The 57,671-nt window shown below is 71.3% G+C and carries 46 protein-coding genes, 1 tRNA gene and 1 pseudogene (1 of these 48 running past the window's edge); 21 read left to right on the top strand and 27 right to left on the bottom strand.

All coding sequences use genetic code 11. The features are described from left to right. Positions 1-431, bottom strand: partial view of a type I DNA topoisomerase gene (gene topA / locus ACIBK8_RS32195; protein WP_399045822.1) — the beginning only. The gene continues 2,407 nt to the left of window position 1, outside the view; the window shows 431 of its 2,838 coding nt (coding positions 1-431); it begins with the start codon at positions 429-431; its stop codon lies beyond the left edge, outside the window. Between the two features lie 399 nt (positions 432-830). Here topA and ACIBK8_RS32190 point away from each other — a divergent pair, with 399 nt between their 5' ends. Then, the gene (locus ACIBK8_RS32190; protein WP_399045821.1) at positions 831-1,541 is read left to right on the top strand and encodes a hypothetical protein; all 711 of its coding nucleotides are present in this window, start codon (positions 831-833) and stop codon (positions 1,539-1,541) included. 14 nt (positions 1,542-1,555) lie between these two features. Beyond that, positions 1,556-2,002, top strand: coding sequence for a DUF2752 domain-containing protein (locus ACIBK8_RS32185; RefSeq protein WP_399045831.1), 447 nt, complete (start codon positions 1,556-1,558; stop codon positions 2,000-2,002). Between the two features lie 30 nt (positions 2,003-2,032). Here the strand turns inward: ACIBK8_RS32185 and ACIBK8_RS32180 are convergent, their stop codons facing one another. The 6 genes from ACIBK8_RS32180 to bldG all read right to left on the bottom strand — a co-directional run bounded on the left by ACIBK8_RS32180 (position 2,033) and on the right by bldG (position 9,137). Beyond that, complete coding sequence (locus ACIBK8_RS32180) at positions 2,033-2,437, bottom strand: hypothetical protein (protein WP_399045820.1); 405 nt, start codon at positions 2,435-2,437, stop codon at positions 2,033-2,035. Positions 2,438-2,608: 171 nt separating this feature from the next. Further along, positions 2,609-4,147 carry a methyltransferase gene (locus tag ACIBK8_RS32175; RefSeq protein ID WP_399045818.1) on the bottom strand — a complete coding sequence of 513 codons (1,539 nt, stop codon included), beginning with the start codon at positions 4,145-4,147 and terminating at the stop codon, positions 2,609-2,611. 216 nt (positions 4,148-4,363) lie between these two features. Then, positions 4,364-4,948, bottom strand: coding sequence for a small secreted protein (locus tag ACIBK8_RS32170; protein ID WP_399045816.1), 585 nt, complete (start codon positions 4,946-4,948; stop codon positions 4,364-4,366). Between the two features lie 204 nt (positions 4,949-5,152). Further along, complete coding sequence (locus ACIBK8_RS32165; protein ID WP_399045814.1) at positions 5,153-7,549, bottom strand: sodium-translocating pyrophosphatase; 2,397 nt, start codon at positions 7,547-7,549, stop codon at positions 5,153-5,155. Between the two features lie 704 nt (positions 7,550-8,253). Beyond that, positions 8,254-8,688 carry an ATP-binding protein gene (locus ACIBK8_RS32160; RefSeq protein WP_399045812.1) on the bottom strand — a complete coding sequence of 145 codons (435 nt, stop codon included), beginning with the start codon at positions 8,686-8,688 and terminating at the stop codon, positions 8,254-8,256. Positions 8,689-8,795: 107 nt separating this feature from the next. Then, entirely contained in the window at positions 8,796-9,137 is a 342-nt protein-coding gene (bldG, locus tag ACIBK8_RS32155) for an anti-sigma factor antagonist BldG (RefSeq protein WP_004571875.1), read from the bottom strand. An 81-nt stretch (positions 9,138-9,218) separates the two neighbouring features. Between bldG and ACIBK8_RS32150 the strand changes: the two genes are divergently transcribed. Next, positions 9,219-11,705, top strand: coding sequence for a DEAD/DEAH box helicase (locus tag ACIBK8_RS32150; RefSeq protein ID WP_399045811.1), 2,487 nt, complete (start codon positions 9,219-9,221; stop codon positions 11,703-11,705). 143 nt (positions 11,706-11,848) lie between these two features. Here the strand turns inward: ACIBK8_RS32150 and ACIBK8_RS32145 are convergent. The 7 genes and pseudogenes from ACIBK8_RS32145 to ssd form a co-directional block, all read right to left on the bottom strand. Continuing rightward, positions 11,849-12,118, bottom strand: a pseudogene (locus tag ACIBK8_RS32145) (Rv3654c family TadE-like protein); the annotation flags it as partial. 49 nt (positions 12,119-12,167) lie between these two features. Then, a complete protein-coding gene (locus ACIBK8_RS32140) occupies positions 12,168-12,488 on the bottom strand; it encodes a TadE family type IV pilus minor pilin (protein ID WP_399045809.1) in 321 nt (106 codons plus the stop codon). 499 nt (positions 12,489-12,987) lie between these two features. Continuing rightward, a complete protein-coding gene (locus ACIBK8_RS32135; protein ID WP_399045807.1) occupies positions 12,988-13,173 on the bottom strand; it encodes a DUF4244 domain-containing protein in 186 nt (61 codons plus the stop codon). A 153-nt stretch (positions 13,174-13,326) separates the two neighbouring features. After that, positions 13,327-14,160 carry a type II secretion system F family protein gene (locus tag ACIBK8_RS32130; RefSeq protein ID WP_399045806.1) on the bottom strand — a complete coding sequence of 278 codons (834 nt, stop codon included), beginning with the start codon at positions 14,158-14,160 and terminating at the stop codon, positions 13,327-13,329. Continuing rightward, positions 14,157-15,278, bottom strand: coding sequence for a type II secretion system F family protein (locus tag ACIBK8_RS32125; protein ID WP_399045829.1), 1,122 nt, complete (start codon positions 15,276-15,278; stop codon positions 14,157-14,159). The genes ACIBK8_RS32130 and ACIBK8_RS32125 overlap by 4 nt, the downstream gene beginning before the upstream one ends. 138 nt (positions 15,279-15,416) lie before the next feature. Further along, positions 15,417-16,601, bottom strand: coding sequence for a TadA family conjugal transfer-associated ATPase (locus tag ACIBK8_RS32120; RefSeq protein WP_399045804.1), 1,185 nt, complete (start codon positions 16,599-16,601; stop codon positions 15,417-15,419). Positions 16,602-16,724: 123 nt separating this feature from the next. Continuing rightward, positions 16,725-17,873 (bottom strand): septum site-determining protein Ssd, encoded by a 1,149-nt coding sequence (gene ssd, locus ACIBK8_RS32115; protein WP_399045802.1) that lies wholly within the window; start codon positions 17,871-17,873, stop codon positions 16,725-16,727. A 457-nt stretch (positions 17,874-18,330) separates the two neighbouring features. Between ssd and ACIBK8_RS32110 the strand changes: the two genes are divergently transcribed. After that, on the top strand, positions 18,331-19,194 hold the full coding sequence (locus tag ACIBK8_RS32110; protein WP_399045800.1) for an HAD-IB family hydrolase: 864 nt from the start codon (positions 18,331-18,333) through the stop codon (positions 19,192-19,194). 427 nt (positions 19,195-19,621) lie between these two features. Here the strand turns inward: ACIBK8_RS32110 and ACIBK8_RS32105 are convergent, their stop codons facing one another. Next, on the bottom strand, positions 19,622-20,476 hold the full coding sequence (locus tag ACIBK8_RS32105; protein ID WP_399045799.1) for an oxidoreductase: 855 nt from the start codon (positions 20,474-20,476) through the stop codon (positions 19,622-19,624). A gap of 101 nt (positions 20,477-20,577) precedes the next feature. On the opposite strand from ACIBK8_RS32105, the gene ACIBK8_RS32100 reads away from it, so the two are divergent. Next, positions 20,578-21,564, top strand: a complete 987-nt coding sequence (locus ACIBK8_RS32100) for an ATP-binding protein (protein WP_399045797.1) — start codon at positions 20,578-20,580, stop codon at positions 21,562-21,564. Here the strand turns inward: ACIBK8_RS32100 and ACIBK8_RS32095 are convergent. Continuing rightward, a complete protein-coding gene (locus ACIBK8_RS32095; protein ID WP_399045796.1) occupies positions 21,545-22,867 on the bottom strand; it encodes a hypothetical protein in 1,323 nt (440 codons plus the stop codon). The two genes, ACIBK8_RS32100 and ACIBK8_RS32095, sit on opposite strands and share 20 nt — an antisense overlap. 323 nt (positions 22,868-23,190) lie before the next feature. On the opposite strand from ACIBK8_RS32095, the gene ACIBK8_RS32090 reads away from it, so the two are divergent. From ACIBK8_RS32090 to ACIBK8_RS32070, 5 genes are all read left to right on the top strand, one after another. After that, positions 23,191-25,509: a SulP family inorganic anion transporter gene (locus ACIBK8_RS32090; protein WP_399045794.1), complete on the top strand. Its 2,319-nt coding sequence runs from the start codon at positions 23,191-23,193 to the stop codon at positions 25,507-25,509. A 417-nt stretch (positions 25,510-25,926) separates the two neighbouring features. Further along, positions 25,927-27,894 carry an acetate--CoA ligase gene (gene acs / locus ACIBK8_RS32085; RefSeq protein ID WP_399045793.1) on the top strand — a complete coding sequence of 656 codons (1,968 nt, stop codon included), beginning with the start codon at positions 25,927-25,929 and terminating at the stop codon, positions 27,892-27,894. Between the two features lie 282 nt (positions 27,895-28,176). Then, positions 28,177-29,571, top strand: coding sequence for a Na+/H+ antiporter NhaA (nhaA, locus tag ACIBK8_RS32080; protein WP_399045792.1), 1,395 nt, complete (start codon positions 28,177-28,179; stop codon positions 29,569-29,571). A 44-nt stretch (positions 29,572-29,615) separates the two neighbouring features. After that, the gene (locus ACIBK8_RS32075) at positions 29,616-30,074 is read left to right on the top strand and encodes a phage holin family protein (RefSeq protein WP_399045790.1); all 459 of its coding nucleotides are present in this window, start codon (positions 29,616-29,618) and stop codon (positions 30,072-30,074) included. Further along, on the top strand, positions 30,071-30,997 hold the full coding sequence (locus tag ACIBK8_RS32070) for an alpha/beta fold hydrolase (protein WP_393686670.1): 927 nt from the start codon (positions 30,071-30,073) through the stop codon (positions 30,995-30,997). The genes ACIBK8_RS32075 and ACIBK8_RS32070 overlap by 4 nt, the downstream gene beginning before the upstream one ends. A 406-nt stretch (positions 30,998-31,403) precedes the next feature. Here ACIBK8_RS32070 and ACIBK8_RS32065 read toward each other — a convergent pair whose 3' ends face one another. From ACIBK8_RS32065 to nth, 3 genes are all read right to left on the bottom strand, one after another. After that, positions 31,404-32,606, bottom strand: a complete 1,203-nt coding sequence (locus ACIBK8_RS32065; RefSeq protein ID WP_399045788.1) for a MarP family serine protease — start codon at positions 32,604-32,606, stop codon at positions 31,404-31,406. A 13-nt stretch (positions 32,607-32,619) separates the two neighbouring features. Beyond that, complete coding sequence (locus ACIBK8_RS32060) at positions 32,620-33,360, bottom strand: NUDIX hydrolase (protein WP_399045787.1); 741 nt, start codon at positions 33,358-33,360, stop codon at positions 32,620-32,622. A gap of 82 nt (positions 33,361-33,442) precedes the next feature. Further along, positions 33,443-34,372: an endonuclease III gene (nth, locus tag ACIBK8_RS32055; protein ID WP_399045827.1), complete on the bottom strand. Its 930-nt coding sequence runs from the start codon at positions 34,370-34,372 to the stop codon at positions 33,443-33,445. A 508-nt stretch (positions 34,373-34,880) separates the two neighbouring features. Between nth and ACIBK8_RS32050 the strand changes: the two genes are divergently transcribed. Together ACIBK8_RS32050 and ACIBK8_RS32045 are read left to right on the top strand one after the other, a co-directional pair. Beyond that, positions 34,881-35,555: a Crp/Fnr family transcriptional regulator gene (locus ACIBK8_RS32050; protein WP_006604164.1), complete on the top strand. Its 675-nt coding sequence runs from the start codon at positions 34,881-34,883 to the stop codon at positions 35,553-35,555. A gap of 201 nt (positions 35,556-35,756) precedes the next feature. Further along, positions 35,757-36,566 (top strand): nucleotidyltransferase, encoded by an 810-nt coding sequence (locus tag ACIBK8_RS32045; protein ID WP_399045785.1) that lies wholly within the window; start codon positions 35,757-35,759, stop codon positions 36,564-36,566. A 30-nt stretch (positions 36,567-36,596) separates the two neighbouring features. Here ACIBK8_RS32045 and ACIBK8_RS32040 read toward each other — a convergent pair whose 3' ends face one another. The 4 genes from ACIBK8_RS32040 to ACIBK8_RS32025 all read right to left on the bottom strand — a co-directional run bounded on the left by ACIBK8_RS32040 (position 36,597) and on the right by ACIBK8_RS32025 (position 39,119). After that, a complete protein-coding gene (locus ACIBK8_RS32040; protein ID WP_399045784.1) occupies positions 36,597-37,427 on the bottom strand; it encodes an MBL fold metallo-hydrolase in 831 nt (276 codons plus the stop codon). Then, on the bottom strand, positions 37,424-38,398 hold the full coding sequence (locus ACIBK8_RS32035) for an NUDIX hydrolase (protein WP_399045783.1): 975 nt from the start codon (positions 38,396-38,398) through the stop codon (positions 37,424-37,426). The genes ACIBK8_RS32040 and ACIBK8_RS32035 overlap by 4 nt, the downstream gene beginning before the upstream one ends. Positions 38,399-38,496: 98 nt before the next feature. Then, positions 38,497-38,964, bottom strand: a complete 468-nt coding sequence (locus ACIBK8_RS32030; RefSeq protein WP_399045781.1) for a RidA family protein — start codon at positions 38,962-38,964, stop codon at positions 38,497-38,499. Then, positions 38,961-39,119, bottom strand: coding sequence for a DUF4177 domain-containing protein (locus ACIBK8_RS32025; protein ID WP_107050307.1), 159 nt, complete (start codon positions 39,117-39,119; stop codon positions 38,961-38,963). Before ACIBK8_RS32025 ends, ACIBK8_RS32030 begins: the two co-directional genes overlap by 4 nt. 152 nt (positions 39,120-39,271) lie before the next feature. On the opposite strand from ACIBK8_RS32025, the gene ACIBK8_RS32020 reads away from it, so the two are divergent. Both ACIBK8_RS32020 and ACIBK8_RS32015 read left to right on the top strand, forming a co-directional pair. Next, positions 39,272-40,300 carry an ArsA-related P-loop ATPase gene (locus tag ACIBK8_RS32020; protein ID WP_399045779.1) on the top strand — a complete coding sequence of 343 codons (1,029 nt, stop codon included), beginning with the start codon at positions 39,272-39,274 and terminating at the stop codon, positions 40,298-40,300. Further along, on the top strand, positions 40,297-41,730 hold the full coding sequence (locus ACIBK8_RS32015) for an ArsA family ATPase (protein ID WP_399045777.1): 1,434 nt from the start codon (positions 40,297-40,299) through the stop codon (positions 41,728-41,730). The genes ACIBK8_RS32020 and ACIBK8_RS32015 overlap by 4 nt, the downstream gene beginning before the upstream one ends. 229 nt (positions 41,731-41,959) lie before the next feature. Here ACIBK8_RS32015 and ACIBK8_RS32010 read toward each other — a convergent pair whose 3' ends face one another. Further along, positions 41,960-42,301, bottom strand: a complete 342-nt coding sequence (locus tag ACIBK8_RS32010) for a WhiB family transcriptional regulator (protein ID WP_393686679.1) — start codon at positions 42,299-42,301, stop codon at positions 41,960-41,962. Between the two features lie 394 nt (positions 42,302-42,695). Here ACIBK8_RS32010 and ACIBK8_RS32005 point away from each other — a divergent pair, with 394 nt between their 5' ends. Further along, entirely contained in the window at positions 42,696-44,891 is a 2,196-nt protein-coding gene (locus tag ACIBK8_RS32005) for a transglycosylase domain-containing protein (RefSeq protein ID WP_399045776.1), read from the top strand. Positions 44,892-45,060: 169 nt separating this feature from the next. On the opposite strand, the gene ACIBK8_RS32000 is transcribed toward ACIBK8_RS32005, so the two are convergent. Beyond that, positions 45,061-45,525 (bottom strand): GatB/YqeY domain-containing protein, encoded by a 465-nt coding sequence (locus ACIBK8_RS32000; protein WP_399045774.1) that lies wholly within the window; start codon positions 45,523-45,525, stop codon positions 45,061-45,063. A 143-nt stretch (positions 45,526-45,668) separates the two neighbouring features. Here ACIBK8_RS32000 and ACIBK8_RS31995 point away from each other — a divergent pair, with 143 nt between their 5' ends. From ACIBK8_RS31995 to ACIBK8_RS31985, 3 genes are all read left to right on the top strand, one after another. Beyond that, positions 45,669-46,595 carry a metallophosphoesterase gene (locus ACIBK8_RS31995; RefSeq protein WP_399045772.1) on the top strand — a complete coding sequence of 309 codons (927 nt, stop codon included), beginning with the start codon at positions 45,669-45,671 and terminating at the stop codon, positions 46,593-46,595. A gap of 209 nt (positions 46,596-46,804) precedes the next feature. Then, positions 46,805-46,878, top strand: a tRNA-Pro gene (locus ACIBK8_RS31990). A gap of 669 nt (positions 46,879-47,547) precedes the next feature. Beyond that, the gene (locus tag ACIBK8_RS31985) at positions 47,548-51,546 is read left to right on the top strand and encodes an AAA family ATPase (protein WP_399045771.1); all 3,999 of its coding nucleotides are present in this window, start codon (positions 47,548-47,550) and stop codon (positions 51,544-51,546) included. A 538-nt stretch (positions 51,547-52,084) separates the two neighbouring features. Here ACIBK8_RS31985 and ACIBK8_RS31980 read toward each other — a convergent pair. Then, positions 52,085-52,504, bottom strand: a complete 420-nt coding sequence (locus tag ACIBK8_RS31980) for a molybdopterin-binding protein (protein ID WP_399045769.1) — start codon at positions 52,502-52,504, stop codon at positions 52,085-52,087. Between the two features lie 242 nt (positions 52,505-52,746). Here ACIBK8_RS31980 and ACIBK8_RS31975 point away from each other — a divergent pair, with 242 nt between their 5' ends. Then, complete coding sequence (locus tag ACIBK8_RS31975) at positions 52,747-53,412, top strand: O-methyltransferase (protein ID WP_399045767.1); 666 nt, start codon at positions 52,747-52,749, stop codon at positions 53,410-53,412. 194 nt (positions 53,413-53,606) lie between these two features. Next, positions 53,607-54,413: an alpha/beta fold hydrolase gene (locus tag ACIBK8_RS31970; RefSeq protein ID WP_399045765.1), complete on the top strand. Its 807-nt coding sequence runs from the start codon at positions 53,607-53,609 to the stop codon at positions 54,411-54,413. 135 nt (positions 54,414-54,548) lie between these two features. Here the strand turns inward: ACIBK8_RS31970 and ACIBK8_RS31965 are convergent, their stop codons facing one another. Further along, positions 54,549-55,382, bottom strand: coding sequence for a class I SAM-dependent methyltransferase (locus ACIBK8_RS31965; RefSeq protein WP_399045764.1), 834 nt, complete (start codon positions 55,380-55,382; stop codon positions 54,549-54,551). Between the two features lie 201 nt (positions 55,383-55,583). On the opposite strand from ACIBK8_RS31965, the gene ACIBK8_RS31960 reads away from it, so the two are divergent. Then, positions 55,584-57,440, top strand: coding sequence for a S9 family peptidase (locus ACIBK8_RS31960; protein ID WP_399045826.1), 1,857 nt, complete (start codon positions 55,584-55,586; stop codon positions 57,438-57,440). Positions 57,441-57,671 lie beyond the last annotated feature (231 nt).

Genomic DNA, 57,671 nt, shown 5'->3' with positions numbered 1-57,671 from the left:
GCGTCCCGGATGGCGTCCTTGGTGATCTCGTGGAAGACCATCCGGTGGACCGGGACCTTGGGCTTGAGGATCTCCTGGAGATGCCAGGCGATGGCCTCGCCCTCGCGGTCCTCATCGGTGGCGAGGAAGAGTTCGTCGGACTCGGCCAGCAGCTCCTTGAGCTTCTTGACCTGGTCCTTCTTGTCGCTGTTCACGACGTAGATGGGCTGGAAATCAGCGTCGACGTTCACACCGAGACGGGCCCACGGCTCGCCCTTGTACTTCGCCGGGACCTCTGCCGCGCCGTTGGGAAGGTCGCGGATGTGCCCGACACTGGCCTCGACCACATAGCCGGGGCCGAGATAGCCCTTGATCGTCTTCGCCTTGGCAGGCGACTCGACGATGACGAGTCGGCGGCAGCCGCCCTCTGCGGTCTCGTTGGTCGGGGACAACTTGCTCTTCTCTCCGGTCGACGCCTGGGGATACCCCCAGGCGAAAGCGCTGGAGGCGGACACTGCGGTGTCGCTTGACGCTGCGGAGTGTGACGGTACCTCCCGCCCCCGTGTCAAACGGAAAAACCCCGCAACGCCACTCGAACGGTAACCCGACTACATGCCTTCATGCCGCCCGGACCGCACTCGGCGCCCGCGCCGGGGCTGCGACGATCACCGGGCGCTCCCCTTCCCCGCCCGCATCCCGGCGCCGCGCTCCCCTCCCCCGTGTCACAAGCGGGCTGCGGAAGCCCGCTCACCGTGATACCCGGCGGCGGGCGCTGGCAGGATGGGCCGGGCACGGCTCACCGCTCGGGCCGGACACTGCCGTCTCACGCACACTCGGGGGTCAGATCACTCATGGCGAACCAGTATCCCGGCCCGCCGCAGGACGAACCCGGTCGGAATCCGTACGCCGCCCCGCAGCCCGGCGGCCCCGCCGACGCGTCCGGTGGCACCGGCGGATACGGCTCCCCGCAGGGCGGCAGGCCAGGAGAACCCGGCTACGGCTACCCGCAGGCCCCGCCGCAGCCCGGATACGGATATCCGCAGGCTCCGCCGCAGCCACCGCAGCCCGGATACGACTACCCGGGCGGCGCGCCCCAGCACGCACCCCAGCAGCAGACCCCGCCGCAGCCGCCCGTGCCCCCGGCCGCGCCGGCCTTCCCGCCGGGCACGCCGCCGCAGCCCGGCGGCGCCTTCCCGGTCCCGCAGCCTCAGATGGGCGGCGGCATGACGATGTCGATCGGCGACATCGCGGTGACCGGCGACACGATCATGACTCCGTCGGGCCCGATGCCCCTCAAGGGCGCCATATGGACGGCCACCGACATGTCCCGCACCGAGGAGAAGATCCCCGCGCACGCGGTGGTGCTGGCCATCGTCTTCTTCCTCTTCTGTCTGCTCGGCCTCCTCTTCCTCCTGATGAAGGAGCGCATCACCACCGGCTTCGTGCAGGTCACGGTGAACAGCGGCGGACGGCACCACTCCACGATGGTTCCGGTGCAGTCCCGCGAGCAGGTCATGTTCGTCCTCAACCAGGTCAATCACGCCCGTTCGCTGAGCCTGTGACCGCCACCGACCCGATGCCAGGACCCGCTGCCACCGGCCACGGCCCCGAGCCCGCGCCGCCCGACGACGCCCGCGCGATCCGGAAGCGCACCATCCGCCTGGCCTGCCTCACGCTCGGCGCCGGCGCGGCGGGCGCCGGGTACCTCTGGCACACCAATCCGCACGAGCCGGGACACCTGCTGCCCGGCTGCCCGTTCCGGTGGCTGACCGGCCTGCTCTGCCCGCTGTGCGGCGGCACCCGTCTCGCGTACGACCTGCTGCACGGCGATGTCGTGGCGGCGTTCCACGACAACGCCGTGCTGCTCACCCTCGGGGTGCCCACCGCCGCGTACGCCATCGGGCGCTCGCTGCTCGCCGGGCTGCGCGGACGGCGCTACCGGCTACGGCTCACACAGCGGAGCAGCGCCGTGGTGCTGGGCATCGCCCTGGTGTGGACGATCGGCCGCAATCTCGTCGGCTGAGCGCGGCACGGCGGCGGGCCGGAGTCCCGTTCAGCGCACGGTGACCGAGACCACCGGCGAGACGGTGCTGTTCACCGCGGTCCTGAGCTGGTTCACGCCCTTGATGCCGAGCTTGACCCGCACCGAGTAGCTGCCGGTGGCGTTGACCGGGGTCTGGGCGGGCAGCGAGACCCACTTGGTGCCCTGCTTCTGCTGGACGGTGACCTTGGTGCCTGCCTTGATGCCGTGCGCCGTACCGGATATGCGGAACTCCTCCCAGGCGTGCACCGAGGACGCGCCGGCCTTGGCGGTGAGCGAAGCCGTCGCCGGAGCGGTCGCCACCACGGGGGTGGGCGAGTGCAGCTGAGCGGGCGCGGCGAACGCGGCGGCCGACCCACCGGCGATGAGCGAAACGGCGATCACGCCGACGGCGGTCATTCGGAATGCTCGGTTCATGGCTTTCCTCACTGGCGGGCTGGACGGAACGGACAGGCGCGGGTGACCGGCCTTCACCGAGGAAAACGGTGCTTTTGCCGACCGGGTTCCCTTTCGTCGTCCCGAACCGCCCGCTCCCGGAGATCTGGCCGGATGTGAACACCCCGCCCGCCCTTGCCCGTTGGCCCGGCGTCAGGCCCCCGCGGCCACCGGCTCCAGGAAGCCCTGCTCGACCAGCGTCCGGATCGCGTCCGGCGTACGGTCACGCAGCAGAACCGGGTCCTCGCCGACGAGTTGGGCGATGGCGTCCAGAATCCGCCCGGCGGGCAGCGAGCCGTCGCACACCCCGGCGAACCCGGCGCCGACCGTGTCCACCTTCGTGGCCCGGCGCATCCCGCGGTTCTGCCGCAGCACCACGTGCTCCGGGTCCTCCGCGCCCGGCAGCCCGACCTGCTCCTGCACCACCTCGCCCGCGAGCCGGAAATGCCCGGCCAGCAGCGCCGCGTCGTCCGTCCTGCGCAGATAGTCCTGCCGCTCGAAGTACCGCGCGACGGTCTCGCCGAGCGGCTGCTCCACCGGGTGCGGCCACTCCTCGACCGTGACGGACGGGTCGTCGGCACCGGACTTGCGCAGCGTGATCCAGCCGAAGCCGACGGCCCGGGTCCTGCGCGCGGCGAACTCGTCCAGCCAGGCGTCGTAGCGCGCGGCGTACGCCTCCGGGCCCGCGCGGTGGTCGCCGCCGTCCCGCAGCCACAGCTCGGCGTACTGCGTGACGTCCTGCACCTCACGCTGCACGATCCAGGCGTCGCAGCCGGCCGGCACCCACGAGCGCAGCCGGTCCTGCCACTCCTCGCCCTCCACGTGCTGCCAATTGGCCAGCAGCTGGCAGTGGCCGCCGTCGTTCAGATGCGCCGCGGCCTGCTGGACCAGGGTGCGGCAGAGGTCGTCGCCGCCCATCCCGCCATCCCGGTAGGTGAGCCGGGCACCGGGGGAGATCACGAACGGCGGGTTGGACACGATCAGGTCGTACGTCGCCTCGCCGACCGGCTCGAACATCGACCCCTCGCGCAGCTCCGCGGGCTGCGCCCCGGAGAGCGCCAGTGTCAGCGCGGCGATCCGCAGCGCCCTGGGGTTGAGGTCGGTGGCCGTGACCTGGGTCGCGTGCTGGGCGGCGTGCAGCGCCTGGATGCCGGAGCCGGTGCCGAGGTCGAGCGCCTTGCCGACCGGGGTGCGGGTGGTGATCCCGGCGAGCGTCGTGGACGCGCCGCCGACGCCGAGCACCAGCTGCGAGCGGTCCACACCGCCGCCGCCCTGGATGCCGCCCGCGCCGCCGACCGCGCAGCCCAGGTCGGAGACGATCCACCAGTCCTGCCCCTCCGGGCCGCTGTACGGGCGGACGTCGACGCTCGCGCGCACCTCGTCGCCGTCCTGGACCAGCCAGCCGTCGGCGAGGCAGTCGCTCACCGGCAGCACGGCCCGTGCCCGCGCCTGCGGCACCGGACGCTGCAACAGGAACAGCCGCACCAGGGTCTCCAGCGGCCCGTCGCCCCGGGTGGCGCGCAGCGCGGGCACGGTCTCGCTGCGGGCCAGCGCGGCGTAGGCGGGCGCGCCGAGCAGCTCCAGCAGGCCGTCGGCGGTGAAGGCCGCGGCGAGCAGCGCTGCACGCAGCCGTTCGGTACGGGCGCTGCTCTCGGGATCCTGGGCATCTGCGGTGGGGAGGTGCGTACTCACCGCTCCATTGTCAGCCCAACCACTGACAATCGACGACGGCCCGGCGGCGCACCCCTCTCGGGCGCGTCGCCGGGCCGTACACCGGTCCCGGAAGGCGCGTTCCTGCCGCGCTCTTCCGTGCCGCCCGCCGCGCCGGGCCGATGCCGTGGCCCACGCGGCGGCTGAGTACCGGACGCTCTCCTGACGCGGCGGCGTCACGGAGCCTCCGGGCCCGCCCTACGCCTTCTTGGACGGCGCCCCGGACGGGGAGGCGGACGCGTTCTGGTTCTGGCAGCCCTTCTGGCCCGCCATGGCCTTGCCCACGTCGCCGGACTCCAGCTTCTTGAAGGCCGCCTCGCTCTGCTGGTTGAGCTTGTTGATGCCGTTGGAGAGATCCCGCAGGCCGTCGGCGAACTTCAGTTTGTCGCTGGTGTTGAGCGCGTCGACGTCCTTCTTCAGGCTCGCGTACCCCTTGGAGAGCTCGTTGAGTTCCTTGACGGCGTTCTTCTGGGCCGCTTCGCCTCCGTCGCTCGGCGGGGCGCCGGCGTTGTTGAGCGACTTGGCCAGCGCCGCGTAGGCGTCGGAGATCTTCTGGAAGGCCGCGGAGTCGGTCTGCTGGACCTTCTTGGAGTCCGTGCTGCCGTCGTCCGCCGTCTGCATCGCAGCGTTGGCGTCCTGGATCTTCTTGAACTGTGCCTGCGCGGGGTCGCAGAACTTCTTGGCCCAGTCGTCGTGTTTCTTGCTGCTGTCGTCGCTGCACCCGGTCAGCGCGAGCATCAGTGCCGCACCGCCGGACAGTGCGGCCACAAGCTTCTTGTTCACCGGATCGGCCCCTTCCATGGCTCTCGGCCCCGGAACATACACGGCCAAAGGGCCTGCTCCGCGAGTCGGCCGTCCCCCATGTCCCGCATTGCAGCCATTTGCACCAAGGGCTGGAGGGCCACCCGGCTCCGCACGACGACGGGTGGCCGGCGCATCCCCGATGCACCGGCCACCCGTCTGTTGAGCCGTCAGACGGCCCTTCCGCTAGGAAGCCACAACCGTCTCGGCGGGCTTGGCCGCTTTCTCGGAGTTGCTTTCGTCACCCACGGCGATTCCGCGCCTCTTGGAGACGTAAACCGCGCCCACGATGACCACGAGGGCGAGCACCGCGACGCCGATCCGCACCCCGGTGTTCTTGTCGGCGCCGTAGCTGAACTTCACCACGGCCGGGGCGATCAGCAGTGCCACCAGGTTCATGACCTTCAGCAGCGGGTTGATCGCGGGGCCAGCGGTGTCCTTGAACGGGTCGCCCACCGTGTCGCCGATGACCGTCGCGGCATGCGCCTCGCTGCCCTTGCCGCCGAAGTTCCCGTCCTCGACGAGCTTCTTGGCGTTGTCCCAGGCACCACCGGAGTTCGACAGGAACACCGCCATCAGCGTGCCCGCGCCGATCGCGCCCGCCAGGAACGAGCCGAGCGCGCCGACGCCGAGTGCGAAACCGACGGCGATCGGGGTGAGCACCGCAAGCAGCCCCGGGGTGGCCAGTTCGCGCAGCGCGTCCTTGGTGCAGATGTCGACGACCCGCCCGTACTCGGGCTGCTCGGTGTAGTCCATGATCCCGGGGTGCTCGCGGAACTGCCTGCGCACCTCGAAGACCACCGAACCCGCCGACCGGGACACCGCGTTGATGGCGAGACCCGAGAACAGGAAGACCACCGCTGCGCCCAGGATCAGCCCCACCAGGTTGTTGGGCTGCGAGATGTCCAGGCTCAGACCCATCCCCTTCGCGGCCTTGCCGACGCCCTGCACCGCGTTGGCGATCGCGTCCCGGTACGAGCCGAAGAGCGCCGCCGCCGCCAGCACCGCGGTGGCGATGGCGATCCCCTTGGTGATGGCCTTGGTGGTGTTGCCGACCGCGTCCAGGTCGGTGAGCACCTGCGCGCCGTCGCCGGTGACGTCGCCCGACATCTCCGCGATGCCCTGCGCGTTGTCGGAGACCGGGCCGAAGGTGTCCATCGCCACGATCACGCCGACCGTGGTGAGCAGCCCGGTACCGGCCAGCGCCACCGCGAACAGCGCCAGCATGATGGACGCGCCGCCCAGCAGGAACGCCCCGTAGACGGCCAGTCCGATCAGCACCGCCGAGTAGACCGCCGACTCCAGGCCGAGGGAGATCCCGGAGAGGACGACGGTGGCGGGGCCCGTCAGCGAGGTCTTGCCGATGTCCTGCACCGGCCGCCTGCTGGTCTCCGTGAAGTAGCCGGTGAGCTGCTGGATCAGCGCGGCGAGCACGATGCCGATGGCGACCGCCACCAGTGCGAGGATCCGCGGATCGCCGTCCCTGGCGAGGATCTCGGTGTCGGTGACACCCGCCAGCCCCTGGTAGGTGGACGGCAGGTAGGTGAACACCGCGACGGCCACCAGGACCAGCGAGATTCCGGCGGAGATGAAGAAGCCGCGGTTGATGGCCGTCATCCCGCTGCGGTCGGAGCGGCGGGGCGCCACGACGAAGATCCCGATCATCGCGGTGAGCACGCCGATGGCCGGGACCAGCAGCGGGAACGCGAGCCCGGCGTTGCCGAAGGCCGCCGTGCCGAGGATGAGCGCGGCGACCAGCGTCACGGCGTACGACTCGAACAGGTCGGCCGCCATGCCGGCGCAGTCGCCGACGTTGTCGCCCACGTTGTCCGCGATGGTCGCCGCGTTGCGCGGGTCGTCCTCGGGGATGCCCTGCTCGACCTTGCCGACGAGGTCGGCGCCCACGTCGGCGGCCTTGGTGAAGATGCCGCCGCCGACCCTCATGAACATCGCGATCAGCGCGGCACCCAGGCCGAAGCCCTCCAGCACCTTGGGCGCGTCGACCGCGTACACGAGCACCACGCAGGACGCGCCGAGCAGGCCGAGCCCCACGGTGAACATGCCGACGACACCGCCGGTACGGAAAGCGATCTTCATGGCCTTGTGCGAAACGGCCGTCAGATCCCTTTCCCTGGTATCGCCTTCGTCCGGAGTCGCTTCCCGGGCAGCCGCCGCCACCCGCACATTGCTGCGTACGGCGAGCCACATGCCGATATAGCCGGTGGCCGCGGAGAATCCGGCGCCGATCAAGAAAAATCCACTGCGGCCCGCGCGCTGCGTCCAATTGTCCGCGGGCAGCAGCATGAGCAGGAAGAACACCACGACGGCGAATACGCCCAGGGTGCGCAACTGCCGTGCAAGGTAGGCATTTGCGCCTTCCTGCACCGCACTTGCGATCTTCTTCATACTGTCGGTTCCCTCGCCGGCCGCGAGCACCTGACGCACCAGGACCGCCGCGACAGCCAGTGCCGCCAGCGCGACGACGGCGATCACCAGCACGATGCTGCGGTTACCTGTCGTCAGTGACGGTCCGGCGAGAAAAGAGGGGGTGTCCAGCAACTGAGGGGTGTAAGGCCCCGCCATTCGTCCTCCTTGACGTTTGGCACATGGGCGCGCGGAAGCACGCTCAGGCGACCTGAGCAAGATGTGGACGGATTGTAGGGAGCCGCACGGCATCAAAACAGTGCGCCTGAAACGGAATTCGCCCATGGCCAGGAAGATCAAAAGGACGACGGTTCGATGAATTAGCTCGGACGAAGGAATGCGGCTAATTCGCTGACCTCTGACCGATGATCTCAGTGTCCTACTGAACGCCGCTGCTCACACGCCCCGCACGACACACCGCGACGGCCGCCGACGACGCGACGACGAAGACATCGGGGCTCCCCGCGCGACCGCCGAACGGGTACCCAGGAGGCACCGCCCGGATGGTGACCACCCGTCAGATCGAGTCCTGATCGGAACCCAGGAGAACGCCCCGGCGGGTCGCGCGGACGCCGGAAGCGGCGACGCCCCACACGGGAAGAGCCGACGGGCCACGGGGCCGGCGCCCCGCCCCGGATCACCGCGCACTGACTTAACGGACTTACCCGAATGGCTTGATCACGGTTGGTGCGAACGTGGCTGTCGCAGCCGGGCCACCGGCCCGCATCGCCCGGACATCACAGGCTGGGGGCACTCGGCAATCACCGCACATCCGGGATCGCCTGCAGAACGGACCGCGGACGGCTGCATTCGGCACGCCGGGCCCGATGGGCGCACCGGGTGTGGCCCGGCCGCCAGGGTCGCTACGGCGCGACGGGAGCCGCCGCCGTGGGCCAGCTCATACGGATCAGGCCGCCGCTCTCGCCCGAACTGACCTCGACGTCGTCGACGAGTCCGCTGATCACCGCGAGGCCCATCTCGTCCTCGCCCTCGCCGTCACCGCTCTCGGGCACGCCGTCGGAGCCGACCACCGGGCTTCCGGGGCCGCCGGGCACCTCGTCGCCCACCTCGATCGCGAACTTCTTCTCGTCCTCGATCAGCGCGACATGGACCGGCGCCTCGATGCCATGGCTCACGTGCAGGCCGACGGCCCGGCTGCACGCCTCACCGACGGCGAGCCGCACCTCGTCGAGCACGGCCTCGTCCACCCCGGCACGCCTCGCCACGGCAGCCGCTACCAGGCGCGCGGTCCGAACGTGTTCGGGAAGGGCGCTGAAGCGAAGTTCGACGGTGGCCATGCCATCCCCCTCGGTATGCGGACGTGCAACGCAGGGGGCCGGACCGCTACGTCCGGATCCCCCCACAACTCCCTCCCCGCGCCGGAGCGCGGGGCACCGCGAAGCCGTCAGTCAGTTGCTGCGACGGCTTCGTCGACCGAGGTGTGAATCGGGAACACCTTGGTCAGTCCGGTGATACGGAAGATCTTGAGAATGCGCTCCTGGTTGCACACCAGACGCAGCGAGCCTTCGTGGGCGCGCACACGCTTGAGCCCACCCACCAGCACGCCGAGCCCGGTGGAGTCCAGGAAGTCGACACGCTCCATGTCCACCACGAGGTGGTAGCTGCCGTCGTTCACAAGCTCGACCAGCTGCTCCCGCAGCTTGGGCGCGGTGTATACATCAATCTCGCCACCGACCTCGACGACCGTACGGTCGCCAACGGTCCGGGTCGACAGGGACAGGTCCACGGATCCTCCAGCACCTTGCTATCGAGCGGTCGCCCCCCTGGGGCCTCCCCACCGAAGGTAGGGGACGGATCGGCAGCCGCGATGGCATTCAATCACTTACCAGCAGGCGTGCACGACGCCCTTTCAGCATTGTCCGTCACACCGGTGACAGACTCGGTGCCGATGGCCTCCAATCGACTCCCGACGGATGCGGGCGCGAACCCCTCCCCTGGCATCATTCTCGACCGTCTCGCCAGGGGCGCGACCCGCGCTGCACGCATCACTCATACGGAGCACCTGCCCCCGCGCATCGGCAGCCATGCCGACTGGCCGGAACAGATCAGGCCGGAAGTGATCGCCGCGATCCGTGCCGCCGGAATCGAGCGCCCGTGGTCCCACCAGGCCAGGACGTCCGAACACGCGCTGCGCGGCGAATCGGTCGTCGTCGCCACCGGGACCGCGTCCGGCAAGTCCCTGGCGTACCTGGCTCCGGTCCTGTCCACCCTCCTGGACGGCTCCGAGCCTGCGCCGACGGGGCAACTCCCCCGGAACCGCGGCACGCTGCGAACCGGCGGGCGGGGGGCCACGGCGCTGTATCTGGCGCCCACGAAGGCGCTGGCGGCCGACCAGCGCCGGGCCGTACGCGAGCTGGCGGCCCCCCTCGGAACGGCGATCAGGCCCGCGGTCTACGACGGCGACACCCCGGTCGAAGAGCGCGAGTGGGTGCGCCAGTACGCCAACTACGTCCTGACCAACCCGGACATGCTGCACCGCGGCATCCTCCCGTCCCACCCCCGCTGGGCCTCCTTCCTGCGCGCCCTGCGCTACGTCGTGATCGATGAATGCCACTCCTACCGCGGGGTCTTCGGCTCCCACGTGGCCCAGGTCATCCGCCGGCTGCGCCGCGTCTGCGCCCGCTACGGCTCGGAGCCGGTCTTCCTGCTCGCCTCCGCCACCGCCGCGGAACCGGCCGAGGCAGCGAGCCGGCTGACCGGCCTGCCCGTGGTGGAGATCACGGAGGATTCCTCGCCGCGCGGCGAGGTCGTCTTCGCCCTGTGGGAGCCGCCGCTGACGGACCTGCACGGCGAACAGGGCGCTCCGGTCCGCCGCACCGCCACCGCGGAGACCGCCGACCTCCTGACCGACCTCGCGGTCCAGGGCGTACGGACCGTCGCCTTCGTCCGTTCCCGGCGCGGCGCCGAACTGATCGCGCTGATCGCCCAGGAACGGCTCGCGGAGGTGGACCGTTCGCTGCCGTCCCGGGTCGCCGCCTACCGCGGCGGCTACCTGCCCGAGGAACGGCGCGCCCTGGAACGCGCGCTGCACAGCGGCGACCTGCTCGGGCTCGCCGCCACCACCGCGCTGGAGCTGGGCGTGGACGTCTCCGGCCTCGACGCCGTCGTCATCGCCGGCTATCCGGGCACCCGCGCCTCGCTCTGGCAGCAGGCCGGCCGGGCGGGCCGCTCGGGCCAGGGCGCGCTCGCGATCCTCGTGGCCCGCGACGACCCTCTGGACACGTATCTCGTCCACCACCCCGAAGCCCTCTTCGACCAGCCCGTCGAGTCGACCGTCCTGGATCCCGACAACCCGTACGTCCTCGCCCCGCACCTGTGCGCCGCCGCCTCCGAACTCCCGCTCACCGAAGCGGACTTCGCGCTCTTCGGGCCGACGGCCGCGGGGCTGCTGCCCCAGCTGGAGGCGGCGAACCTGCTGCGTCGGCGCGCCACCGCGTGGCACTGGACCCGCCGCGAGCGCGCCTGCGACCTCACCGACATCCGGGGCCAGGGCGGCTCGCCGGTACAGATCGTGGAGACCGGCACCGGGCGCCTGTTGGGCACGGTGGACGCCGCCGCCGCGCACACCACCGTCCATGAGGGCGCGGTCCACCTCCATCAGGGGCGTACGTATGTCGTCGAGCGCTTCGACCTGGCGGACGACGTCGCCCTCGTCTCCGAGGCCAACCCGCCCTATTCCACGACGGCCCGCGACACCACCGCCATCTCCATCCTCGAAACCGAGACCGAAGTGCCCTGGGGAGACGGGCGGTTGTGCTTCGGTTCGGTCGAAGTGACCAACCAGGTCGTGTCCTTCCTCCGCCGCAAACTGATCTCCGGCGAAGTCCTGGGCGAGACCAAACTGGACCTCCCGCCTCGCACCTTGCGCACCCGTGCGGTGTGGTGGACGGTCACCGAGGACCAGCTCGACGCCGCACGCGTCAACCCCGAACAGCTCGGCGGTGCCCTGCACGCCGCCGAACACGCCTCGATCGGCCTGCTGCCGCTCTTCGCCACCTGCGACCGCTGGGACATCGGCGGCGTATCCATTCCCCTACATCCGGACACGCTGCTCCCCACGGTCTTCGTGTACGACGGCCATCCCGGCGGCGCGGGCTTCGCCGAACGCGCCTTCCACACCGCCGCGGAATGGCTCGCCGCCACCCGCCACGCCATCGCGTCCTGTGAGTGCGAGGCCGGCTGTCCGTCCTGCATCCAGTCGCCGAAGTGCGGCAACGGCAACGATCCGCTCCACAAGCGCGGCGCCATCCGGCTGCTCACCGAACTCCTCCGCGGGGCACCCGAGAACGCCTGAGCAGCGCGGTCGGTCTCGCCTTTCCTCGGTCGGCCGGCCCGCCTCGTGGTCTGCGCCTCCCCGCCGGGCGGGGCGGCGACCGGCGGCCCGGCCCGGGACCGTACCCGGGCGGTGAACGGCCGCCCGCCCGCCTCGGCCGATACGTCGGCGACCGCGGCGTCCAGCGAACAGCGCACCAAGCGGGTGTGCTGGGCAGCCGCGACCCGTCGCGCGACCGCGCAGGCCGCTCGTGGGCCCCGGTCGGCTCGGTCGGCCGCGGCCAGCGCGGCCAGGTCCGCCGCCCCGCCCGCCCGGTGGCGTGCCACGACGACCTGTCCCACGGCGATCAAGGCGGCGAAGACCGCGCACAGGGCCGCAGCGGCGAAGACCGTCCAGACCGTCGCCGAGCCTGCGTCGGCACCGGGCTGCCGCACCCCAGCCGAGCCGTCGCCACCGCGTCTCCCTCTCCACCTCACGGCTTCCTCACCGCACCGTTTCTTCGGCAAGTGCCACCGCCTCTCCGCCGACGTGCAGCGCCAGTTGGCCGATTCCGGGAAGCTCCGACTCGACGCGTACGCGCACCAGGTCTCCTTCGCGCGCCAGCGACACCCGCGCCCCCGGTGGCGCCGCCCCGCGAGCCGCCCGCAGTGCTGCCGCCCGCGGCTCGGATCGCGCGGCGGCCCGTGCACCGGCCCGCGCCGCGTCCACGCACTCGATACGGGCACAGGCCGCCATCAGCCCCCAGATCAGCGCCATCGCGACCACCATCAGCACCGGCATCACCAAGGCGGCCTCGGCCGTCACGAACCCCGCGTCACGCCCGGAGCAGCGCCCTGACCGCCCGCGGCCGTGGCGGAAGGTGTCGCCGGGATCACCCCGCGCACCGGGCCGGAAAGGGCCGGGGTGCGCCCGGGGACGCGCAGCGGGATCGCGCCTCTCCTCTGCCTCACGCGCCGCACCACCGCCCGAGCCGGCCGCCACCCCAGTTCCACAACGGCCTCCGGGCCCCGTATCCGTACGCCTGCCTCGGCACGCGCCCACACGGCCACCAGCACGGCCACGCGCACCCGCACGGGCGCACCCGCCGTTCTCCGCCTTGGTATCGGCACCGGCACCAACTCCGGCACCACGAGGCCCACGAGCCCCCAAGGCGCCGAAGCCCCGGCACCGCTCGACGATCCGTAAGTTCCTGCATGACCCGCTCCCCGTCGCTCCCCTGGCCCTCTTCGTCCTCGCGTGCGTCCTCGCTCCGGCGCGGACCCGCGGCCCTTCCCCCGCGCGCCGTCCGGTGCCCGGACACCCGTCAGAACTGCACATCGACCGCCCTCTCGATCACCGACCGGAGCGCCGCCTGGACCGTCGCGCTGGTCACGACCTTGTAGAGCACCGCGGCGAACGCGCACGCGGCGAGCGTGCCCACCGCGTACTCCGCGGTGGTCATCCCCCGGTCCCGCGCACCACGCGCCGCCACACGCCATCGTCGAAACATCGCCATCCCCCTTGAATCCGCTTCTTGAATTCGCTTCTTGAACAGTCGAGTTGCCCGCATGAGTCGATCGCGGGCCGCGGCCGGTTGCGCCCGGTACGGGCCGCAGCGACGCGACCGGAAACCCGGCCCCGCCGCGGCCACGACAAGGGCACGTCAGTCGTGACCCAGCAGCCCGTCCGCCAGACCGGTCAGCACGGGTGCCACCCCGAGCAACAGGAATGCCGGCAGGAAGCACGCGGCCAGCGGCAGCGTCACCAGGACCCCCGCGCGCCGTGCCCGGCCTGCCGCGGCCCGGACCCACTCCGCGCGCAGTTCGGCGGCGACACGGGAGGCCGCGTCCACCGCCGACACCCCGGATATTCCGGCCCGCTCCATGCACCGCGCCAGCTCCGCGGCGCCCGGAAGCACCGCCAATCTCGGCCAGACATTGGCCGGTTCACCACCCAGCCGCAGTTCCGCCGCGACCTGGCGCAGCCGTTCGCCGACGGTCCCGCCCAGTGACCGCCCCACCGCCTCGGCCGACTCGCGCGGCCCGGCGCCCGCCGCGAGACAGGCGGCCAGGAGGTCGCCGGCCGGGGCCAGCTCCTCACGCACCGCGGCCTGCGCCCGCCGCCCCTCCTCCGTGGCACGTTGTCTCCCGCGCCAGAGATACGCGCCGTATCCCGCCACCGGCCCTGCCACGACGCCCGCCGTCCCACCGACGAGAATGAGCACGAACCCGGCCACCCCCAACGGCCCCAGCCACTCCTTCGCCCGGCCGCTCAGCCGATGCCCGCCGCGCCGCCCCGCACTCTCCGCACCGCCCCGCCGTCGCCCCGCCCCGAGCCCCCGGGCCGCGGGGCTTCCGCCCAGCACCGCCGACGCCCTCCTGCGCACCCGCCCCCTTCTGCGCTCCTCCATGAGCGCTGTGCGCACGCACCACACCGCGCTCACCAGCGCCACGGCCACACAGGCCATCCCCAGCCTGTGGACAACTTCCGGACTCATGCCCTCCCCGCCTTCCCGCCCTGCCGCGTCCACTCCCCGTCCGCGCGACGCCCCTTCCCGTCCGGCTCCGCCCGGCCCACGGAAGCCGGCGGCAGGGCATCGGCGACGATCCGAGACGTCCATGCCACCCCGGCCCACTCCAGAAGGCCGCCGCTCACCAGGCACACCCAGCCGACCGGCGTGTGCAGCAGCACCCGGAGCGGGTCAGCTCCGAGGGCGCTGCCCATCAGGAGCCCGCAGACGGGCAGCAGCGCGAGCATCAGCGCGGTGGCACGCGGGCCCGCCAACTGCGCGCGCACTTCCTCCCGTTGGTCACGCTGCGCGCGAAGGCCGGCCGCGACCCGTTCCAGGCCCGAGGCCAGTCCGGCCCCGCCCTCCACCGCCACCTGCCAGCACGCCGCCACACCGGCCAGCCCGCCGGCTCCCGGCAGCCGCGCCGCCGCCCGCAGCGCCCGGGGCACGTCCCCGCCGTAACGCGCCGCCGCCATCACGGCCGAGCCCGCTTCCCCCAACCCCGACGCCCCCGCCGCCAGCAGCGCCTGGGCCGGCTGGCGCCCGGCCCGCAGCTCGCCTGCGGCCGACGCGCACAACGCGATCACCTCCGCCGCCCGCCGGTCACGCGCCCGCTCCGCGCCGTGGGCGCGAAGCCATCTGCCGACCACGAACACCGCCGCCATGGCGGCGAACACCGGCAACACCGACCCTCCCAGCACGCCGATCACCAGCCCCACGGGCAGGCACCACATCTCACGCCCGACGGACAGCCGCGAGCCGATCCGCCACCGCCGCCCCGAGGCCCCATCGGCGCCCTCCACCACGGTCACGACACCGGCGAAGCGTCCCTGGAGCCCGGCTCCGGGCCTGCCCCGCCACCACTCCCCTGCGGCGGACCGCCCCTCACAAGAAGCGCCTCCGGTCCCGGCCACCCCCTCGGCACTCTGTGCGCCACCGGACCCGACGCCTGCTCCCGGCGGATACGCGCGTCCGCCCGTTCCATGCACAGCCGCCACCGGGCCCGCGCCGCCCGCGAACATCTCCCGGGCCCGTCGCCCCGAGTCGTCCCGTCCGCCACTCGCCAGCCAGCCCGCGGCCCCCGCGCAGCACACCGCCACCCCCATGGCCACGGATCCGCCCTCCGACCCCCACACCGACCACATCTGCATCACCTCGTCACCCCCACACCGCGTCACTCGTATCGCCACACGCCACTCGCTCACCTCGGGCACCTCTACGCACCCGCCGCCCCGCCCCTCCCATCAGCTCCCCCGCCCCGCACCCATCACCTCCGCCCCCGCCGCACCCCGCTCGCACAGCTCCATCAGCCGCCCCCACCCGGCCTCCTCCTCGAAGCCGCCCGCACCCCAGACCGCAGCCGGCACGGTCACCACGAAGCCGTCGCGGTCCCGTTCCAGGACATGGATCTGGGCGATCCGCCGCCGCCCCTCCCGGTCGCGCACGAGATGCAGCACCACGGAGAGCGCAGCCGCCAACTGGCTGTGCAGGGCGGCCCGGTCCAGCCCGGCCGTCGACCCGAGCGCCTCCAGCCGGGCAGGGACATCACAGGCAGCATTGGCGTGCACAGTGCAACAGCCGCCCTCGTGCCCGGTATTGAGGGCCGCCAGCAGGTCGGTGACCTCGGCGCCGCGCACCTCGCCGACGACCAGCCGGTCCGGCCGCATCCGCAGCGCCTGGCGGACGAGGTCCCGCAGCGTCACCCGCCCGACGCCTTCCTGATTGGCGGGCCGGGTCTCCAGCCGCACCACATGGGGGTGGTCCGGCCGCAGCTCCGCGGAGTCCTCCGCCAACACGATCCGCTCCCCTGGGCCGACCAGCCCCAGCAACGCACACAGGAGAGTCGTCTTGCCCGAGCCCGTACCCCCACTGATCAGGAACGAGATACGGGCCGCCAGCAGCGCCGCCAGCAGCCGGTCGCCGCCCAGCGGCACCGTCCCCGCCGCGACCAGTTCCGCAAGCCCGAAGGCCCGCGGTCGCAGCACCCGGAGCGACAGACAGGTGCCGCCCACCGCCACCGGCGGCAGCACGGCGTGCAGGCGCGTACCGTCCGGCAGCCGGGCGTCCACCCACGGCCTGGCGTCGTCGAGGCGCCGCCCTGCCACCGCCGCCAGCCGCTGCGCCAGCCTGCGCACCTCGGCCGCGTCCCGGAAGCGCACGGACGTCCGCTCCAGGCCGCCGCCCCGGTCCACCCACACCTCGTCCGGCGCGGTGACGAGGACGTCCGTCACCTCCGGCGCCGCCAGCAGCGGTTCCAACGGGCCGCTGCCCACCATCTCGGACCGCAAGGCGGCCACCACACCCAGCACCTCGGCGTCTCCGAGAAGCCGCCCTTCCTCGCGCAGCGCCACCGCCACCCGTGCCGCCGTCGGCTCCGCCCCGTCCTCCGCGAGCCGCCGCCGCACCGCGTCCACCAAATTCCCGCTCATCCCCGCACCCCCTGTCCACGGCCGGGACCACAACAGCCCCGTCCGTACGCCCCGACCTCACGCCTCCCGGAAACGGCTCTCCGCCCACGGCGCGCCACCGCCGCGCCCCGGGCCCGCCCCCGCTCACCCGCGCACCCCGTCCCCGGCCCGCGCCGCACCGGCCGCCGGCCCGCTCCCGTCCGGCAGCGCCCGCTCCCAGAAGGCGGCGCAGAAGCGGGCGAGCGGCCCGCGGACCCGGGCGCCGGGCGGCACACCGCGCGGCGGATCGTCCACCAGGCCGCAATCCCACGGCAGTTCACCGGCCAGCGGCAGCTCCAGGAGGGCGGCGATCTCGTCGTCGTCCAGTCCCGGCAGTCCGCTCGGCAGCCCCCGGACGACGGCCCGCAGGTCACGCAGCGCCGCCGCGGCACCGGCCGCCACCCGCCCCGCGGCGGCCACCGCCCGCAGCTCCGCGGGCACCACCAGCAGCCCCACGTCCACTTGGGCCAGGGCCTGCGCCACCGCGTCGTCGACCCGGCGCGGCAGATCGACCACCACCACGCCACCGCGTCTGCGCGCCGCCGCCAGCACCGCCCGCATGGCGGCCGGCGGGATGGCGACCTCGGCGCCGCGATCCCAGCTGAGCACCCGTAAGGAGTGCAGCCGGGGCAGCGAGTCCTCCAGCGCCCCGGAAGCGACCCGTCCGCGCGACTCCCGGAACGCCGGCCAGCGCAGCCCCTTCTCCTTCTCGCCGCCGAGCAGCACATCGAGCCCGCCACCGAGCGGATCGGCGTCCACGAGCACGGTGCGCCGGCCCGTGCGCGCCGCGGTGACGGCCAGGGCGCAGGCGAGGGTGCTCGCACCGGCGCCGCCACAGCCGCCGATCACCCCGACGGTGAGCGCCGCGGGCCCGCTCCCTTCGACCGCGTCGGCGATCCGGTCGACCAGCCAGAGCTCGCCTCCAGGGAGCGTCACCACCCGCTCGGCACCGAGGGCGACGGCCTGCCGCCACATGTCCGTGTCGTCGGTGTCCCGCGCGACGAGTACGAGGCCCGTCCGGCGTCCCGCGTCGCGCAGCCTGGCCGCGCAGTCATCGCCGACGATCACCAGTGGCGGCTGCGCCCAGCCGTCCCTGCCCGCAGGCAGGCCGTGCGCCACCTCGGGCTGCACGTCCGCCGCCGCGCACAGCCGCAGAAGATCGTCGAGCAGTTGCTCGTCCTCGGTGATGATCAGCGGGCGGCTGCGCTCTCCGCCCGAAACCGCCGGCTGATCGGATGTCCTGGATCCAGCCACGTTCCGTCCCCCAATCGCTACACAACTCGCTCCTCCGCGAACTCGCGGACTTTTAGCGTGCAGCGATCAGGAAATCCGTGTGGATCTTGGTCAAAAACTGTGGACAACTCGCCATTGTGAATAACTCTGTCACCTATACCGGTGACTGGACAGCAACTTCTGGGGGCCTTAAGGGGCATCCGGAAAGCGACGCGACAACTACGGTGCGTGATGCGTGCTGTGCGTCAACTAAGCCTGGGCGCTGGGGAGATGTGGGATCTGCACCCCCTGTCCGACGCCGGGAAATGCGTCCGGACATGCGACGACCCCCGCCGGGGGGGAGAGCGGGGGTCGTCCCCACGGCCGACTCGGGGGGGGAGGAGCCGGACCGGGTTAGCACGGTCGCGAACGATCCGTGACTTCCATGGTGTACCCGAGAGCCTTCTCAGGCAAACCCACGCGCCCGACCTTACGCCGAATGGTGGGAGCCTATGCTCGCCTCGTGGAAAACCACTCCGTACCCCACTCGACTCCCCGTACTGCGGCGTTCTTCGACCTCGACAAGACCGTGATTGCAAAGTCGAGCACGCTGACCTTCAGTAAGTCGTTCTACCGAGGTGGCCTGATCAATCGCCGGGCCGTACTGCGCACTGCATATGCACAGTTCGTGTTCCTTGTCGGCGGCGCGGACCACGACCAGATGGAGCGGATGCGCGCCTATCTCTCGTCGCTCTGCCGCGGCTGGGATGTCGCTCAGGTCCGCGAGATCGTCGCCGAGACCCTGCACGACAGGATCGACCCGATCATCTACGACGAGGCGGCCTCCCTCATCGAGGAACACCGGGCCGCCGGCCGCGATGTGGTGATTGTTTCCACGTCGGGTGCCGAGGTCGTCGAGCCGATCGGCGAACTTCTCGGCGCCGACCGCGTGGTGGCCACCAAAATGGTCGTCGGCGATGACGGGCGGTTCACCGGCGAGGTCGCGTACTACGCCTACGGGCCGACCAAGGCCGAAGCCGTCCGGGATCTCGCCGCGTCCGAGGGCTACGACCTGGAGCGGAGCTTCGCGTACAGCGATTCCGCGACGGACGTCCCGATGCTCGAAGCGGTCGGCAACCCCTGTGCGGTCAATCCCGACCGGGCACTGCGCCGCGAGGCCGCCGCTCGGGGCTGGCCGGTGCTGTCGTTCACCCGCCCGGTGCGGCTCAAGCAGCGGCTGCCCTCGCTGTCCATGCCCGCGCGCCCCCTGGTGGTCACCGCCGTCGCGGCCGTAGGCACGGCCGCCGTCACCGCCGGGCTGGTCTGGTACGCGAACCGACGGCGCGGCCCTATCGATGCATAGCGGGAAAAGGCACGGCTTATCCCGTGACCTCGCATGATCCTTATTGCACTCATTGCCCGTCATTGAAGGCAAAAGTAAAGATCTGAGGTGAAGGGTTCCGCTTACCCGGCACCTGGAGTACAAAGGAGTCAACGGCCCGCGAGACCAAGGACCTCCGAGAGGATCACCTTAAAACGCAACACGGCCCCACGGACCGATGCATGAACGCCGGGCACCCACGCGACGCCGACCCGTCGATTACGGGCCAGCCGCACCAGGCAACGGACAAAAGATTTCCGGCCTGATGGGCATATATCGAGCACGCATGGTCACGCGGCAGACATGCCAGCGGCGGTACGGATCAGCACCTCGTACCGCCGCACCCCTTTTTGCGGGGCAGGATTTCCCGGCACCCGGTTACGCACGCGTCCCGGGCCCGGCCACAGGATCAGGCGCCGCGCTGCATCGCCTCACAGACCGCGGTGCTCTCGCGCACACCCAGTCCGACCGAGCGGCCACAGTGCGCGATCCACGCGGCGACACCATCGGGCGTGCCTGACACGTAGCCCTCCAGGGCCGCCACATAAGCCGCCCTCCCCTGTTCCGCGTGCCCGACCTCGGCCGGACAGATCGATTTCGGATCGAGTCCGCTGCCGACCAGCACCACGCGTTCCGCGGCCCGTGCGACCAGGCCGTTGTGCGAGCCGAACGGCCGCAGCGCGAGCAGTTCGCCGTGCACCACCGCGGCCGTCACCAGCGCCGGCGCCGCGCTCTCCGCGAGCAGCAGCCGCGCCAGCCCGTCCAGCCGGCCCGCGACCTCGGCGGCGTCGGGGAGCGGCAGCTCGATCAACGGCTCGTCGACCGGCTCGCCCGCGAGACGGGGCCGCCCCACGGCGTCGTCCGCCACGCCGCCGCCCGCCGCCACCAGGTGCAGACGCGCCAGCACCCGCAGCGGCGACTGCCGCCACACGTTGAGCAGCTGCCCCGCCTCGGCCGTCAGCCGCAGCGCCGCGCCGACCGTCCGCGGTTCGCCGTCCACGCCGAAGTCGGTGCGCCGCCGTACCTCTTCGAGCGCCCAGTCGGCCCCGGAGAGCGCCGCGGAACCACGGGCTCCGCGCAGCGCCGCCTCCGAGGTGACCTCCGTGCTGCGCCGCCGCATGATCCGGTGTCCGTAGACCCGGTCGACGCCCTTGCGTACGGAGTCGACGGCGTCGGCGACCCCCGGGAGCGACGCCAGGGCCGCGAGCGGATCGGCGTTCGCCTGCGGAGGTTCGGGGGTCGTGCCCCGGGTGTGTGCAGCCATGGGTCCGACCCTACGCACCAGTTGGCCGCACCCCCCGAAGGAGTGGTCTTCTTCACGCTGCGCTCTCACTCACAGCCAGAGTCCGCTTACGCTTGGTGAACATGAAGATCGCTTTCGTAGGAAAGGGCGGCAGCGGCAAGACGACCCTGTCTTCCCTGTTCATCCGCCATCTCGCGGCCTCCCGCATCCCCGTGATCGCGGTGGACGCCGACATCAACCAGCATCTGGGGGCCGCCCTCGGCCTCGACGAGGCGTCCGCCGCCTCGCTTCCCGCGATGGGCGCCCATCTCCCGTTGATCAAGGAATATCTGCGCGGCGCCAACCCCCGGATCTCCTCCGCCGAGACGATGATCAAAACCACCCCGCCCGGCGACGGCTCGCAGCTCCTGCACGTCGGCCGCGGCAATCCCGTTTATGACGCCTGTGCCCGCACGATTCCGCTCGACGACACGTCCGTACGGCTGATGGCCACCGGCCCGTTCACCGAGTCCGACCTCGGGGTCGCCTGCTACCACTCCAAGGTCGGCGCGGTCGAACTGTGCCTGAACCACCTTGTGGACGGCCGAGATGAGTACGTCGTCGTCGACATGACGGCGGGCTCGGACTCCTTCGCCTCCGGGATGTTCACCCGCTTCGACATGACGTTCCTGGTTGCCGAGCCGACCCGTAAGGGCATTGCCGTCTACCGCCAGTACAAGGAATACGCGCGGGACTTCGACGTCAGCCTGAAGGTGGTGGGCAACAAGGTGCAGAGCCCGGACGACCTCGCGTTCCTGCGCGACGAGGTGGGCGACGACCTGTTGGTGACGGTCGGCCACTCGGACTGGGTGCGGGCCATGGAAAAGGGCCGCACCGCCCCCTTCGCGCAGCTCGAAGAGGCCAACCGCCGCGCCCTCGACACCCTGCACACCACCGCGGACGCCGCCTACGGGGAGCGGGACTGGGAGCGCTACACCCGTCAGATGGTGCACTTCCACCTGAAGAACGCGGAGAGCTGGGGCAACGCGAAGACGGGCGCCGACCTGGCGGCCCAGGTCGACCCCGCCTTCGTGCTCTCCGAAGGGGCGGCTACTCCGCAGCCCGCATGACCTGCGGTTCCGCGGCGGCCGGCACCGGCGCCGCCGCTCCGGGCGCGGGCGCACCGGCCGCCGCGGCAGGGCTCCCCGGGGCGGCCGGGGAGCCGGCCGTGTACGACGCCCAGCCGTCCCGCGGAGCCTGGCCGACGTCCAGCCCGCGCAGCTTGTCGAGCACCTCCGGGTCCTGCACGTCGAGCCAGTCCGCCACCTGCTTGAAGCTGACGCAGCGCACCTCCTTCCGGGGACAGACGGTCTTGATGGTGTCCTCGACGGCCTTCATGTAGACACCGCCGTTCCAGGACTCGAAGTGGTCGCCGATGAACAGCGGGGCGCGGTTGCCCCGGTAGGCGCGGTGGAACGCCTGGATGAGGCCGTCGTGCATCTGCCGTCCCCAGGCGGCCCGCTTCGCCGGGTCGCCCTCGGGGGTGACGGACTGATTGGCGAGGAAGTTGTAGTCCATCGAGAGCGTCTCGAAGGTGCGGCCCGGCACCGGGATCTGCTGGAGCGGGAAGTCCCAGACGCCGTCGATCTTCCGGGGCCAGACCTGCAGCCCGCCGGCCGAGCTGGCGTCGTAGCGGAAGCCGCTCGCCTTGGCGGCGGGGATCAGGTTCGTCTGCCCTTCCAGGCACGGCGCCCGGCCGCCGACGAGTTCCTTGGCGTAGTCGAAGGGCAGCGGCTTCTCGTCCGTGAGCCCCGACGTGGTCCTCCAGTGCCGCACGAACGATTCGGCCTGCTCGATCTCGCTCTTCCACTCCTCGGCGGACCAGGTACCGACCCCGCCGTCGGGGCCGCAGAAGTGCCCGTTGAAGTGGGTGCCGATCTCGTTGCCGTCCTGCCAGGCGCCGCGCATCTGCCGCACGGTGTCCCTGATGCCCTGGACGTCGTTGAAGCCGATGTCCGACGCGCCGGGAGCGTGCCGCGGCGGGCGGTAGAGGCCCTTCTTGTCCGTCGGCAGCAGATAGACGCCGCTGAGGAAGTACGTCATCGTCGCGTCGTACTTCTTGCCGACCTCGCGGAAGTGCGAGAAGAGCTGCTGGCCGTCCTCGCCCGCGCCGTCCCAGGAGAACACCACGAACTGCGGGGGCCGTTCGCCCGGCCTGAGGCGCACCGGCACCGGCTGGTTCGGCTGCGCTCCGGTGTCCGCGGTCGAGCCGTCGCCGATCAGCCTGACCTGCTGGGCCTTGGGCACAGGCGCCGCCCGGCCCTTCGCGGCGCTCTGGCCCGGTGTGCGGTGCGGTGCCGTGGAGCAGCCGGCGACCGCTGCCAGCGCCATGGCCGCGACGGCCCCGGCCGTGACCCGTGATGCGGCTGCCATCAGCCACCTCATTCCTGGTGCTGCGCGCACCTTCCGAGGGATTAATCGGAAAAACTGCCCGCAAGCTTTCATATGCCGAGGAGGGTGAGGTAAGGGACGAGCCGATAATCATCACATTCACCCGATGGGTGGAATGCACGGCTCATCCGCCGGAAGAACCTTCTCCCGCTCTTTACCTGGCATTACGATTCATTTACCGATGCTTGAGAGTCACCGGAACGTCACCCACCGCGACGTCGACCGGTCGGCTCGCGTCCCGCCGCAGTACACCGCCGCCCCACGATCGCGCCCCGCGCGACCGCGTCGCCCCGGAGGAGACGGGAATGTCGCAGCTCACGAAGACGCCGCAGCCGCAACGCACGCACCATCCACACGACCCGCCGGAGGCCCGCGGGCGCACCGCGCTCCGCAGAGATTTCTCCGCCTCGATCGTCCTCTTCCTTCTCGCCGTGCCGCTCTCACTGGGCATCGCCCTCGCCACCGGCGCACCACCGCAGGCCGGCCTGGTCGCCGCGGTCGTCGGCGGCATCGTCGCCGGCCTGCTCGGCGGCGCGCCCCTCCAGGTGAGCGGTGCCGCCACCGGGCTCCTGGTCGTCACGGCCGATCTCGTCCAGCGCTTCGGCTGGCGCGCCACCTGCGCGATCACCGTGCTGGCCGGGCTCACCCAACTCGCCCTGGGTGCCTTGCGCGTGGCCCGCGCCGCGCTGGCCGTCAGCCCGGCGATCGTGCACGGCATGCTCGCCGGCATCGGCGCCACCATCGCGATCGGCCAGCTCCACGTGGTGCTCGGCGGCAGCGCGGAAAGCTCCGCCCTCGCCAACGCCCTTGCGCTTCCTGGCCAGTTGGCGCACCCGCACACCGCGGCCCTGCTGATCGGGGCGCTCACCGTCGCCGTCCTGATCGGCTGGGGGCGGCTGCCCGGACGTCTCGGGCGGCGGCTCGCCTCGGTCCCGGCCGCCCTGGTGGCCGTCCTCGCGGCCACGGCCGTCAGCGTCGGCACGGACGTCCCGCGCGTCGAACTCCCCTCCTGGCAGGCGCCGTCACTGCCCGCGCTCCCGGACGCCACGGTTCCCGCCCTCGCCGCAGCGGTGCTGACCGTGACCCTCGTCGCCGCCATGGAGTCCCTGCTGTCCGCGGTGGCGGTGGACCGGCTCGCGGTCGAGCACCCCGGCACCCCGTCCCGCCCCTCGGACCTCAACCGCGAACTGGCCGGGCAGGGCGTCGCCAACATCGTCACCGGCCTGCTGGGCGGCCTGCCGATTTCCGGCGGCGCGATCCGCGGCTCGGCGAACGTCCGCGCCGGGGCCACCGGCCGCCGCGCCACCGTGCTGCACGGCCTTTGGGTCCTGCTGTGCGCGGGCCTCTCGGCTGCCGCGCTGGAGCTGATCCCGCTGGCCGCGCTCGCCGCGCTGGTGATGCTGGTCGGCGTACGGATGGTGAGTTTCGCGCACATCCGGCATGTGCAGCGGCACCGCGAATTCCCGGTGTACGCGGCCACCTTGGGCGGCGTCGTGGCACTCGGCGTACTCCAGGGCGTCCTGACGGGCATCGCGGTCGCGGCCTTCCTGGCGCTGCGCCGGCTGACCCATACCCGCATCACGGTCCTGGAGGAGGACGGCCGCCACCGGGTGCGCGTCAGCGGCCAGTTGACGTTTCTCGCCGTGCCCCGGCTGACCCGGGCCCTGGCACTGGTCCCGGCCTGTTCGGACGTGATCGTCGAGCTGTGCGGATCCTTCATGGACCACGCCGCCTACGAAGCGCTCCAGTCCTGGTCCGCGCGGCATCGCGCGCAGGGCGGCTGGGTCACCCTCGGCGGTCGCAGCGGCCGGCCCATCGCCGAGCCCGCCGGTGCGCACGCCTGTAGCCCGTGGACACCGTGGCGCAACCACCACTGCACCCGGCCCGCCCCGGCCCGCGAGGCCGCTCCGGGCTCCAGCGGCAGCCAACTGATGGGCGGCGTGAGCGCTTTCCAGCGGCACACCGCCCCGCTGGTCCGCGAGGAATTGGCCCGGCTGGCCAGGGACGGGCAGCGGCCCACCCAGCTCTTCCTCGCCTGCTCCGACTCCCGGCTGGTCACGAGCATGATCACGTCCAGCGGCCCCGGCGACCTGTTCGCCGTACGCAACGTCGGCAACCTGATACCGCCGCCCGGCAGCGACGGCACCTGCGACTCCGTGGGCGCAGCCGTCGAGTACGCGGTGGAGGTCCTGGAGGTCGGCTCGATCACGGTGTGCGGGCATTCGGGGTGCGGCGCGATGAAGGCACTGCTCACGACGCCGGACGAGGCGCCCCCGGGGCCGGAAGCGCCGGCTCTCGACCCCACCGCGCTCGCCCGCTGGCTGCGGCACGGCAGGCCGAGCCTGGAGCGCATGCGGGCCGCGTCCGACCGCCCGGACGAGGACGAAGTCAGCCTGGCCGAGCGCCCGGTGGCGGACGATCACGAACGGCTCGCGCTGGTCAACGTCCGCCAGCAGCTCGATCACCTGAGGGCGCACCCCTGCGTGGCCCGCCGCGTGGCCGAGGGCACGCTCGCCCTGCACGGCATGTACTTCCACGTCGGCGAGGCGCAGGCGTACGTCCTGGACGAGGCGTCCGGCCGGTTCTCCGCCGTACGCGCGGAGGCGGCGCCGGTGACGGTCTGACCCGCGGCCTCCAGGAGGCAAGGGCCCGCGAGCGACCACCCGGCCCTCATCCGTGATCAACGGCTCGCGAACATCCGGACAATCTACGGCTCGAAAAGGAAGTACTCGGCACCCACGCAATCCGTACCGAACGCGTCAGATGGCGAGCGCCACGGGCCCCGCTCGTCGGTGGCGCCCGGAACAGCAGCGCCCCCGGGATGTGCGCCGGGGGCGCGCGGCCCCGGCACCGCGACACGTCCACGTCAAGACGGATCTGTACCAACCGATCAGTTAGTGCCAGGATCGGAAGGGGTTGACCAACTCCCCGTGATCATTGAGCATTCGGTCTATTGGTCTATACCACCTGCGATGTACCGGGAGCCGAGACATGGACAAGCGTCCTTCCCTCTCCGTTTTGCTCAAGAAGGAGACGGAAGCATGAGCGAGCACTCTTCCCTCTCCAACCTGCTCAAGGAGGAACGGCGGTTCACACCTCCCGCCGAACTGGCAGCGAACGCCAACGTCACGGCAGCGGCCTACGAACAGGCCGCTGCGGACCGGCTGAGCTTCTGGGCCGAGCAGGCGAAGCGCCTGTCCTGGGAGACCGCGCCCACTCAGACGCTCGACTGGTCCAACGCACCCTTCGCGAAGTGGTTCGCCGACGGCAAGCTCAACGTCGCGTACAACTGCGTGGACCGGCACGTGGAGAACGGCCTGGGCGACCGGGTGGCCATCCACTTCGAGGGCGAGACCGGCGACAGCCGTTCGCTCACCTACGCCGACCTGCAGCGCGAGGTCTCCAAGGCCGCCAACGCGCTGATCGAGCTGGGGGTGAGGACCGGCGACCGCGTCGCCGTCTACATGCCGATGATCCCGGAGACGGTCATCGCCATGCTGGCCTGCGCCCGTCTGGGCGCCCCGCACTCGGTGGTCTTCGGCGGCTTCTCCGCGGACGCGCTGGCCACCCGCATCCAGGACGCCGACGCCCGCGTCGTGATCACCGCCGACGGCGGCTACCGCCGCGGCAAGCCCTCCGCGCTCAAGCCGGCCGTCGACGAGGCGCTGACCAAGCCCGGTACGGAGAACGTCCGCAACGTCCTGGTCGTGCGGCGCACCGGCCAGGACGTCGCGTGGACCGAGGGCCGGGACGTGTGGTGGCACGACACCGTCGAGCGGCAGAGCGAGCAGCACACCCCCGAGGCGTTCGACGCCGAGCACCCGCTGTTCATCCTCTACACCTCCGGTACGACGGGTAAGCCCAAGGGCATCCTGCACACCACCGGCGGCTACCTCACGCAGGTGGCTTACACCCACCACGCCGTCTTCGACCTCAAGCCGGAGACCGACGTCTTCTGGTGCACCGCCGACGTCGGCTGGGTGACCGGCCACTCGTACATCGCGTACGGACCGCTCGCCAACGGCGCCACCGAAGTGCTCTACGAGGGCACGCCCGACACCCCGCACCAGGGCCGCTGGTGGGAGATCGTGCAGAAGTACGGCGTGACGATCCTCTACACCGCGCCGACCGCGATCCGCGCCTGCATGAAGTGGGGCGACGACATCCCGGCGAAGTTCGACCTGTCGTCACTGCGCGTCCTGGGGTCGGTCGGTGAGCCGATCAACCCCGAGGCGTGGATGTGGTACCGCAAGCACATCGGTGCCGACGCGGCGCCGATCGTCGACACCTGGTGGCAGACCGAGACCGGCGCGATGATGCTCAGCCCGCTGCCCGGTGTCACGGCGACCAAGCCCGGTTCGGCGCAGGTGCCGCTGCCCGGCATCGCGGCGACCGTCGTCGACGACGACGCCCACGAGGTGCCCGACGGCGCCGGCGGCTACCTCGTGCTGACCGAGCCGTGGCCGTCCATGCTCCGCACCATCTGGGGCGACGACCAGCGCTACCTCGACACGTACTGGTCGCGCTTCGAAGGCAAGTACTTCGCGGGCGACGGCGCCAAGAAGGACGAGGACGGCGACATCTGGCTGCTCGGCCGGGTGGACGACGTGATGCTGGTGTCCGGCCACAACATCTCCACCACGGAGGTGGAATCGGCGCTGGTCTCGCACCCGAAGGTCGCCGAGGCCGCGGTCGTCGGGGCCACCGACCCGCAGACCACCCAGGCCATCTGCGCCTTCGTGATCCTGCGCGGCACCGCGAGCGCCGACGACGAGGGCCTGGTCGACGAGTTGCGTGCGCACGTCGCCCAGCAGCTCGGCCCGATCGCCAAGCCCAAGCGAATCATGCCGGTCGCCGAGCTGCCCAAGACCCGCTCCGGCAAGATCATGCGCCGGCTGCTCCGGGACGTCGCGGAGAACCGCGACCTCGGCGACGTCAGCACCCTCACCGACTCCTCCGTCATGGACCTGATCCAGGCGAAGCTGCCGGGGGCGTCGAGCGAGGACTGAGCACCGGGCCCGGCGGGGCCCGTCAGACACCACACCCGCACAGCCCCAGGGGCACCGGCAGACGGCCGGTGCCCCTGCGGCGTCTCCGGAGACGGCCACCCGGCCCGCCAGCCGGATACCCGGTATGCCCTTAAAGTGAGAATCACTCACTAGCCCCTTGTGCGCGCCAGGTAAAGTGGCAAACGCGTCAACGAAACGCAAAGAAACTCAGGGTGCGCCGGGAAGTCTGGTCGGCAACTGCAACAGCCGTACTCAGCTGCCGAAAGCCCGGAGGTCACCCGCGTGAACGCCCCCCGCAACCGCCGCACCCCCTTCCTCGGGCGCATACCCCTGCCCGAGCGGAACTTCATCGCCGAAGCCCTGCGCGCCGAAACCGTGGGCGGAGTGCTCCTCCTCGTCGCCGCCGTCGCGGCCCTCATCTGGGCCAACACCGCAGGCGGCAGCTACGAAGCGATCCGCGGCTTCCACCTCGGACCCGCCGCCATCGGTCTGGACCTCTCGATCCAGCACTGGGCCGCGAACGGCCTGCTCGCCGTCTTCTTCTTCGTCGCCGGCATCGAGCTCAAACGCGAACTGGTCGCCGGTGAACTGCGCGACCCCAAGGCCGCCGCCCTCCCGGTGATCGCCGCGATCTGCGGCATGGCGATGCCCGCCATCGTCTACACCGTCGTCAACACCATCGGCGGCGGCTCCCTGGACGGCTGGGCCGTCCCCACCGCCACCGACATCGCCTTCGCGCTGGCCGTACTCGCCGTGATCGGCACCTCCCTGCCGTCCGCGCTGCGCGCCTTTCTGCTCACCCTGGCCGTCGTCGACGACCTCTTCGCCATCCTCATCATCGCGATCTTCTTCACCTCGAAGATCAACTTTCTGGCCCTCGGCCTCGCCGTCGCCGGCCTGGTGCTCTTCTACGTCCTGCTGCGCAAGGGCGTCCGCGGCTGGTACGTCTACGTGCCGCTCGCGCTGGTCATCTGGGCGCTGATGGAGAACAGCGGAGTGCACGCCACCATCGCCGGTGTCGCGATGGGCCTGATGCTGCGCTGCACCCGGCGCGAGGGCGAAGCGCACTCCCCCGGCGAGCACATCGAGCACCTGGTGCGCCCCCTGTCGGCCGGCCTCGCCGTACCGCTCTTCGCCCTCTTCTCCGCCGGTGTGTCCGTCTCCGGCGGCGCCGTCCACGAGGTCTTCACCCGGCCCGAAACGCTGGGCGTGGTCCTCGGCCTGGTCGTCGGCAAGGCGCTCGGCATCTTCGGCGGCACGTGGTTCACCGCCCGCTTCACCAAGGCCGAACTCAACCCCGACCTCAGATGGCCGGACGTCTTCGCCGTCGCCGCGCTGGCCGGCATCGGCTTCACGGTCTCCCTGCTGATCGGCGAACTGGCCTTCGCCACGGACCTGGCGCTGGCCGACGAGATCAAGGCATCCGTCCTGATCGGCTCACTGATCGCCGCCGTGTTCGCCGGCATCCTCCTCAAGCTCCGCAACGCCAAGTACCGGAAGCTGTGCGAGGACGAGGAGCGCGACGAGGACCAGGACGGCATCCCCGACATCTACGAAATGGACAAGCCGGAGTACCACCTGAGGATGGCCGCGATCCTCGAATCGAAGGCCGCCGAACACCGGCGGCTTGCCGAAGTGGCCTCCGGCGCAGCCCACGGAGACGATGGTCCGGCATGATCTGAGAGGCTTTGCTTCCGGCAGCAGACAAGAGGGAGACGGCGATGAGTTCAGCCGATGACGGCGCAGACCGCAGCCTCGGGCAGTTGGTGGCGGCGGCCACCGCCGAGATGTCCGCACTCGTGCACGACGAGATCGCGCTGGCCAAGGCCGAGTTGCGGCAGGACGCCAAGCGGGCGGGCATCGGCGGAGCCGCGTTCGTCGTGGCGGGCGTACTGGCGCTCTTCGCCCTCCCGGTGCTGAGCTTCGCCGCGGCCTACGGCATCCACAACCTCGGCCTCGGGCTCGCCTGGTCGTTCCTGATCGTCGGTGGCGCCTTCCTGGTCATCGCGACGCTGCTGATCCTCATCGCACTCGCGAAGGTCAAGAAGATCAAGAAGCCGGAGAAGTCCATCGCGGCGGCCAAGGAGACGGCGGCCGTCCTCCAGAAGGCCAAGCCGCATCCGCGCACGGCGCCGGCGGAGCACCCGGTCCTGGAGTCTGTGACACGCTCGTCGGTATGACAGCCGCCGACAGCACCACTTCGGTCGTACAGCCCGACGGGCCCTGGTCACACCGGGACGTCGCGGCGAACGGCGCCCGTTTCCACATCGCGGAGATGGGCGAAGGACCGCTGGTACTGCTGCTGCACGGCTTCCCGCAGTTCTGGTGGACGTGGCGGCATCAACTCCCCGCGCTCGCCGACGCGGGGTACCGGGCGGTCGCGATGGACCTGCGCGGCGTCGGCGGCAGCGACCGCACCCCGCGCGGCTACGACCCCGCCAACCTCGCGCTCGACGTCACCGGAGTCATCCGGTCCCTGGGCGAGCCGGACGCCGCCCTGGTCGGCCACGACCTGGGCGGCTATCTGGCGTGGACGGCGGCCGTGATGCGGCCCAAGCTGGTGCGCCGGCTCGCCGTGTCGTCGATGCCGCACCCGCGCCGCTGGCGCTCGGCGATGCTCGCCGACGTCAAACAGAGCAGGCGCAGTTCGCACATCTGGAACTTCCAGCGCCCCTGGCTGCCCGAGCGGGCGCTGCTCGCCGACGATGCCGCGCTGGTGGGGCAGATGATCAGGGACTGGTCGGGCCCGCAGCCTCCGCAGGAGGACGCGGTGGCGGTCTACCAGCGGGCGATGAGCATCCCGTCGACGGCGCACTGCGCGATCGAGCCGTACCGCTGGATGGTGCGCTCGATGGCCCGCCCGGACGGCCTGCAGTTCAACCGCCGCATGAAGATGCCGGTACGGGTGCCGACGCTGCATCTGCACGGCTCACTCGACCCGGTGATGCGCACCCGCAGCGCGGCCGGTTCCGGCGCGTACGTCGAGGCCCCCTACCGCTGGCGGCTCTTCGACGGACTCGGCCACTTCCCGCACGAGGAGGACCCGGTGGCGTTCTCCTCGGAGCTGATCAACTGGCTGCAGGACCCCGAACCGGACCGGTGACCTCCCGGCCGCCCGTCGGCCCCCCAGGAACGCTCCCGGAGCACCCGGCGCACCGCGGACGAACGTACGTCTGACGAACAGCCACTTGCCTGACGCATAGGCCAATTGGCGGGTCTCCCGGAGGTTACGGACCTTGGGGCAGGGGCAGAGTCGAGGGTATGGGCTGGACGCACGACTACCGTGACGTGGCAAGCAACCGCCGCAGCAGTGCCGCTGCGGTGGGCACTCGGGACAAGGGCACTCCGGACCTCAGGCCCGGTGATCCCTCCGACCCCGCGCACCCGATGGGGATTCCGCGCATCCTGCGCCGCAGAGCGCGCTGGATGGGCGCACGCCTCCGCCATACCCGCAGCTGAGCCGCGCGGGGCGGCGGGCGCGCACTGCGCACCCACCACCCCTGGGCGCCTCAGATCGCGCAGCCCTGGCTGTCGACCTGCTGATGCCCGGCTGCCCGGCCCTTGACGACGTCCTCCCGGACCTCGTCAGCGGTGAGGGCGTAGCCGGTCTGGGCATCGTCGAGGGACTTGGCGAACACCACTCCGTAGACCTCGCCGTTCGGCGTGAGCAGCGGGCCTCCGGAGTTGCCCTGCCGCACCGTGGCGTACAGGGAGTACACATCGCGGCCGACCGTGCCCCGGTGGTAGATGTCCGGGCCGTTGGCCTGGATACGGCCGCGGATACGGGCCGCGCGGACGTCGTAGCCGCCGTTCTCCGGGAAGCCCGCGACGATGGCGCTCTTGCCGCTGCTCGCTTCCTTGCCTGCGAACCGCAGCGGGGGCGCGTCCAGCGCGGGCACGTCGAGGACCGCGATGTCCCGCTTCCAGTCGTAGAGCACGACCTTGGCGTCGTACGTGCGTCCCTCGCCGCCCACCTGGACGGTCGGCTCACTCACGCCGCCGACGACGTGGGCGTTGGTCATCACGCGGTGCGAGGAGAAGACGAAGCCGCTGCCTTCGAGGACCTTTCCGCAGCTGGGCGCCGTGCCGACGACCTTGACGATGCTGTGCTTGGCCTCCGACGCGACCGGGCCGGAGGCCAGCTGCGGGTCGGGGGCCGGCACGGAGGTGATCTGCTCGTTGGAGAACGGGGTGAAGACCTGCGGGAAGCCGTTCTGCGCGAGGACCGAGGAGAAGTCGGCGAACCAGGTGCCGGCCTGTTGCGGCATCACCCGCGAAACCCCCAGCAGCACCTTGGAGTTGCGGACCTCCTTGCCGAGCGTCGGCAGGGATGTGCCGGCCAGCGCGGAGCCGATCAGCCAGGCCACCAGCAGCATCGCCAGGACGTTGACCAGCGCGCCGCCGGTCGCGTCCAGCGCTCGCGCGGGTGACCAGGTGATGTGGCGGCGCAGCTTGTTACCCAGATGGGTGGTGAGCGCCTGGCCCACCGACGCGCACACGATCACGATGGCGACCGCCGCGATGGCCGCGAAGGTGCCGGGTGTGGCGTCCTCGGTGATCTCGTTCCAGACCACGGGCAGCAGGTAGACCGCGACCAGACCGCCCCCGAGGAAACCGAGCACGGACAGGATGCCGACGACAAAGCCTTGCCGATAACCGACGATCGCGAACCACACGGCGGCGACCAGCAACAGAATGTCCAGGACGTTCACGCCGGACACCGTCTCACGCGCGCCAGTCGAGTGGGACCTGCTTGTCAGAGTCCCACGGAATCTCCCAGCCCGAATAATGCAGGAGCCGGTCGATGACTCCGGCGGTGAAACCCCAGACCAGAGCGTTCTCGACGAGGAACGCCGGGCCGATGTGGCCGCTGGGGTGGCGGGTCGTCACGCGGTGCGCCGGATCCGTGAGATCCGCCACGGGAACCGTGAACACCCGTGCGGTCTCCGCCTGGTCGACCGCGCCGACCGGGGTGGGGTGGCGCCACCAGCCGAGGACCGGCGTCACAACGAACCCGCTGACCGGGATGTAGAGCCGCGGCAGTACGCCGAACACCTGGACACCCGAAGGGTCGAGCCCGGTCTCCTCCTGGGCCTCGCGCAACGCGGCACGCACCGGGCCGCGGCCCTCCGGATCGCCGTCCTGGGGATCCAGGGCACCACCGGGGAAGGACGGCTGTCCGGCATGCGAACGGAGGGTGCCCGCACGCTCCATGAGCAGCAGCTCGGGGCCGCGTGCGCCGTGGCCGAAGAGGATCAGCACGGCGGACTGCCGGCCGCCGCTCTCCGGCGGCAGGAAGCGGCTGAGCTGGCGCGGTTCGATCGTGCCGGCCGCGCGGGCGACCGGGGCCAGCCATTCCGGCAGCCCTTCGACGCTCACCACGGCCGCCGGGCCGTCCGCGGCGGGGCCGAGCGCCGTGCCCCTGCTGTCCGTCTTCTCGCCGCACTGCTCCCGTGCACTCGTCATACGCGCCCCCTCAGGCCCTGGCTTCGGTGGTCGGTCCCCGGTGCGGTTGCCGCTGCCGCTCCTGCGGTCGTGACGGTAGGCGTCATGAGGCCGCCAACGGGGGTGCGGGCCGGCCCGGATAGCCGGCCGGCGGGTTCAGACGCTGACCCGGCTGACCGCCCAATTCGTACTTGAGCAGCTTCTTCGCCTTCTCCGGGTCGGTCTCGCCCTCGCCGTACGACGGGCACAGCGGGGCGATGCCGCAGGCGCCACAGGCGGGCTTGCGGGAGTGGCAGACGCGGCGGCCGTGGAAGACGACGCGGTGCGAGAGCATCGTCCACTCGCTCTTGGGGAAGATCTCGGCGATCTCCGCCTCGACCTTCACGGGGTCTTCCTGGGTGGTCCAGCCGAAGCGGCGCACCAGGCGGCCGAAGTGGGTGTCCACGGTGATGCCCGGGACGCCGAAAGCGTTGCCGAGCACGACGTTGGCGGTCTTGCGGCCGACGCCGGGCAGCGTGACGAGGTCATCGAGCCGTCCGGGCACCTCGCCCCCGAAGCGGTCCCGCAGCGCGGTCGACAGGCCGATGAGCGACTTCGCCTTGGCGCGGAAGAAGCCCGTCGGGCGGATCAGCTCCTCCAGCCGCTCCGGGTCCATCGCCGCCATGTCCTCCGGGGTGGGGCAGACGGCGAACAGGCCGGGGGTGGTCTGGTTGACCCTCAGGTCGGTGGTCTGCGCCGAGAGCACCGTCGCGACCAGCAGCTCGAAGGGGTTGGTGAAGTCCAACTCCGGGTGGGCGTACGGGTACAGCTCGGCCAGCTCACGGTTGATCCGCCGGGCCCTGCGGACCATGGCCGTCCGCGATTCCGGCTTGCGCGCGGGCGTCTTCTTCGCGGGTGCCTTCGCCGCGGTCTTCTTCGGGGCGGCCTTCTTCGCCGTCGTCTTCTTGGCCGCCGTCGTCTTTGCCGCCGTCTTCTTGGCCGCGGGCTTCTTCGCGGTGCTCTGCTGCGGGGCCGACTCCTGGGCAGCCGTCACGGCGGTTGTCTCCTTCGTCGCCTTTGCGGGGTTCTGCTTCACGACGGCCTTCTTCCGTACCGAGTTCGCTGCCGGCTTCCCTGCCGGCCCGGCCGTCGGATTCCCGCCGGCCTCACCTTCGGCGTATGCGCCGGATCCACCGTCCGCCCCGACGAGCCGCACCCCCGCGGCATCGCCTTCCGGACGGGCACCACCCCGGCGGGCACTTTGGGACCTTTGTTCACATTCGGGCCGCGGGCGGGGCGGGCGTTCGCCCACAGCGGAATCGCATTCTGCGGTCACTCGCTCAGCCCCTCGTCCCGTGCTCTCACCGGCGTGTTGGACACTCGGCCAGACTAAGGCCACCCACTGACATCCGGCCCGATCACCATGATTCGCCACCCCAATCGGCCCCCTGCCGTAGGGCTCGGGCCACGGGTCCGGCAAACTTGTGATTGATCGCACTGTTTTGCATTCCGGCATGATGGGGACCACAGTCCCTCGGAGCATGTCGACAAGGAGAGAACTCGTGGACGACGTTCTGCGGCGCGCACCGCTCTTTGCGGCGCTCGACGATGAGCAGGCGGCCGAGCTGCGCGCCTCAATGGGAGAGGTCACGCTCGCTCGCGGCGACGCCCTGTTCCACGAAGGGGATCCCGGCGACCGCCTGTACGTGGTCACCGAGGGCAAGGTGAAGCTGCACCGCACTTCCCCGGACGGCCGGGAGAACATGCTCGCCGTCCTGGGCCCCGGAGAACTGATCGGTGAGCTCTCGCTCTTCGACCCGGGCCCGCGCACGGCCACCGCATCCGCCCTGACCGAGGTCAAGCTCCTCGGCCTGGGCCACGGCGACCTTCAGCCCTGGCTCAACGCCAGGCCCGAGGTGGCGACCGCCCTGCTGCGCGCCGTCGCCCGCCGCCTGCGCAAGACCAACGACCAGATGTCCGACCTGGTCTTCTCCGACGTACCCGGCCGGGTGGCGCGGGCCCTGCTGGATCTGTCGCGCCGCTTCGGCGTGCAGTCCGAAGAGGGCATCCACGTCGTGCACGACCTGACGCAGGAGGAGCTGGCCCAGCTGGTGGGCGCCTCCCGCGAGACGGTCAACAAGGCGCTCGCGGACTTCGCCGGCCGTGGCTGGCTACGCCTGGAGGCCCGCGCCGTGATCCTGCTGGACGTCGAGCGGCTGGCCAAGCGCTCCCGCTGACGCCCGCACAGGGCCCCCGCGGCCCGTACGCCGCCGTGGCGCAGGCCCGGGATCATTACCGGCGCGTAGCGTCCCGTCCGGCCGCTCAGCGCCCGTACGCGGCGTTGCATCTGCAAGGGAAGGGCCCCGCTCCGGCGGGGCCCTTCGCCGTACGCCCGTAAAGCGCTGGCTCCCCTCCTGGCCCGTCGGCATAGTGGCGCCATGAGTGACGGCAGGGGATTGGACCGGGACGGCTGCTTCCTCCGGGAAGGGGCGCTCGACCGGGTGGCCCCGGAGTTCGCGCCTGTCGTGACGGCGGCGCGGGACGGGATCACCGCGCGCTTCGGGCCCGCCCTGCTGCACAGCGCGTACCTCTACGGCAGCATCCCGCGCGGCACGGCCGTCCCCGGGGTCTCCGATCTCGACCTGCTGCTCGCGCTGCGCGCCGGGCCCACCCCGGAGGACCGGACGGCAGCGGACGCCCTGGAGGCGGAGCTGGATGCCGCCTTCCCGCAGATCGACGGCGTGGGAATCCTGCTGTTCGGCGTCGACCGGTTGCTGAGCGATCTGGAGCGGCACGACATGGGCTGGTTCGTCGCCTGCCTGTGCACCCCGTTGTCGGGCCCCGACCTCGCCGGGCGGCTGCCCCGTTACCGCCCCACTCCGCTCCTGGCGAGGGAGACCAACGGCGACTTGTTCCGCCTGCTGCCCGGTCTGCGGCGCAAGGCCGCCGGGGCATCGAGCGGTGCCGAGCGCCGGCGGCTGACCCGGAGTACCGCGCGCCTGCTGGTACGCGCCGGGTTCACGCTGGTGATGCCGCGCTGGGGCGGCTGGACGAGCGATCTCGCCGAGTCGGCCGAGGTGTTCGGCCGCTACTACCCGGCGCACGCGCAGCAGATGCGCGCCGCCGCCCGCGCTGCCCGCGCGCCCGATGACCATCCGCACCTGCTGGACGAGCTGCTGGAGGGCCTGGCCCCCTGGCTCGCGGCCGAGTACCTGGCCGTCCACGGTCCGAAGGCACCCCGCCCGTAAACGCTCGGCGGCCCCAGGAGTCCCCCCGGTTCAGATCAACCCGTGCTCCCCCAGGTAGTCCAGCTGCGCCCGCACCGACAGCTCGGCCGCCGGCCACAGGGAGCGGTCGACGTCCGCGTAGACGGCGGCGACGACCTCGGCCGGGGTGCGGTGCCCGCTCTCGACGGCGGTCTCCACCTGGGCCAGCCGGTGGGCGCGGTGCGCCAGGTAGAACTCCACCGCCCCCTGGGCGTCGTTGAGCACCGGTCCGTGGCCGGGCAGGACGGTGGTCACGCCGTCGTCGACGGTCAGGGAGCGGAGCCTGCGCAGCGAGTCCAGGTAGTCGCCGAGCCGCCCGTCGGGATGGGCCACCACTGTGGTGCCCCGGCCCAGGATGGTGTCCCCGGTGAGGACGGCGGCATCGGCGGGGAGGTGGAAGGACAGCGAATCGGCGGTGTGCCCCGGGGTGGGCACGACGCGCATCTCCAGGCCGCCCGTGGTGATCACGTCGCCGGCTTCGAGCCCTTCGTCCCCGAGACGCAGCGCCGGATCGAGGGCCCTGACGTCCGTACGGGTCAGCTCGGCGAACCGGACCGCCCCTTCGGCGTGGTCGGGATGGCCGTGCGTCAGGAGGGTCAGCGCGACCCGCTTACCTGCCTGTTCGACGGTGTTTATGACGGCCCTGAGGTGCCCGTCGTCGAGCGGCCCCGGGTCGATGACGACGGCCAGGGGGGAGTCCGGTTCGGCGACGATCCAGGTGTTGGTGCCGTCCAGGGTCATCGCCGAGGGGTTGGGCGCCAGGACGCACCGGGCGCGGGCGGTGGCAGGTCCCGCGATGACGCCGCCGCGGGGCTGTCCGGGGAGGGCTGCTGCATCGGTCATGCGGTGGTTCCTCCTGAGGGGCGGCGGTCTCCTGCGGGTCCTCCGGGGCCGTCGGTGTCCCCGGAGGCGGCCCCGTTCTCCCTTGGGCCTGCGGCGCGACCGCTCTCCGTCTGCGGGACGTACTTGGTGAATTCGTCGTGGCCCGGCCAGCTCAGCTCGATCCCGCCGGCCACCGGGCGGGCGCGGGCCAGCACCGGCGCCAGGTCCCGCTGCCCTGCCGCGCCCAGCGCGTCGGCCGCGGTGGGGTACGGCTCCAGGGAGCGCAGCGTGGAGATGGTCGGCGGCATCATCAGCAGGTCGCCGCGGTCGTAGCCGGCGGCGGCCTCCGCCGGGCGGATCCACACCGTGCGGTCCGCTTCCGTGGACACGTCCCGGGTGCGCTGGCCCTCGGGCAGCGCGGCGACGAAGAACCAGGTGTCGTAGCGCCGCGGTTCGAACTCCGGGGTGACCCAGCGGGCCCACGCCCCCAGGAGGTCGGAGCGGAGCACCAGGCCGCGGCGTTCCAGGAAGTCGGCGAAGGACAGCTCGTGGGCGACCAGCGCCGCGCGGTCGGCCTCCCAGTCGTCGCCCGTGGTGTCCGCGACGACCGTCCCGGCCGACGGCCCGGCGAGCAGCACCCCGGCCTCTTCGAACGTCTCGCGCACCGCGGCGCAGACGATGGCCTGCGCGGCGGCCGGGTCGGCCCCCATCCGTGCGGCCCATGCGGCGCGCGAGGGACCGGCCCAGGAGACGGGACGTTCATCGCGCGGATCCACGGAGCCGCCCGGATACGCGTACGCGCCTCCGGCGAAGGTCATGGAGGCGCGTCTGCGCAGCATGTGCACGGTGGGGCCGCCGGTGCCTGAGTCCCGCAACAGCAGGACGGTCGCGGCCCGCCGGGGCTCGGCAGGGGTCAGCTCGCCGTTCGCGAACGCCCGGATGAGGTCCGGCCACTCCGGCGGATACCACTGGCCATTGGTCGTCGACGACATGGCCGGATGCTATGCGCTCACGCGCGGATGTTCGAGGGCCTCTTTTCGGCACCCCGCCCGGCCGTGCCCCGGGGCGGCCGTCGAGCCGCCCCGGCGGGTCACTGCTCCGCGATCTCGACCTGGATCTCGACCTCGACCGGCGCATCGACGGGCAGGACCGCCACGCCGACCGCGGACCGGGCGTGCACGCCCTTGTCACCGAGGACCGCGCCCAGCAGCTCGCTGGCGCCGTTCACGACACCAGGCTGTCCGGTGAAGTCCGGCGCGGACGCGACGAACCCGACGACCTTGACGACGCGCTCGATCCTGTCCAGATCACCGATCACGGACTTCACCGCGGCCAGTGCGTTGAGCGCACAGGTGGCGGCCAGTTCCGCGGCGGCCTCCGGGGTGACCTCCGCGCCGACCTTGCCGGTGGCCGGCAGCGCGCCGTCCACCATGGGCAGCTGGCCGGAGGTGAAGACGTAGCGGCCCGAGCGCACCGCGGGCTGGTACGTGGCCAGCGGGGGCACGACCTCCGGCAGCTTCAGGCCCAGCTCCGCGATCTTGTCCTCTACGGCGCTCACGCCTTCTCCCGCTTCAGGTAGGCCACGAGCTGGTCGGGGTTGTTCGGGCCCGGAACGACCTGGACGAGCTCCCAGCCGTCCTCGCCCCAGGTGTCCAGAATCTGCTTCGTCGCGTGTACGAGAAGCGGCACGGTAGCGTATTCCCACTTGGTCATGGGCCGAGCGTAATGCCTGCCCGCGCCCGCCGCGGACGGCGCCCGCCCGCCCCCGCAGGGCGGGCCCCGGGCGACCCGTAGGGCACATCCCCGACGCAGACCAGGGGCCGTCCCGTGCGTAGCCCGCGCGCGGACTGGTTAGGCTCCTTGACGTGAGCAGGCTCCATGTCGTCAGCGGCAAGGGCGGCACCGGCAAGACCACGGTCGCCGCTGCCCTCGCCCTCGCCCTGGCCACCGAGGGACGCCGTACCCTCCTGGTCGAGGTCGAGGGCAGACAGGGCATTGCCCAGGTGTTCGAGACCGAAGCGCTCCCTTACGAGGAGCGCAAGATCGCCGTGGCACCGGGCCCGGACGGCGCGTCGGCCGCCGACTCCGTCAGGGGCGGTGGCGGAAGACGGGCGGGCGAGGTGCACGCCCTCGCCATCGACGCCGAGCGCGCCCTCCTGGACTACCTCCAGATGTTCTACAAACTCGGCAGCGCGGGCCGCGCCCTCAAGAAACTCGGCGCGATCGACTTCGCCACCACCATCGCCCCGGGCCTGCGGGACGTCCTGCTGACCGGCAAGGCATGCGAAGCGGTGCGCCGCAAGGACAAGCACGGCGCGTACGTCTACGACGCCGTCGTGATGGACGCACCACCCACCGGCCGCATCACCCGCTTCCTGAACGTCAACGACGAGGTCGCGGGCCTGGCGAAGATGGGCCCGATCCACAATCAGGCGCAGGCCGTGATGCGGGTGCTCAAGTCCCCCGAGACCGCGGTGCATCTGGTGACCCTCCTGGAGGAGATGCCGGTCCAGGAGACCGCGGACGGCATCGCCGAGCTGCGGGCCGCCGGCCTCCCCGTGGGCGGCATCGTCATCAACATGACCCGCCCCGCCGTGCTGGACACCGAGGACCTCGACATCGCCGCCCGCAGCGCCCGGACGGGCGTGGCCAAGGCGCTCTCCCAGGCAGGTCTGGGCGGCGCCCGCCGCGGCGGCCTGGCCGAGCGGCTGATCGACCCGCTTCTGGAGCAGGCCCGCGAGCACGCGGAACGGGTCGACCTGGAGCGCGCCCAGCACGCCGAGCTGACCGCGATCGGCCTGCCCACCTACGAGTTGGAGCTGCTCCCCGAGGGAGTGGACCTCGCCGGCCTCTACCGCCTGGCGAGGGACCTGCGGAAACAGGGGCCCATATGACCGCCGACGACTCGACGCTGGACGCCTCCGCCCCGTGGCTCGAGGTCGACGCGCTGATCGACGATCCGCGCACCCGCATCGTGGTGTGCTGCGGTTCCGGGGGCGTCGGCAAGACCACGACGGCCGCCGCCCTGGGCGTACGGGCGGCCGAGCGTGGCCGCAAGGCCGTCGTCCTGACCATCGACCCGGCCAGGCGGCTCGCGCAGTCGATGGGCATCTCCGAACTGGACAACGTCCCCCGCCAGGTCAAGGGTGTCGACGACGCGGCAGGCGGCGAACTGCACGCGATGATGCTCGACATGAAGCGCACCTTCGACGAGATCGTCGAGGGGCACGCGGACGCGGAGCGGGCCCGCGCCATCCTGGAGAACCCCTTCTACCAGTCCCTGTCGGCCGGTTTCGCGGGCACGCAGGAGTACATGGCCATGGAGAAGCTCGGCCAGCTCCGCGCCCGCGACGAGTGGGATCTGATCATCGTCGACACCCCGCCCAGCCGCTCCGCGCTCGACTTCCTGGACGCGCCCAAGCGCCTCGGGTCCTTCCTGGACGGCAAGTTCATCAGGGTGCTGATGGCACCGGCGAAGGTCGGCGGCCGGGCCGGAATGAAGTTCCTCAATGTCGGTATGTCGATGATGACCGGCACGCTCAGCAAGCTGATGGGCGGCCAACTGCTGCGCGACGTGCAGACGTTCGTGGCCGCGATGGACACCATGTTCGGCGGCTTCCGCACCCGCGCGGACGCCACGTACCGGCTGCTCCAGGCGCCCGGCACGGCCTTCCTCGTGGTGGCCGCGCCGGAGCGGGACGCGCTGCGCGAGGCGGCGTACTTCGTCGAACGGCTGGCGGCCGAGCAGATGCCGCTGGCGGGTCTCGTCCTGAACAGGGTGCACGGCAGCGGCGCTTCCCGGCTGAGCGCCGAGCGGGCGCTCGCCGCGGCGGAGACGCTGACCGACCAGGCGGCGGAGGAGGCCGAGACGGCGGCCGAGGAGCGCGCCGCGGCCCAGGAAGCGGAAGCCGGTGCGGAAGCGGGCACCACGCCGGACACCGATCCGGACCCTGCCACGGACCCCGTCGCGGAAGCCGCCGAAAATCTTGAGCGGAACGGCATTGTGGATCACGACGGCGGGAAGAATGGATCACGTACCGCCGACGGCCACTCCCCCACCGCCCCGGCGGCGCACCCAGCACCACCCACGGCTTCGGCGGCTCAACTCGCCGCCGGGCTGCTGCGGTTGCACGCGGAGCGCATGCAGGTCCTCGCGCGCGAACGGCGGACGCGAGACCGTTTCACCGCATTGCACCCCGAAGTCCCCGTGACGGAGGTCGCCGCGCTGCCCGGCGACGTCCACGACCTGGCCGGCCTGCGCGCGATCGGCGCACGCCTCGCCCTCGACCCCACCGACGGCGACATACCCCCCGAGCAACCCTGACCACCCGCAGAAGCCCCGAACGTCATACGCGCCGCGCGGAAAGGCCGCCCCGCCTGCGCCCACACCACCGCGCACGCCCGGCTCCGCGCATACGCCGGCACACCCCGGGCCCAGGTCCCGGCCCACGGGCATGCACCACTGCGCCGACGCGAACGACGGCATCCGGAGTGGCCAATTCCACTCCGTATCCAGCGCGTTGGCGGCGCTCCGAGGTCCCGCTGCTGACCGGCTAACCGGCCGCCGCGTACTCGTCGAAGTCCTCGCCCTCGCAGCCCATGGGCAGAATCCCCGTGCTGCGCTCGTATTCCGTACGCGCCGTCTCCAGAAGGCGGCGCCACGACGTCACGGTCGGCCGGCGGCGCAGCAGCGCCCGGCGTTCGCGCTCGGTCATTCCGCCCCACACGCCGAACTCCACGCGGTTGTCCAGCGCATCGGCCAAGCACTCCGTACGCACCGGACACCCGGTGCACACAGCCTTGGCGCGGTTCTGCGCCGCTCCTTGGACGAACAGTTCATCCGGATCGGTCGTGCGGCATGCTGCCTGTGCGTTCCAGTCGGTTACCCAGCTCATGCTGGCGCCGTCCTCTCCCGAATCGAGGCTCCCCCACGGCGGCAATCGGCATATTCACCGTTGCCAGTTGAGGACGTTACGGAAGGTGGGCAGGGCGCAACACCCCCTTCGGGCCCAATCTTGAATGGCCCGAACGGACTATGCGTATACGGCAGATCACCCAACGGAGTGAGCGGACGACATACGTCGCTTTTCTCGCAAGCCAGGACAGTTCACCGTGAGCAAACCGGAATTCCCGTGACACGAGCGGATGTTCAGGCCACGGCCCACGCGCCGACCGAACGGGAGAGGAGGGGGGCGCGCCGGGGCGGAACGGTTCCGCTGTGGCAGATGGGAAACAGCGTAGGCGAACAGTTGCGCCCCTGTCCGGCGATTGAGAACGTAGGGTGCCCTCATGGGTAAGAAGCGCGACGGCGGGGGTCTGACCAAGACCCAGCAGGCCGCTAAGTTCCTGGGTGTCAGCGTGCTGGCGGGCGCCGTCCTGGCGGGTATCGCCCTTCCCGCCGCCGGAGCGATCGGCCTCGCGGCCAAGGGATCGGTCGAGGGATTCGACGACATCCCCTCGGACCTCAAGGCCCCGCCGCTCAGCCAGCGGACCATCATCCAGGACGCGAACGGCGGCGAGATCGCCAAGGTCTACAGCCGCGACCGCACCGTGGTCGACCTCAAGGACATGTCGCCGTACGTCCAGAAGGCGATCGTCGCGATCGAGGACGCGCGCTTCTACCAGCACGGCGCGATCGACATGAAGGGCATTCTGCGCGCGGTCAACAAGAACGCCCAGTCCGGCGGCGTCTCCGAGGGCGCATCGACGCTGACCCAGCAGTACGTGAAGAACGTCTTCATCGAGGAGGCGGGCAACGACCCGGACAAGGTCGCCCAGGCCACGCAGCAGACGATCGGCCGCAAGGTCAAGGAACTCAAGTACGCGATCCAGGTGGAGGAGGAGCTCGGCAAGCGCAAGATCTTGCAGAACTACCTCAACATCACCTTCTTCGGGCAGCAGGCGTACGGCGTCGAGGCCGCCAGCCAGCGCTACTTCAGCAAGCACGCCAAGGACCTGAACCTCGAAGAGTCCGCGCTGCTGGCCGGCATCGTCCAGTCGCCGACCCGCTACGACCCGGTCAACGACACCGCGGAGGCCACCCGGCGGCGGAACACCGTGCTGCAGCGGATGGCCGACCTGAAGGACGTCACCCAGGCAGAGGCCGACGCCGCCGCCAAGCGGCCGATCAAGCTGGCCGTCAGCCGTCCCAAGAACGGCTGCATCACCGCGGCGGACGGCGCCGGCTTCTTCTGCGACTACGTCCGCGAGGTCTTCCTCAACGACAAGACCTTCGGGAAGTCCCACAAGGACCGGCTCAAGCGCTGGAACGAAGGCGGCATGACGATCCGCACGACGCTCGACCCGCAGACCCAGCGGTCGGTCCAGGCGTCGATGAAGAAGCACGTCTACGACGACGACCCGGTCGCCAGCGCCGCGACCATCGTCGAGCCGGGCAGCGGCAAGATCCTCGGCATGGGCCAGTCCCGCCCCTACGGGTTCGGCAAGAACGAGACGGTGATGAACCTCTCCGTCAACCACGACATGGGCGGCGGGGCCGGCTACCAGCCCGGTTCGACGTTCAAGCCGGTGGTGGCCGCAGCCGCGCTGGACCAGGGCATCAGCCCGTACCAGGAGTACTCGTCGCCGTACCGGATGCAGTACCCGAGCCCGGTCCAGACCTGCAACGGTGAATGGCAGGGCAGCGACAAGACGCAGAACGAGAACAAGTCCGAAGTCGGCCCGTACGCCATGAAGGAGGCGACCGCGAAGTCGGTCAACACCTACTTCGTGCAGCTGATCAGCGACATGGGTGTCTGCCCCGCGGTCAAGATGGCGGAGAAGATGGGCATCCAGCGGGCGGACGGCAAGCAGCTCCAAGAGGTGCCGTCGATGACGCTGGGCGTCCAGGAGATGTCGCCGCTGACCATGGCCGGCGCCTACGCCGCCTTCGCCAACGGCGGGAACTACTGCACCCCGATCGCCATCGCGTCGATCACCGACCCCACGGGCAAGTCGCTGCCGGTCCCGAAGAGCAGCTGCGGGCGCGCGATGTCGGACCGGACCGCGAAGACGATCAACACCCTCCTCAAGGGCGTCGTCGAGGACGGCACCGGCAAGGAGGCCGGACTCGACGGCCGGGACAGCGCCGGCAAGACCGGCACCAGCGACAGCCGCTACGCCGCCTGGTTCGTCGGCTACACCCCGAACGCGGCGGGCGCGGTCTGGGTCGGCGACCCGATGCACAAGCGCAAGATGTTCAACATCAGCATCGGCGGCAACTACCACGCCAAGGTCTACGGCGCCGATACTCCAGGACCCATCTGGCGCGACGCGATGTCCGGTGCCCTGGCCAACAAGCCCGCGCCCGCCCTGCCGACCGTCTCGATAGACGACCCCGACGAGGACAAGGGCCACGGCAACGACGACGGCAAGGGCAAGGGCAAGCCGAAGCACAAGCCGAAGCCGCCCCCCGGCGGCAACAAGCCCGGTGGCGGCTGGCACTTCCCCGACATACTGGGCGGCCACAACGGCGGCGCCTGGTGACGACGCCACCGGCGTAACGGCACCGGCCCGGCCCGGCGCGGGCAGGTACGTACACCGCGCACCGCCGTAACAACGCCAAAGGGGCGCCCTCCGCGCGGAGGGCGCCCCTTTACGTGGGACGGGGCTCTATCCGATCACCTGCGCCGGGCCGCCTGCCCCCGGCCGCCGCTCACTCCGCCAGCAGCTTCTTCACCACGGCCGCGACCCGGCCGCCGTCCGCCCGGCCTGCCACCTTCGGGTTCACGATCTTCATGACGGCGCCCATGGCGCGCGGCCCCTCGGCACCGGAGCCCACGGCCTCCGCCACCGCCGCGGCCACCAGGCTCTCCAGCTCGTCGTCGGACAGCGGCTTGGGCAGGTAGTCGGCGAGCACCTCGCCCTCGGCCCGCTCGCGCTCGGCGGACTCGGCGCGTCCGCCCTTGTCGAACGCCTCCGCCGCCTCGCGGCGCTTCTTCGCCTCCCGGGCGATGATCTTCTCGACCTCGCCGTCGGACAGTGCGCGTGCCTCGGTGCCCGCGACCTCTTCCTTCTGGATCGCGGTCAGCGTGAGCCGGAGGGTGGAGGAGCGCAGCTCATCGCGCGCCTTGATCGCGACGGTGAGGTCGTCCTGGAGCTTGGACTTGAGCGTGGTCATGCCGTCGAGTATGCCCGTACCCACCGACAACCACCGCGCCTTTTCCCTCCGAATCCCCTCCGGACACCGGGGAACTCCCCCGCCCGCCCCCGTCGTTCTTCCTCCGTACGCCTCCCGCCCGTCACTCTGCAACGATGGGAAGCATGCGCGCGCGATACGGAGTACCCCTGTCCCTGACCGCACTCGGCGCGGCCGGCCTGGCCTACGCCGCCGGCTTCGAGGTCCGCTCGTTCCGTCTGCGGCGCGTCACCGTGCCCGTACTGCCCCGCGGCATGCGGCCGTTGCGCGTCCTGCAGGTCTCCGACATCCACATGGTCAGCGGCCAGCGCAAGAAGCAGCGCTGGCTGCAGTCGCTCGCCGGGCTGCGCCCCGACTTCGTGATCAACACCGGGGACAACCTCTCCGACCCCGAGGGCGTCCCGGAGGCCCTGGACGCCCTCGGCCCGCTGATGGAGTTCCCCGGCGCCTACGTCTTCGGCTCCAACGACTACTACGGCCCCAAGCTGCGCAACCCGGCCCGCTACCTGACCGAGAAGGTGCAGGGCCGGCACGGCCTCAACGGCAACGCCCCCGCGGTCGGCGTCGTCCACAACCCGTGGGAGGACCTGCGCGACGCCTTCGACGCGGCCGGCTGGGTCGGCCTGTCCAACACCCGCGGGCGCCTCAAGCTGGAGGGCGCCGAGATCGCCCTGACCGGCCTCGACGACCCGCACATCAAGCGGGACCGCTACGCCGAGGTGGCCGGCGGCCCGGAGTCGGGCGCCGATCTTTCCCTGGCCGTCGTCCACGCCCCGTACCTGCGCTCCCTGGACGCCTTCGCCGCCGACGGCTACCCGCTGATCCTGGCCGGCCACACCCACGGCGGACAGCTCTGCATCCCCTTCTACGGGGCGCTGGTCACCAACTGCGACATCGACACCGGCCGCGTGAAGGGCCTCTCCACCCACACCGCGGGCGCCCACACCTCGTTCCTCCACGTCTCCGCAGGCTGCGGCACCAACCGCTACACCCCCGTCCGCTTCGCCTGCCCCCCCGAGGCCACCCTCCTCACCCTCACGCCCCGGGACTGACATCCGCACCACCCGCGTCATCCGCACCACTTCAGAGCGCCGGCCACCGCCCACCCCGGGCAGGCCGACGTTCCCCGTTCCACGGCATCCCCCCCCGCGCCCGCCCTCTCTGCCCGGCAAACAGGAGCCCTTCCGTCCCCCCTCCTCCCCTCCCCCGGAACCGGATTTCGCCTACGGGGATCAGTCCGCTAAAGTAGAGCTCGTTGCTTCGGGGTGTAGCGCAGCTTGGCAGCGCGCTTCGTTCGGGACGAAGAGGTCGTGGGTTCAAATCCCGCCACCCCGACTGAGAAGTAGCAGGTCAGGCCCGGTTTTCGGAAACGGAAACCGGGCCTGATGCGTTTCCGGGGCGAATGGGGAGCGCATCTCGGGATCCGGTGCACCGGGTGCCGTTCGTTGACGCCCCTTCAGGGCTCGCTCTGCGTTTGCCGGGTGCGATGTCAGAGGTGATCCGCGCCACAAGGACTGGTGCCCTCAGGCCACCCGACGAGCCCGCCCGCCCCGGGCCGTGTTCGTGGCCCGGGGCGGGCGGCGGGAGAAACGCCGCGCCATTCGCCACCGGTCCCTCCCCTCGTGGGGACCGGTGCCGAACGGCGCGGGCGGCGGGCCGCGTCGTGCCGGTGCGGATCCGGCAAGGGCCGGACCCGTGGTCGACGCGGCGGTGGTCCGGATCGGACCGGCTCCGGAGATCTCTTGCGCTCGTGCGCCGAGACCGTCGCCACGTGCTCGTGGCTCCGGCGGAGGTGACCGAGAACATGCCGCAAGAGTTGTCTCTCCGAGCAATGAGCTGGTGGCCTGTCCGGGCAACGCCCGGCTGGTGCGCCGCTGCATCGTGATCCTGCCAGCTGCGGCTCCCGCATAGGAGGTTCCGGCTTCGGGTAGACGGCTTAACCACAGGTCAGACAGCTAGGGTGAGTTTTCCGGTCCGGATGTCAGAGCGCGGGGGAAGTAAGGGGTGGAGACCTTGAGTTCCGACTCAGGGGCACGCACAGCCTTCGCGGAGCGCCTTGCGCTGCTGTACAAGGAGGCCGGCAACCCTCCCCTCAAGAAGGTGGCCGAGGCGGTCGTCAGGCTGCAGCGGGTCGATGAGCGAGGGCGGCCCGTGCGGGTGTCCGTGCAGCGGATCAGCGACTGGCGGCGGGCCAAGAACGTGCCCGCGCAGTTCGCCGCGCTCGCCGCGGTGCTGCACATTCTGATCCCCCAGGCGCGGCGCCTGCGGCCCGCCCCGGTGTCCGCCGGTCTGTACGACCTCGCCCAGTGGCAGCGTCTGTGGGAGCGAGCGGTCGCCGACCCGGTGGGCGACCGCGCCGCGGCGTCCGCCCAGGAGGAGGAGCGCGACCCGGCCGACCCCGTGACGGTCTCCGGTGTCTGCCCGTACCGGGGGCTGGCTTCGTACCGTCAGCACGACACCCGGTGGTTCTTCGGCCGGGAGCGGAGCACGGATGCCCTTGTGGCTCAGCTCCGCGCGGCGGAGGAGACGGGCGGTCTGGTCATGCTCGTGGGCGCCTCGGGGGCGGGAAAGTCCTCCCTGCTGAACGCCGGCCTGGTGCCCGCGTTGCAGAAGGGGGCGCTGGGTGGCGAGAGCGGCAAGGAGAGGGAGGTGCTGCAGCTCGTGCCGGGGGCCGCGCCGCTCGCGGAGCTGACCCGCCGGATTCCCGAGCTGGCACGCGTCGTCGCCGCCGCGGACGACACCGGCGCCGCGCACTTCACGCGTGCGGTGCGGGAAGCCGTCACGGCATGGGCGCACCGCGAAACGGCCTCCGCCGCCCGTCCGGTCGTGATCGTGGATCAGTTCGAGGAGGCGTTCACCCTCTGCTCGGACGAGGCGACCAGGCGCACGTTCATCCAGCTCCTGCACGCCGCGTGCACGCCGGCCGACCCCGCCGGCCCGGCCCCCGTGCTCGTCATCGTCGGCATACGCGCCGACTTCTACGAGCAGTGCCTGGGGTATCCCGAACTGGCCGACGCGCTGCAGCACCGGCACATGGTGCTCGGGCCGCTGACCACCACGGAGCTGCGCGAGGTGGTGACGGGACCGGCCAAGGCCGTGGGCCTGGAACTCGAACCGGGGCTCGCGGAACTGATCGTCCGGGAGGTGAGCGCCGACGGTGCCAACGGGGCGCACGACTCCGGCGTGCTGCCGCTCCTGTCCCACGCCCTGCTCGCCACCTGGCAGCGGCGGAAGGCGGGCAGGCTGACGCTGTCCGGCTACCGCGCGGCGGGCGGCATCCAGGGCGCGGTGGCGGCGACCGCCGAACGGGCCTGGTCCGGCCTCGATCCGACGGCGCGGACGGCCGCGCGGCTGCTGCTCCTCCGGCTGGTCAGGCTGGGCGAGGACACCCAGGCCACCCGTAGGCGGGGGACGCGGCGTCAGCTCGCGGACGAGTCGACGGATCCGAACAAAACGGAGGAATCACTCGAAGCGCTGGTCCACGCCCGCCTGGTGACGCTCGACTCGGAAGCCGTCGAGATCACCCATGAAGCTCTGCTGCACGCCTGGCCGCGCCTGCGCGAGTGGATCGACGAGGACCGGAACGACAACCTGCTGCGCCAGCGGCTGGAGGAGGACGGCAGGGCCTGGGAGGGCTCGGACCGCGATACCTCGCTGCTCTACCGGGGTTCGCGTCTGGAGCAGGCCCGCGACTGGGCGAAGTCCGCCGGTGACACCTATCTGACCCGCAGTGCGGTGGAATTCCTGGCCGCTTCGGTCAGGCTGCGCAAGCGCACGGTCTGGATCAGCCGTGGTGCGGTGGCGGCGCTGGTCGTCATGGCGATGCTGGCCGCCGGTTCCGCGGTGATCGCGTGGAAGCAGCGGGACGCCACCGTCTTCCAGCAGGTGCTCGCCGAAGCCGATCGCGCCCAGTACACGGACCCCTCCTTGTCGGCTCAGCTCGACCTGGTGGCGCACCACTTGCGGCCCGAGGACGAGGGCACGAACAACCGGCTGATCTCGATGGTGAACGCCCCGCTGGCCACACCGCTCCTGGGCCACAGCGGCGCCGTCTACCTCACCTCGTTCAGCCCGGACGGGAAGATCCTGGCCACCGCCAGCTACGACCGGACCGTCCGGCTGTGGAACGTGGCGGACCCGACGCATCCCAAGCCCCTGGGCACTCCCCTCACCGGCCACACGAGCTGGGTGAGCAGCGCCGTCTTCAGCCCGGACGGGCACACGCTCGCCAGCGCTTCGGACGACGGCACGGTCCGGCTGTGGAACGTGCGGGATCCCCGCCATCCGCGGCTGCTCGGCACCCCCCTGGCCGGCCATCACGGCACGACCTACCTGCTGGCCTTCAGCCGCGACGGGCGCACCCTGGCAACCGCCAACGAGGATCACACCGTTCGCCTGTGGGACATCCGCGACCTGCGCCGGCCCACGTCGCTCGGCGCCCTGACCGGCCACACCGCAGCCGTACGCTCCGTGGCGTTCAGCCCCGACGGGCGGACGCTGGCTGCCGGGGGCGACGACCACTCGATCCGCCTGTGGGACCTGGCCGATCCGCGTCATCCGGCGCCGGTCGGCAAGGTGTTGACCGGCCACACCGGAACGGTGCATTCCGTGGCCTTCAGCCCTGACAGCCGCACGCTCGCCAGTGGCGGCGCCGACAACACCATCCGGCTGTGGAACGTGTCCGAACCACGTCACGCGGCGCCGCTCGGCGCGCCGCTCACCGGGCACACCGGACCCCTGTGGTCCGTGGCCTTCAGCCCCGACGGAAACATGCTCGCCGCCGGCAGCGCGGACAGCACGGCGAGCCTGTGGAACGTCAGCGACCCGGCATACCCGTCGCAGGTCGGCGAGCCCCTCGCGGGCGGCAGCGGCGAGATGTACGCGGTGGGCTTCAGCCCGGACGGGCGGACCCTCGCCACCGGGAGCGGCGACAGCAAGGTCCGCCTGTGGTCGATACCGACGTCGAACATGGTCGGCAACATCGGGGCGTTCCGCCCGGACGGACGGGTGCTCGCCACGGCTGCCCGCGACGAACGGGTGCGGCTGTGGAACGTGCAGACCCCCAACCGGCCCGTGGTGCTGGGCAAGCCGTTCCTGCCCGCGAAGGGCGACGTGCGTGCGCTGGAGTTCTCCCCCGACGGCCACACGCTCGCGGTGCTGACGGGAAGCCATGCCGTGCAGCTGTGGAACGTCGCCGACCCGGCCCGGCCCGTCCCCCACGGACCGCCCGTCGCGCTGCGGACGCGCTTCGCGGGCCCCGGTGCGCTGGCGTTCAGCCCGGACGGGCGCACGCTGGCAACCGCCTATGACGACAACACGATCCAGTTGTGGAACGGCCGTGACCCGTCCCGCCTCCGTCCGCTCGGCGCACCGCTCACCGGCCACAAGGGCTACGTCAACTCCCTCTCCTTCAGCCCGGACGGGCACACCCTCGCCAGCGGCAGCGCAGACGCCACCGTCCGGCTCTGGAACACCGTCGACCCACGTCACGCCACCCTGCGAGGCGCGCCGCTGAGGGGACACCTGGGCCCCGTCAACGCGCTCGTCTACAGTCCGGACGGCCACACGCTGGCCAGCGGCAGTGACGACGACACCGTCCGACTCTGGAACACCACCGACCCCGCCGATGCGACCCCGCTGGGCGCTCCCCTCACGGGCCACACCCAGGCGGTCGTGTCGCTGACGTTCAGCAAGGACGGCCGGACCCTGGCGAGCGGCGGCAACGACAACACCGTCCGGTTCTGGAACGTCGCGTTCCCCGCCAGTGCCGATCCCATAGGCCAATCGACGAGCCCCAACGCCAAGGCGGGCAATTTCTTGTCGTTCAGCCCGCAGACCCACATGCTCGGGGTGTCGAGCGGCGCCGGCACCGTCCGGCTGTGGGATCTGGACTCCGAGAAGGCCATTCGTCGCATTTGTTCGACCACCCGCGGCGTTCTGACGCCGGAAAAGTGGCGCGAGTATTTGCCGCAACTCTCGTACGACCCACCGTGCGACACGTAAGAAAGCCGAGGCCGGGGCGGCGGCACATGGCAGGGCGCCAGGCGGATGACCTCGATCGGCTCCGCGCCGCGATCGATTCTCCGATTCCCCTTGCCGGACACTTCACCTTCCCCTTGCCGGACGCCTCGCCGTGACTCCGATCACAACTCCGCGTGACAATTATGAAGTTGACTCCCGCTACGCAGACAGCCTTGCTAGTCTTGGCAGTAGCCCGATCGCTGGTGCATCCCCCGTCGCCAGCGATCGGGCCTTTTCATGCCCTGCGCAGCACGTGAACGGCCTGAGCGGGTGAGTGGGACGGGGTTCATCACGGCCCCCAGGATGCCGATTCCGACGCCCTGACTCCTCGCCGTACTCCCTTGACCTGACACGATCCCGCCATTCAGACGGCTGTCATCAGCCATCCACAACCGCGCATCCCATTTCGCGGCGCCTTAATACGGGTTCGCCGAGTCGTGGACTCATGGGTTCAAACCCCATACCCCCATGCAGAAACAAAGGATCAGCCCCGAATTTCCTTCAATGAGAAACTGAATGCTCAATCACCGGCAAGAGAAACCTCCGTCGATTTGATCAGCGCGACGACCGGGGAACCGACGGCGAGGCCCAGGTCGAGCATCGCGTCCCTGGTGATGACCGCGGTGAACTCCCCGCCCTCGATGTCCACCTTGACGCTCGCCATGGCGCCGCCCATCGAGGCGTCGGTGACGGTGCCGGGGATCCGGTTGCGGATGCTCAGCCCCTCGACCGGCCCGGTGGCGAGGGCGACTTCGGTGGACTTGACCAAGGTGCGCACGGGCGAGCCCGCGACGAGCCCCAGCTCCTGGACGGCTTCCAGGGTGATCGCGGCCGTGACACTCTGCCCGCCCACCAGCCGGACCGCGACCGTCGCCATGGCTTCACCAGGCGTGACGGACGTGACGACGCCGGGGATCTGATTGCGGATGCTCAGGCTCATGGGAACGCCTCGATCGATGGGGGTGGGGTGAAGCCGGGGTGGAATATGTCCGTTTTGGTTATTTTGACGCCCCTCCATCTTCACCACAGCCTCCCTCCGCCCGCAGCGTCGAGGGCGCGCAGCGGCCCCGGCGGCATCGCAGTCGCGCGACGACAGCCCCGGCGCTCCACAAATCCACTGACACGACCCACGGGCGCTGATATTTTCATTAGCGAAGCTAAATAGATGACGGAAGGGAACCCATGACCCAGCAGCAGTGGACTGCCGTCGACGACTACTTCACCGCCCTGCTCACGCCGCACGACGAGGTGCTCGACGCCGCGCTCCGCGCGAGCGACGCGGCCGGCCTCCCGCAGATCGCCGTCGCCCCGAACCAGGGGAAGCTGCTACAGCTCCTCGCCGAGATCCAGGGCGCCCGGCGCATCCTCGAAATCGGCACACTCGGCGGCTACAGCACCATCTGGCTCGGCAGGGCCCTTCCCGATGACGGGTATCTGCTCACCCTGGAGGCCAGCGCCGAGCACGCAGCGGTGGCGCGCGCCAACCTGGCCCGCGCCGAGCTGCCGCAGGCCGAGGTCCGCGTCGGCCCCGCACTCGACACCCTGACGCAGCTCGTGGGCGAGGACACCGAGCCGTTCGACCTGGTCTTCATCGACGCCGACAAGCCGAACAACCCGCACTACCTGGAGCGGGCCCTCCAACTCACCCGCCCCGGAAGCCTGATCGTCGGCGACAACGTCGTACGCGGGGGCGAGGTCATCGACTCCGACAGCAGCAACCCGACGATCCAGGGCGTACGCAGCTTCCTCGAACTCACCGCCGCACACCCGAAGTTGACTGCCACCGCGCTACAGACCGTGGGCAGCAAGGGGTACGACGGCTTTTCCTTGGCCCGCGTGACCGGCTAGCCGCCCGGGGGCCCGCCCCGGACGAGGCGGGTCGAACCTCGCCCGGGGCAGCCGCAGGGCGGGGTGGAGGGGGGCGGGAACACGGCAGTCCTCACCCCTCCCCCACCCCGGACGAGTGAATTATGTAGCGCTCGATAAAAAATATGCTACGGTTCATTTCATAACGTTCGCTACACAAACACGGGGGCTGTCTCATGTCTGAACTCGCACTGCCTGAACCGACCTTCGCCCGCACCGTCCGCGGCTCGGGCCCGGGGCTTCTGCTCGCCCATGGGGCCGGCGGAAGCATCGCGGCCAATTACGGCCCGATCCTCAACGGGCTCGCTGCCGAGCACACCGTCGTCGGCGTCGACTACCCCGGCACGGGCAACACGCCTCGCGCCACATCCCCGCTCTCTCTCGACGAGTTGGCCGACCAGGTCGTCGCCGCCGGCGTGGCCGAGGGTTTGGGTTCCTTCGCGGTGGCCGGTTACTCCGTGGGCACGGCCGTCGCCCTTCGCGCCGCGACCCGGCACCCCGAGCGGGTCGCGGCACTCCTCCTGACCGCGCCGTTCGCCCAACCGGATGCACGACTGCGCCTCTCCGCCAACCTCTGGCGAGATCTCCATGTCTCCGGTGACCACGCACAGTTGGCGTCTTTCCTCATTCTGGCGACGCTGAGCCCGTCGGCGCTGGAGGCGGTCCCCGCCAACGATCTGGGCGCCGTCCTGCATGCCGCAGCGCAGACCCTCCCACCGGGCACGGCCGAACACGCGGAGTTGACCGCTCGTATCGACGTCCGCGCGGACCTCGCTCGCGTCTCCGTTCCGACCCTCGTCGTCTCCACCACGGAAGACCTCCTGGTGAGCCCCGCTCTGCACCGCACGGTCGCCGCCGGCATCGCCGGCGCTGAGCTGGCCGAACTCGCCACCGGCCACCTGCCCTTCTCGGAACGACCCGACGAGTGGCTCCAGCTCATAGCGGCCTTCCTCCGCAAAACGGCACATCAGGACGGGAGTTGACGGTTCCGGGCAGGAATACCGGAGCACCCGAGGCACCCATTGCATCGATCCGGACAACTGGCCGGAGCAGTGCGTCAGATCAGCCGTGCAGCCGTGCAGCCATGCCGTGGCCGACGGCGGCGGGGGGGGCGGGCGTCACGCAGGGCGGGTGGCCTTCAGGGAGTACATGAGAGGCATACGGGGGCGGTCGGAGGGAGGACGGTAGAAGCCGTCGTCGCCGCGCTGGAGGGCCGCGAAGCGCTGGAACATCGTCATGTCGTGCTCGTGCAGGAAATCGATGCGCAGCCCGGCGGCGGCCACCGCGCTGACGACGTCACCCAGCGGGTGCTGCCACTCGACGCTGCGGTTGTTCACCGTGGGCGCGTCGAAGTCCGTGTAGGTGCCGGGGGTTTCCTCCACCCACGCGTCGCGGCTGAAGTAGTCGTACGTGAGGCGCGAACCCGTTTCTTCGTCCAGGGCATCGCACAGCGGGTGGAATTCGGCGAGGTAGAGGAAGCCTCCGGGGGCGACGAGCGAGGCTGCCGTTTCCGCCCATCGGACGATATCCGGCAGCCAGTTCAGGGCTCCGATCCCGGTGTAGACGATGTCGTAGGAGGAGTCCGGGACGGCCTCGGCGGCGTCGTAGACGTCGGCGGCCACGAACGACGCGCGGTCCGGGCCGTATCCGAGTTCGGCGGCGGTCTCGCGGGCGGCATCGATGGCTGGCTCGGAGAAGTCCAGGCCGACGACGTGGGCGGCGCCACGATGGGCCCACGAGAGGGTGTCCTGGCCGAAGTGGCACTGGAGATGCAGGAGGGTGCGGCCGGTCACGTCGCCGACCTCGGCCACCTCGAAATCGCGAAGGGTGTCCCGGCCGCGGCAGAACCCCTCGTGGTCGTAGTAGTCGCTCGCCCGGTGGATGGGAACGCGCTCGTCCCACATGGCGCGGTTGGCCTCACGCCAGTCTTCAGGACCCGTCTGTATCCCCATGCCGAGAAGTTATCCACAGGCGAACGCCCTCGCCAACGGAATTTTCGCGACCGGGCGCAGAATGGGGCCATGACTGACGAGACCACAGGCGCCGACCACGCCACCGACCCGACCGACCCGCAGAATCCCCGTGCGCCGCACGGCACCCGCGCGGTGTCCGCCCCTGCCGGATCCCGCACCGCCGATGTCACCGGATCCGGCATGCCGGACTGGGAGAAGCGGTTCCGTGCCCCGCGGGTCGGGCTGCCGGACTGGGCCGAGGACGCTCCGGACCGTTCCCTGTTCGTCTCCAACGCGACGGGCACCTTCGAGCTGTACGCATGGGACCGGGCGACCGGTGCGCAGCGCCAGGCCACCGACCGGCCGAACGGCACGACGGACGGCACGCTGTCTCCGGATGGCGAGTGGATCTGGTGGTTCTCCGACACCGACGGCGATGAATTCGGCGTCTGGATGCGGCAGCCGTTCGGCGGCGGCGCGGACGAGCCGGCCACGCCGGGGCTGGAAGCCTCGTACCCCGGGGGCCTGGCGATCGGGCGGGACGGATCCGCGGTGGTCGGCCGCTCCACCGACGAGGAGGGCTCGACGGTCCATGTGGTCCGGCCCGGGGAGCCGCCGCTGGAGATCTACCGTCACCACGAATCGGCGGGTGTCGGTGACCTCTCGCACGACGGCTCGCTCATCGCGATCGAGCACACCGAGCACGGCGATGCGATGCACTCCGCGATCCGTGTGGTGCGACCGGACGGTTCGACGGTCGCCGAGCTGGACGACACCAAGGGCGGCACCGAGGAGCTTGGCCTGTCGGTGATGGGTTTCGCGCCGGTCGACGGCGATGCCAGGCTGCTGGTCGGGCATCAGCGGCGGGGCCGCTGGGAGCCGATGATCTGGGATCCGCTGACCGGAGTGGAAACCGCGCTGGCCATCGATCTGCCCGGTGATGTCGGGGCCGACTGGTACCCGGACGGTTCGGCACTGCTGATCGAGCACGAGTACCAGGCGCGCAGTGAGCTGTGGCGATACGGCCTGACCGCTTCCGGAGTGGCCGGGGAGGCACCCGTATCCGGTGCCGCTGCCGTATCCGGTGCCGCTGCTGCGTCCGGTGCGGGCGAAGCAGGCGCTGAGGGGCCGCTGACGCGGGTCGAGACGCCGACGGGCACGGTGTCCGGCGCGACGGCCAGGCCGGACGGGGCCGTGGAGTTCCTGTGGTCGTCGGCCGCTCAGCCGCCGGAGGTCCGCTCGACGAGCGGGAAGGTCGTGCTCGACCCGCCCGGGATGAAGGCACCCGCGTCGGTGCCGGTGACGGACACCTGGGTGGAGGGCCCCGGCGGCCGTATCCACGCGCTGGTGCAGCGGCCGGCCGGCGAGGGCCCTTTCCCGACGGTGTTCGACATCCACGGTGGCCCGACCTGGCACGACAGCGATGCGTTCGCCTCGTCCCCGGCGGCCTGGGTGGACCACGGATTCGCGGTCGTCCGGGTCAACTACCGCGGTTCGACGGGCTACGGCCGTGCCTGGACGGACGCGCTCAAGCACCGCATCGGCCTGATCGAGCTGGAGGACATCGCCGCGGTGCGCGAGTGGGCCGTGTCCTCGGGCCTGGCGGACCCGGAGCGGCTGGTGCTGGCCGGCGGTTCGTGGGGCGGCTACCTGACGCTGCTGGGCCTCGGCGCACAGCCCGAGGCGTGGGCACTGGGCCTGGCCGCGGTGCCGGTGGCGGACTACGTGACGGCGTACAACGACGAGATGGAAGCGCTCAAGGCGATGGACCGGACGCTGCTGGGCGGCACTCCGGAAGAGGTGCCGGAGCGTTTCGAGGCGTCGTCGCCGCTGACGTACGTGGACGCGGTACGGGCGCCGGTCTACATCTCCGCCGGTGTCAACGACCCGAGGTGCCCGATCCGGCAGGTGGAGAACTACGTCGAGCGGCTGGAGCAGCGCAGCCACCCGCACGAGGTGTACCGCTACGACGCCGGGCACGGCTCCCTCGTCGTGGAGGAGCGCATCAAGCAGGTCCGCCTGGAGCTCGACTTCGCGCTGCGGTATCTGAAGGTCTGAGGCGGCGAGCCGCTGGTGATCAGCTGAGGGGGTGGGGCGGGGGGGGGGAGGGAGGGGGAGGGGCCCCCCCCCCCACCCCCCCCCCCCAACCCCCCCACCCCCCCCCCCCCCACACCCCCCCCCCCCCCCCCCCCCCCCCCCACCCCCCCCCCCCCCCCCCCCCCACCCCCCCCCCCCCCCCCACCCCCCACCCCCCCCCCCCCCCCCACCCCCCCCCCCCCCCCCCCGCCC

Source organism: Streptomyces sp. NPDC050161 (genome assembly GCF_044460025.1).
Lineage (GTDB): Bacteria > Actinomycetota > Actinomycetes > Streptomycetales > Streptomycetaceae > Streptomyces.
Note: the sequence above shows the minus strand (reverse complement) of the source record. Positions and strands in the feature narration are given on the sequence as shown.

Excerpts from the sequence above, each read along its gene's own strand:
- ACIBK8_RS32190 (WP_399045821.1), top strand. The coding sequence starts at position 831 with ATGGCGAACCAGTATCCCGGCCCGCCGCAGGACGAACCCGGTCGGAAT.
- ACIBK8_RS32185 (WP_399045831.1), top strand. The coding sequence starts at position 1,556 with ATGCCAGGACCCGCTGCCACCGGCCACGGCCCCGAGCCCGCGCCGCCC.
- ACIBK8_RS32180 (WP_399045820.1), bottom strand. The coding sequence starts at position 2,437 with ATGAACCGAGCATTCCGAATGACCGCCGTCGGCGTGATCGCCGTTTCG.
- ACIBK8_RS32165 (WP_399045814.1), bottom strand. The coding sequence starts at position 7,549 with ATGGCGGGGCCTTACACCCCTCAGTTGCTGGACACCCCCTCTTTTCTC.
- ACIBK8_RS32160 (WP_399045812.1), bottom strand. The coding sequence starts at position 8,688 with ATGGCCACCGTCGAACTTCGCTTCAGCGCCCTTCCCGAACACGTTCGG.
- ACIBK8_RS32150 (WP_399045811.1), top strand. The coding sequence starts at position 9,219 with ATGGCATTCAATCACTTACCAGCAGGCGTGCACGACGCCCTTTCAGCA.
- ACIBK8_RS32135 (WP_399045807.1), bottom strand. The coding sequence starts at position 13,173 with ATGTTTCGACGATGGCGTGTGGCGGCGCGTGGTGCGCGGGACCGGGGG.
- ACIBK8_RS32130 (WP_399045806.1), bottom strand. The coding sequence starts at position 14,160 with ATGAGTCCGGAAGTTGTCCACAGGCTGGGGATGGCCTGTGTGGCCGTG.
- ACIBK8_RS32125 (WP_399045829.1), bottom strand. The coding sequence starts at position 15,278 with ATGGGGGTGGCGGTGTGCTGCGCGGGGGCCGCGGGCTGGCTGGCGAGT.
- ACIBK8_RS32120 (WP_399045804.1), bottom strand. The coding sequence starts at position 16,601 with ATGAGCGGGAATTTGGTGGACGCGGTGCGGCGGCGGCTCGCGGAGGAC.
- ACIBK8_RS32110 (WP_399045800.1), top strand. The coding sequence starts at position 18,331 with ATGGTGGGAGCCTATGCTCGCCTCGTGGAAAACCACTCCGTACCCCAC.
- ACIBK8_RS32105 (WP_399045799.1), bottom strand. The coding sequence starts at position 20,476 with ATGGCTGCACACACCCGGGGCACGACCCCCGAACCTCCGCAGGCGAAC.
- ACIBK8_RS32100 (WP_399045797.1), top strand. The coding sequence starts at position 20,578 with ATGAAGATCGCTTTCGTAGGAAAGGGCGGCAGCGGCAAGACGACCCTG.
- ACIBK8_RS32095 (WP_399045796.1), bottom strand. The coding sequence starts at position 22,867 with ATGGCAGCCGCATCACGGGTCACGGCCGGGGCCGTCGCGGCCATGGCG.
- ACIBK8_RS32090 (WP_399045794.1), top strand. The coding sequence starts at position 23,191 with ATGTCGCAGCTCACGAAGACGCCGCAGCCGCAACGCACGCACCATCCA.
- acs (WP_399045793.1), top strand. The coding sequence starts at position 25,927 with ATGAGCGAGCACTCTTCCCTCTCCAACCTGCTCAAGGAGGAACGGCGG.
- ACIBK8_RS32075 (WP_399045790.1), top strand. The coding sequence starts at position 29,616 with ATGAGTTCAGCCGATGACGGCGCAGACCGCAGCCTCGGGCAGTTGGTG.
- ACIBK8_RS32070 (WP_393686670.1), top strand. The coding sequence starts at position 30,071 with ATGACAGCCGCCGACAGCACCACTTCGGTCGTACAGCCCGACGGGCCC.
- ACIBK8_RS32060 (WP_399045787.1), bottom strand. The coding sequence starts at position 33,360 with ATGACGAGTGCACGGGAGCAGTGCGGCGAGAAGACGGACAGCAGGGGC.
- ACIBK8_RS32045 (WP_399045785.1), top strand. The coding sequence starts at position 35,757 with ATGAGTGACGGCAGGGGATTGGACCGGGACGGCTGCTTCCTCCGGGAA.
- ACIBK8_RS32040 (WP_399045784.1), bottom strand. The coding sequence starts at position 37,427 with ATGACCGATGCAGCAGCCCTCCCCGGACAGCCCCGCGGCGGCGTCATC.
- ACIBK8_RS32035 (WP_399045783.1), bottom strand. The coding sequence starts at position 38,398 with ATGTCGTCGACGACCAATGGCCAGTGGTATCCGCCGGAGTGGCCGGAC.
- ACIBK8_RS32025 (WP_107050307.1), bottom strand. The coding sequence starts at position 39,119 with ATGACCAAGTGGGAATACGCTACCGTGCCGCTTCTCGTACACGCGACG.
- ACIBK8_RS32015 (WP_399045777.1), top strand. The coding sequence starts at position 40,297 with ATGACCGCCGACGACTCGACGCTGGACGCCTCCGCCCCGTGGCTCGAG.
- ACIBK8_RS32010 (WP_393686679.1), bottom strand. The coding sequence starts at position 42,301 with ATGAGCTGGGTAACCGACTGGAACGCACAGGCAGCATGCCGCACGACC.
- ACIBK8_RS32005 (WP_399045776.1), top strand. The coding sequence starts at position 42,696 with ATGGGTAAGAAGCGCGACGGCGGGGGTCTGACCAAGACCCAGCAGGCC.
- ACIBK8_RS32000 (WP_399045774.1), bottom strand. The coding sequence starts at position 45,525 with ATGACCACGCTCAAGTCCAAGCTCCAGGACGACCTCACCGTCGCGATC.
- ACIBK8_RS31995 (WP_399045772.1), top strand. The coding sequence starts at position 45,669 with ATGCGCGCGCGATACGGAGTACCCCTGTCCCTGACCGCACTCGGCGCG.
- ACIBK8_RS31980 (WP_399045769.1), bottom strand. The coding sequence starts at position 52,504 with ATGAGCCTGAGCATCCGCAATCAGATCCCCGGCGTCGTCACGTCCGTC.
- ACIBK8_RS31975 (WP_399045767.1), top strand. The coding sequence starts at position 52,747 with ATGACCCAGCAGCAGTGGACTGCCGTCGACGACTACTTCACCGCCCTG.
- ACIBK8_RS31970 (WP_399045765.1), top strand. The coding sequence starts at position 53,607 with ATGTCTGAACTCGCACTGCCTGAACCGACCTTCGCCCGCACCGTCCGC.
- ACIBK8_RS31965 (WP_399045764.1), bottom strand. The coding sequence starts at position 55,382 with ATGGGGATACAGACGGGTCCTGAAGACTGGCGTGAGGCCAACCGCGCC.
- ACIBK8_RS31960 (WP_399045826.1), top strand. The coding sequence starts at position 55,584 with ATGCCGGACTGGGAGAAGCGGTTCCGTGCCCCGCGGGTCGGGCTGCCG.